The following is a 57311-nucleotide window of genomic DNA, read 5'->3' as shown; positions in this document are numbered from 1 at the left end:
CTCGGCCCATCCGGCCAGGTCGGAGCGTTTGACTGTCTCTCGGGAGCGTCCGCATTCCACCGGTGTGGAGTCGACGACCCACACGGTGTCGGTCCACAGCGAGGTGTCCGTCGCGAGCAGCCGGTTGACCTAGGCGATCAGGTCGGCGGCCTTGCGTAGCCGCCTGTTGTAGCCGGACTGGCCGGGCAGGTACGGGAACAGGTGCCGCAGGTGGGAGTCTGCATGGCGGATCCAGCGGCGCTCGGAGGTGAAGCCGAGCAGGGCCTGCATCACCGCGAGGGTGACCAGTTCGGCGTCGCTGAGCCGGGGTGCGATCCCGATCTCGGGGCGCCACGGCGCCAGGTGCGGCGATTCCTTCAACAGGTCGTCGGTCTTCACGTAGAGTGCGGTCGCGAGGGAGTCCAGGTCAGGCGTCACAACCGACCTTTGGACTCCCTCGCTTCATGTCATGCGCGCCAGCGAACCCTTCGCATCAGTCATCTAGGGGCTGTTGACCCACACCTCGATCGTGATCGCGATCAACGAGCCCCGGACGGGCACGCAGTGCTCGGCCCGGCCTGTGATGCGCTGGGGCGTCGACTACTGCCACTCGTGCCGCCCCGGGGCCCGATCACCCCGCCACCGTGCTGGCGATGCGACAGCACGGAGAGCTACTTCGCCGCAGGCCTGTGGGCGGCGGTTCGGCGGCGGTGATGCGCACGCCGGCGGGACCGATCGGAACCGGACACCCACGACTGACCGCGTCCGCCTGAGTTCTACAGGACTGTAGAGTCTGCGGGCCGGTCCGCCGCGCGGCCTGCCGACGAGGCAGCAGCGGTCGCGATCGAGGGGACGTCGTGGGCGGCGGTGCGAACGGACAGGTGCCAGGGACCCGTCCCTGGGGGTCGCAGCCGGCACCGCCCGCGGAGGAGGTCGTGCCGGCGTACCAGCCGGTGGAGTGCACCTCGATTCGGTGCTCCTCCCGGGGCCTCACCGCATCGTGTTCACCGCCGCCCGGTACTCTCACCCCGGCCCCACCCCGGGCACGTGATCAGGAAGGGAAGCCTTGGTGGGCGACGAGCAGGAGCAGAACCACACGCCGGTGAAGGTCGGGCTGGGCATGATCGCCCGCGAATGGGGGCGGATCGGCTGTATCGGCTTCGGCGGCCCGCCCACCCACATCGCCCTGTTGCGTCGGCTGTGTGTCGAGCGGCGCGGCTGGCTTGCCGCCGGCGAGTTCGAGGACGGCATCGCCGCGACCAACCTGCTGCCGGGGCCGGCCTCCACCCAGCTGGCGATCTTCACCGCGTGGCGGTTGCGTGGGCTGCCGGGCGCGCTGGTCGGCGGGTTGTGCTTCATCGCCCCCGGTCTGGTGCTCATCCTCGCCCTCGCGGCGCTGTTCCTCGCCGGCAACCCTCCGCTGTGGGTGCGCGGCGCCGCCGCCGGAGCCGGAGCTGCGGTCGCCGCGGTCGCTGCGCAGGCCGCCCTCGCGCTGATCCCGGCCAGCTGGCAGCGCGCCGGTGCAGTCCGCCCGGCCCGGGCCCGCTGGCTCGCCTACGCCCTCGCCGGGGGCGCGGCCGCCGCCCTGACGGGTCCGTTGCTGGTCCTGGTCCTCATCGCAGCCGGAACCGTTGAGAGCGCGATCCGTACCCGCCCGGTCACCGAGCCGGGCCGGGCCGGTGCCCGGAGCTGGCCGCTTCCGCTCGCCTTCGCGGCCCCAGCCGCCGCCGGTGGCCTGCTTGCGCTGGCCTGGGTCGCATTCAAGGTCGGTGCCCTCTCCTACGGCGGTGGATTCGTCATCATCCCGCTCATGCAGGCCGACGCCGTCGACCGCTACCACTGGATGACCGACGGCCAGTTCCTCAACGCCGTCGCCCTTGGCCAGATCACCCCCGGCCCGGTTGTCCAGACCGTTGCGGTCGTCGGCTATGCCGCCGCCGGAATTCCCGGCGGCCTGCTCGCCGCAGCGGCCGCGTTCGCCCCCTCGTTCCTGCTCGTGATCCTCGGCGGCCCCCGCTTCGAGGCGATCCGTACGAACACTCGCGTGCAGGGCTTTTTCTGCGGAGCGGGCCCGGCTGTGATCGGTGCGATCGCCGGCTCCGCGATCCCGCTGGCGCTCGCCCTCCAGCACGCCTGGCAGTACGCCGTCCTCATCGCGGCCGCCGTCTGGCTGCTGGCTGCCAAGCGGGGCGTCGTCAGCGCCCTGCTCGGTGCCGGCGCGCTCGGCGTCGTCGCGGCCCTGGTCGGCTGGGCCGTCTGAACAACCCCAGTGAGTCACTGCGGTTGCCCCTCGGGATCGGCGAAGAGATCTGTTCCTCGTCCGCCGACCAGGCATCCCGGCACGCCTCACAGGACTTTATCCGGCACATCACCCCGAGCGGCAGCACTGCCCTGCTCGCCCTCACCCAGGCCGCCCGGCAGACCGGCAGCGAGATCATTATCCGCCACGCCGCCCCACAGCCCCGCGCCGGTGCGCCTGCAGCGAGGTGACCAGCTCCGGCAGCGACGTGCCGAGGGCCACCAGTGTGAACCCGATGACCGCCTGCGACACCCCCAACTGGTCGGCGATCACCGTCGCGTTGCCGACCAGCAACTGCGCGCCGCCCAGCGTGCCCAGCAGACCAACGGCGGTCCGCAGGGACTCCCTCACCAGCGACACCTGTTCGATCGCCACGGGTGCCGCCATGACACTGAGCCCGCCGAGGCGGGCGGTTCGCAGCTGGGCCAGCAGCGCCAGGACCAGCAGCGTGGCCAGCACCGTGCCCTCGGAGCGGCCGAGCCCGCCGCCGACCAGAACCGCGAACAGACACACCGCGCCGACCGACAGCAGCCCGAGCATGCGCACCACCCGCGGCTCCGCGACCACGGGAGCGATGATCCCGACCAGGCCCAGCACCAGGGTGACGTTCAGGATGTTCGAGCCGACCAGGTTGCCGACCGCAAGCCCGGTCTCACCCCGACCGGCCGCGAGAGCGGAGACAGCGAGCTCGGGCAGGCTCGTGCCGATGCCGACGACCACCACCCCGACGAACGCCGGCGACAGACCCAGCCGCTCGGCTATCCGCGCCGCCCCCACCACCAGCTGGTCCGCACACCACGCCAGCACCACCAGCCCCGCCAGCACGAGCACCACCGCAACCGCCACAGCCGCCCCCCACGTCGCATCGGCCCCCTGCCGTGCGCGCAGGGCAGCGTACAGAGCGCACACGACGCGATCCAGGGCCGGATTCTTAACGACTCCTTGACGCGCTACTGCCGGGTTCTTGACGTACTGTTCTGGCCTGGTGTGCCGGGAAGTCTGGTCGGCGATGAAGTTCCGTCTCTTCCCGGAAAGGGTCCTGCCGTGACCTTCCCCAAGACCGCCGCACCCACCGCTGCGCCGCCGATCCCGGTCGCGCGTGGGCCGCGCCGCTCGGTGCTGTTCTTCGCCTTCGCGTTCGCCGTGATCGCCGACCCGGTGTCCTCCGTCGCGTACGCGATCGAGGCCGCGCTGCACGCCCTGCACGGCGACCTGGGACTCCTGCTGCCCACCATGGCGCTGGTGGTCGGCCTGGTCGTGGTCGTCACCGCCAACTACTGGCAGTTGGTCCGGCGCTTCCCCAAGGGCGGTGGCGCCGCCGCCGCGGCCGGTCGGGCCTTCGGCGCACGCTGGACGTTCCTGCCGATCGGCGCCCTCGTGGTCGACTTCGTGCTGACGATCGGCATCTCCATCGCCGCCGCCGCGAGCGCAATGATCGCCCTGTTCCCCGGCCTCGCGCCGGTCCGCATCCCCCTCGCCCTGGTGCTGCTGGCGATCGTGGCCGGGCTGACCTGGTTCGGCCACGGCGGCCGGCTGCTATTCGCCATGATGACCGTGGTCTTCGTCCTCGCCGCCGTCGCGGTTGTGGTCCTCGGCTTCGCCGCCCCGCACAGCATCGGCACCGCGCCTGCGCACACCGACCCGGGCAGCTCCGCCGTGTTCGCCGTCGTCCTCGCCTTCCCCGTCGCGATGGCGCTCGCCACCGGCATCGAGGCCCCCTCCACTGCCATCGCGCAGCTCGGCCAGCTCGACGACAGCCACCGCCGCCGCTTCGGCCGCGGCACCCTCGCCCTGCTGCTGGTCATCGTCGGCGGCCTCACCCTCGCCCTGACCGCCCTCGCCGTGAAGCTCCACATCGGCCTGCCCGGCGCCGACTCCACCCAGATCGCGGACATCGCCCACGCTGCCGCCGGACCCGGCTGGCTCTACGGTGCCTTCCAGCTCACCAGCTCCCTGTTGCTGCTCGCCGCCGCCAGCTCCTCCTTCCAGGCCGGCCCCGGACTGCTCAAAGCCCTCGCCGGCACCGACGAGCGCCCCGGCGTGCTGCCGCCGGTCCTCGGCCGCACCAACAAGCACCACACCCCGTACTGGTCCGTCGTGGTCTACCTGGCCGCCGCCGCGGTGATCATCGTCGCGGCCGCCGGCCAGGAGCAGGAACTCGTCCTCTTCTACGCGGTGTCGGTGTTCGTCAGCTTCCTGGTTGGCCTGCTCGCCATGACCCGCTTCGCCCGCACCGAACGCAAGCCGCTGCTCGCCGCCGTCAACGCCGCCGCGGCCGCAGCGGTCGCGTTCACGCTGCTGGTCAACCTGCTGCGCGGCTGGCCGATCCTCTCCCTCGTCGCCACCCTCCTCATCGGCGGCGGCCTGTTCGTCCGCTGGATACGCGCGGGCAGCCCCACCGGCATTGAGGACATCGAGACCCAGGCCGAAGCCGGCTGAACCCGGCCGTGCCGCGTGGCGGCTGCCCGCTCCTGCGAGCGGGCGAGACCACCCCGTGAAGGCTGTCAGAAGGCCGTCAAGGGAGCCGCCCGTCACCATGGGACGCGGCAGAGTCGGGCGCGACGGGTGACCGCGCTCACCGAAGCCGTAGGAGGTGATAGCCGTGATCATGTACTGGGCCAAGCCGGAGACGCGCAGGCTCTACCTGGCGCGGCCGCGCCTGACCGCCGCAGAAACAGGGGCGGCGGCGATGCTGGGTGCGGCGACCCTCCGCACAGTCCTGGCGATCTTCGGCGCCCTGGATGACTCATGGACCTCCGCCGGAGCCTTCGCCATCGTCGCCGCCGGCCCCGGAGCCTTCTCCTGACCCTTGACCGCCCCGCTCGTCGCCGCCGCCGTCTGGCCTGATCTTCAACGGGTTCGCCGCCCAGCACTACGGCGAGATCACCTGGACCGGCGCGAACACCGAGCTCGGCCGCCTCACGCTCTTCGCCGTGGCCGCGCTGGCCGCAGCGATCCCGACCGCACTGCCCCGAAGGCGGATCGCCCTCGGGCCAACACCTGTCCTGCGAAAGGAGCACCATGCCGGCCGGTCCGGTGCAGCGTCCCCCACCACGCCGCCAGTCCTTGCGGCGACGCGCCATCAGGTCCTCCGTCTGGACGCTGCTCCGCTCAGGGTTGGTCGTCAGCAGATTCTGGGGAGCTGCTCGCCGGCGAGCATGTCGACCACGCGGCGGGCACCGACCAGGGTGCGCATGGTGACCCGTCCGGCGGGCCAGTCGGCGACCCGGCCGATGCGGACTGCGCCCTCGCCGCCGGGGGCGGCGTGCATTGCGGAGAGGACAGCCTCGGCCTTGTCCGCGGCCACGATCGCCACCAGGCAGCCCTCGTTGGCGACGTGGAGGATGTCGAGGCCGAGCAGGTCGCAGGCGGCGGCGACCGCCTCGGGTACGGGGATGGCGGCCTCGTCGATCTCGACGGTCACGGCCGAGTCGCGGGCAATCTCGTTGAGCGTGGTGGCCAACCCGCCGCGGGTGGGGTCGCGCAGGACGTGGACGGCGCTGCTGCCGGCCTCGGCGATGGCGCGGACCAGGTGGTGCAGCGGTCGGGAGTCGGTGGCGATGTCGGACTCGAAGCCCAGGCCCTCGCGGGTGGACAGGACGGTCGTCCCGTGCAGGCCGATCGGACCGGAGAGCAGCACCACATCGCCGGGCGCGGCGTACGCGGCGGAGGTCCGGATCCCCGGCAGGCGGGTGCCGAGGCCTGTGGTGGTGATGAAGAGCTGGTCGGCGGCGCCCCGGTTGACGACCTTGGTGTCGCCGGTGACCACCGCCACCCCGGCCGCGCGCGCCGCCTCGCCGAGGGAGCGGGCGACGCGTTCGAGGGTGGCGAGCGGCAGGCCCTCCTCGATGATCAGGGAGACGGCCAGCGCGGTCGGCATCGCACCCATCATGGCGACGTCGTTGATGGTGCCGTGGACGGAGAGCGAGCCGATGTCCCCGCCCGGGAAGAAGAGCGGGCTGACCACGAAGGAGTCGGTGGAGACAACCAGTTCGGCGCTGCCGGTGGCAGGCAGGACGGCGGCGTCCTCCAGCGGGACCCGGCCGATCAGGCCGTGGCCGGATGAGCCGCTGATCGCGGGCAATAGGAGGTCGTCCAGCAGTTCGGCGGAGAGCCGCCCGCCGGCGCCGTGGCCGAGCAGGACCACTTCGCCCTCCTCGATGGGCAGCGGGCACTCGAGGGCGGTCATGCCTCGGCCCTCCTCGGTACGCGGCCGGCGGCGTAGAAGGCGGCGCAGGTGCCCTCGCCCGAGACCATCGGGGCGCCGAGCGGGTTCCGTGGGGTGCAGCGGGTGCCGTACGCGGTGCAGTCGGTGGGGAGCTTGGCACCGGTGAGGATCTCGCCCGCGATGCACTCGGGGTGTTCGGCGGTGGTGATGCCGCCGACCTCGAAGCGGGTGGCGGCGTCGAAGCGGGCGTAGTCGGGGGCGAGGACGAGGCCGCTGTCGGGGATCGGGCCGAGGCCGCGCCAGGGCCGGTCGGCGATCCGGAAGACGGTCTCGATGGCGTGCTGGGCGTCGGTGTTGCCGTCGCGGCGCACGGCGCGGACGTACTGGTTCTCCACCTCGGCCCGGCCGTCCTCCAGCTGGCGGACGGCCATCAGGATGCCCTCCAGCAGGTCGAGCGGTTCGAAGCCGGTGACCACGATGGGGACTTGGTACTTGGCGGCGATCGGTTCGTAGGCGCGCCATCCCATCACCGCGCAGACGTGTCCGGCGGCGAGGAAGGCCTGCACCTCGCAGTCCGGGTCCTCCAGCAGGGTGGTGAGCGCGGGCGGGACGAGGACGTGGCTGACGAGGACGGAGAAGTTGTCGAGGCCGAGCCGCGCGGCGTGCTGGACGGCGAGGGCGTTGGCGGGTGCGGTCGTCTCGAACCCTACGGCGAGGAAGACCACTTGCCGCTCCGGTTCCGCGACGGCGATCCGGACGGCGTCCATCGGCGAGTAGACCGGCCGTACGTCCGCTCCGCGCGCGCGGAGGGCGAGCAGGTCGGTGCGGGAGCCGGGGACGCGCAGCATGTCGCCGAAGCTGGTGAACACCACACCCGGCAGGCCCGCGATGGCGTGCGCCCGGTCGAGCACTTCGAGCGGGGTGACACAGACCGGACAGCCCGGGCCGTGGATCATGCGGATGCCGGCCGGCAGCAGGTCGTCGATGCCCTGCCGGACCAGAGTGTGGGTCTGGCCTCCGCAGACCTCCATGATCCGCCACGGCTCAGCGGCGGTGGCCGTCAGTTCGGCGAGGAGCTTGCGAGCCAGCGCCGGGTCGCGGTACTCGTCGAGGTACTTCACCGGGTGTCACCTCCGGGAGCAGCGGGCAGGGGTTCGCCGAGTTCGGTGGCGATCGCGTCGGGGATCGCGCGGAGCACGGCGAGGGTGCGCTGCGCCTCGGCTTCGTCGACGATCGAGATGGCAAAGCCGACGTGAACGATGACGTAGCTGCCGACTTCCGCCTCCGGCGTGCAGGCGAGGCAGACCTCGCGTCGGACGCCGCCGAAGTCGACGGTTCCCATCAGCAGTCCGGCACTCTCATGGGTCTCGATGATCCGGCCGGGGATGCCCAGGCACATTCAGGTCTCCTTCCGGGCGGACAGGCGGGCGGCGGCGACGGCGGCCTGGCCGTAGCTGATGCCGCCATCGTTGGCGGGTACGGCGGTGTTGGCGAGGACGCGCAGGCCCTGCCGGGTGAGGTGGTCGTGGACCTCGGTGAGCAGGCGGCGGTTCTGGAAGCAACCGCCGGAGAGGCAGACGATGTCCGTGCCGGTCTCCTGGACGGCCTCGGCGACCAGGGCGCCGGTGACCTCTGCGAGCGTGGTGTGGAAGGCGGCGGCGACCGGCCCGGCTGACTCACCTTCCGCGGTGCGTCGCAGCACTGCAGCGAGGGTCGGGGCGGGGTCGTACACCCAAAGCTTCTCGACACGGGTGAGCCTCCACGGCAGGGCCTCGGCGGCGAGCGATCCGGCGGCCTGTTCCAGGGCAACGGCGGCCTCGCCCTCGTAGGTTGCGTCGTCGCGCAGGCCGAGCAGGGCGGAGACTGCGTCGAAGAGCCGGCCGGCGCTGGAGGCGGTCGGGGAGTTGAAGCCCCGTTCGATCATTCGGGCGACGGTGCGGACCTCGCGCGGGTCGAGCCGTTGGCTGAAGGTGTCCTCGATCGGTTCGCCGAGGCGCTCCAGTCCGTACAGGTGGCCGAGCGCCATCCGGGCCGGGCGCCGTACGGCCGCCTCCCCGCCGGGCAGCGGGGCGCGGGCGAAACGGCCGAGGCGGCGGTAGCCGGTGAGGTCGGCGAGCAGGATCTCGCCGCCCCACAGCGTGCCGTCCCCGCCGAGGCCAAGCCCGTCGTAGGCGACACCGATGAACGGGCCGGTGACGCCGTGTTCGGCGGCGCAGGAGGCGACGTGGGCGTGGTGGTGCTGGACGGCAATGCGGCGGTTCCTCGGCCAACGGGCGGCGAAGGCGGTGGAGAGGTAGTCGGGGTGCAGGTCGTGGGCGACCCAGGCGGGCTCGACGGCCTGGAGGCGGGCCAGCCGCTCGAAGGATTCCTCGAAGGCGTCGAGGGTGGTGGCGTCCTGGAGGTCGCCCGTGTGCGGGCCGAGGACGGCGCGGTCCCCGATCGCGAGTGCGAAGGTGTGCTTGAGCTGGGCGCCGACGGCGACCACCGGTTCGGGCGTGGCCCGGGGCAGGCGGAGCGGCGCTGGGGCATATCCGCGGGCGCGGCGCAGCACGGCCGGTGTGCCGAGCGGGGCGTGGGTGACGGAGTCGTCGTAGCGGGCGCGGATCGGCCGGTTGTGGGTCAAGAAGCCGTCAGCGACGTCGCCGAGGGTACGCCGGGCCTCGGCGTCGTCGATGGCGATCGGTTCGTCGGAGCGGTTGCCGCTGGTCACCACGAGCGCCCGGTCGAGGTCTCGCATCAGCAGGTGGTGCAGCGGGGTGTAGGGCAGGAAGAGGCCGACGCGGTCGGTGCCGGGGTGGACGGCCGGGGCCAGCGCGCCGGCGCGGGTGGTGAGCAGCACGATCGGGCGGGCGGTGGAGGTGAGCAGTGCTGCCTCGGCCTGGTTCACGTCCGCGAGGCGGCGGGCGGCGGCGAGGTCGGGCACCATCACGGCGAACGGTTTGGCGGGCCGGTGCTTGCGCAGCCGGAGTCGTCGCACGGTCTGTTCGTCGGTGGCGTCGCAGACGAGTTGGTAGCCGCCGAGGCCCTTGACCGCGACGATCCGTCCGCCCCGCAGGGCCTCTTCGGCGGCGGCCAGCGCGCCCTCACCCGCCACATCGCCGTCGTCCCACTCCAGGTGCGGCCCGCAGACCGGGCAGGCCACGGGCTCGGCGTGGAAGCGGCGGTTGGCCGGGTCCTCGTACTCGCCGGCGCAGGCCGGGCAGAGCGGGAAGGCGCGCATCGCGGTCCGCCGCCGGTCGTACGGCAGCTCGTCGATGATGGTGGCGCGCGGACCGCAGGCGGTGCAGTTGAGGAACGGGTAGCGGTAGCGGCGGTCGTCGGGGTCGAAGAGTTCGCGCAGGCAGTCGGGGCAGGTGGCGGCGTCGGGCGGGATCTCGCGTGGCTGGCCGGTCGCGGCGACCGTACTGGCGAGGACCGCGAAGCCCGGCCCGGGGGCCTCGACGGGCGGCGCCGGGCGGCTGCGTACGGAGGTGACCACAGCGAGCGGCGGTGCGTCGGTGTCCAGGCGGGCGGTGTATTCGGCGAGCGCGGACGGCGTGCCGGCCACCAGGGAGACCACGTGGCCGTCCTCGTTGCGCACCCAGCCGGACAGGCCCAGCGAGGTGGCCAGCCGGTGGGCGAAGGGACGGAAGCCGACGCCCTGGACGGTGCCGTGGACCTCGACCAGGCGCAGTTCGGTGGTCATGAGCCGGTCTCCTTCGCCCGGTGGGCGTCCACCGTCCGGCGGACCTCCGCGGCAGCACGGGGCACCGCTTCGGAGACTGCCGGACTCAGCCCCTCGCCGATCGAGAAGTCCGTGCCCTCGACAGCGACGATCAGCAGCTCGCGGGGCAACCGGGCGAGTGCGGCGGCCAGCGCGACGGCGTGTCCGAGGCCCAGGCCGTGGGTACCCGCCGCGGCGCTGCTGTCAGCAAGGGGATCAGCCAGCAGATGGTCCGCGTCGACGGTGACCTGGTGGATGCGGCCCGGCTCGCCGGGGTGGCTGTGCACGGCGTCGACCACGATGGCGAGGTCGGCACCCTCCCACAGCTCCATCAGCCGGGTCGGTTCGCCGTCGCAGAGGGTGATGCGGTCGACCGGGAGGTCCTCGGCGGCGAGCTCGGCCAGCACGGCGACGGCGGCGCCGTCGTCGCGGCGGTACTCGTTGCCGACGCCGATGAGGACGATGCGATCGCTCATCGCCGCTCCACGGTGAGGTCGAGGAAGTGGGCGGCGCACGAGATGCAGGGGTCGTAGTTGCGGATCGCCTGCTCGCACTGGCGGGTCAGCTCCGCGTCGCCCAGGTGCAGCCGGTCCTGGACGAAAGCCCGGAGGTCCGCCTCAATGGCGGCCTGGTTCTGGGCGGTCGGCGGGATGATCGTGGCGGCCCGGATCGTGCCGTCGCCGTCGAGCTCGTAGCGGTGGTAGAGCAGTCCGCGCGGCGCCTCGGTCGCGCCGTGGCCGACGCCCGCCCGGGGCGGCACGGGGACAGCGGGGACCGGCGGGGGCTCGTACCGCTCGATGATGCGCTGGGCCTCGGTGACGGCCCACAGCACCTCGACCGCCCGGACGAGGATGCTGCGGAACGGGTTGTCACAGATCGGGCCGAGACCGGCCTCGGCTGCCAGGCCCCGGATATCCGGAGGGAGCACCGCGCTGTTGAGGGACCAGCGGGCGAGCGGCCCGGTGAGGTAGCGGCGGCCGTCGAGTTCGGCGTAGAGGGCGGTGGAGTGCGGTACTTGGCGCTCAAGGACGTGGCTTTCGAAGTCGGCCGCGGTGAAGGCACCGGTCCGGCTGCCGTACGGGACACCGGCGTCGATCGCGTAGCCGCCGCGTCCTTGCAGGGCGAGCAGCTCGTGACCGACCGCCAGCTCCGGGAAGTCGAAGCCGGCCACCCAGCCCAGGGTGTCCTCCGCGTCGGTCCGTGCCTGCCGCAGTACGGCGGTGAGACGGTCGAGTTCGGCTCGCTCGGGGAGGCGATGGAAGCCGCCGAGCCGGACGTTGATCGGGTGGATGGCTCGACCGCCCAGCAGTTCGACGATCTCGTTGCCGGCCTTCTTCAGCCGCAGGCCCCGCTGGAGCAGCTCGGGCCGGGTACGGGCGAGGGCGAGCGCGTCGGGCAGGCCCAGGAAGTCGGGTGCGTGGAGGAGGTAGACGTGCAGGGTGTGGCTCTCGATCCACTCCCCGCAGTACAGCAGCCGCCGCAGTTCGGCGAGCTGCCCCTCCACGGTGACGCCGCAGGCGTCCTCAACGGCCCGGCAGGCGCTCATCTGGTACGCGACGGGGCAGATTCCGCAGATCCGTGCGGTGATGTCGGGCGGTTCGGTGTAGGCGCGGCCGCGGAGCAACGCCTCGAAGTAGCGCGGCGGCTCGTAGATCTCCAGCCGGATGTCCTCCACCCGCGAGCCGCGTACGGAGATGTGCAGCGCACCCTCGCCCTCGACCCGCGCGAGCGAGCCGACGGTGAGCAGGCGGTGGCTGCGGTGGGTCATCCGTCCGCCTCCTTGGCGTCGCGGGCCGCCGCGGCGAAGGCGGGGGCCTCGGCGTTGAAGGTACGGTAGAGACGGGTGATGTTCGTGTCCGACATGCCGTCACGGCGCAGCAGCGGCAGCATCGCCCGCGTGTTGGGCGTCTCCATCGGACCGAAGCAGCCGTAGCAGCCGCGCCCGTACGCCGGGCAGAGCGCCCCGCAGCCGGCGTGGGTGACCGGGCCGAGGCACGGCGTGCCGTGGGCGACGGTGACGCAGGTGGTGCCCCGCAGCTTGCACTCGAAGCAGACGCTGTGGGCGGGAATGTCGGGCTTGCGGTCGGCCAGGTAGGCGGTGATCACCTCCAGCAGCTGGCGCTTGTCGATCGGGCAGCCGCGCAGTTCGAGGTCGACCGGCACATGGGCGGAGATCGGCGTGGAGTCGGCGAGACTGTCGATGTACTCGGGCCGTGCGTAGACGACGGCCTGGTACTCGGGCAGGCTCGCCAGGTTTCGCAGCGCCTGGACCCCGCCGGCGGTGGCGCACGCGCCGATGGTGACTAGGTACTTCGACTGCTCGCGCACCCGCCGTATGCGGTCCAGGTCGGCGCTGGTGGCGATGGAGCCCTCGACCAGCGAGAGGTCGTACGGCGGTGGCAGCTCACGCCGGGTGGCCTCCAGAAAGTAACCGATCTCGACCTGCCCGGCCAGCGCGATGAGCTCGTCCTCACAGTCGAGGAGGGTGAGCTGGCAGCCGTCACAGGAGGAGAACTTCCACACGGCCAGTCGCGGGACGGTCATGGCGCTCACCGCTCGGGGACGGCGAGATCGTCGGCGACCCGGTCCCAACCGAACACCGGACCATCGCGACACACCAGGGTCGGGCCGAGCTGGCAGTGACCGCACCAGCCGGTGGCGCACCGCATGTTGCGCTCCAGCGATACCCGGATTCGCTCCCCCGGCACGCCCCGGGCCAGTAGGGCGCGGGCTGTGGCGCGCATCATCGGCTCCGGTCCGCAGAGGTACGCGGCGCAGTGGTCGGGGCGGAATGAGGTGTCCTCCAGCAGCGTGGTCACCAGGCCGGTGCCGCCCTGCCAGCCAGGCTCCGGGTGATCCACGGTGAGCCGGGTGTCGGTCAGGGAGCGCCAGCGCGGGAGCTCGTCCAAGAAGAGCACCTCGCCTGGGTTGCGGAAGCCGGCCAAGACCGAGATCCGGCCGAACGCCTCGGCACAGTTGAGGAGTTGGTGGATCAGCGGGCGCAGCGGGGCGAGTCCGATGCCGCCGCTCACGATCACGACGTCGCTACCGGCCGGGGGTGTCTGCCAGATGGTGCCGTAGGGCCCCCGCACGCCGACCCAGCGCCCGGGTTCGGCCCGGCAGAGCGCCTCGCTGACCTTTCCGACGGCGCGCACGGTGTGCCCCAGCGCCCCGTCGGCTATGCGACTGACCGAGACCGGGATCTCCCCCGCCCCGAACGGATACAGCATCGCAAACTGGCCCGGGCGGAAAGGACGCAGCGGCTCGGCGGCCGGGACGAGGTCGAGAGTCACGGTGTCGGCGCTCTCGCGGCGGCGCGCCGCCACCCGGTACGGAATCGGGGTCATGGCGTGCATCAGGGTTCACCAGCTTCCTCGCGCAGGGCGGCGACCTCCTCGGTGAGGTCGATGCCGACCGGACACCAGGCGATGCACCGCCCGCATCCGACGCAGCCCGAGGAGCCGAACTGGTCGTGCCAGGTGCCGAGTTTGTGCGTGAGCCACTGGCGGTAGCGGCTTCGGGCGGAGGAACGCACCGGGCCGACCCCGTGCAGGTAGGAGAAGTCGAGGTCGAAGCAGGAGTCCCAGCGGCGCCAGCGTTCGGCGTGGTCACCTGTCAGGTCGGTGGTCTCCTCGGTGGTGGTGCAGAAGCAGGTCGGGCAGACCATGGTGCAGTTGCCGCAGGTCAGGCAGCGGTCGGCGACCTGGTCCCAGCGCTCGGCGGTCATCGTGCCGGCCATCAGCGTGCGCAGGTCGGTGGCGTCCATCGCCCGGCCCATCCGTCCGGCGGCCTCCCGGACGGCCGCTCGGGCCGTCTCGCCGTCCGTGGGACCGGTCGGCAGCTCGGCGAGCACCTCGTCACCGTCCGGGCTGCCGGAACGGATCAGGTAGTGGAGCCCGTCTTCGTCCACGGTCTCGGTCAACGCCAGGTCGTACACCGCGCCCCCGGGCAGGCCGGGACCGGTGCCCATGGAGGCGCAGAAGCAGACCCCGCCCGGCTCGGTGCACTCCACCACGACGAGGAACACCGCGGCCCGGCGCGGCGTGTACACCGGGTCCTCGTACCGGCCCCCCATGAGCACCCGGTCCTGGACGGCGATCGCACGCAGGTCGCAGGGCCGCACGCCGAGGAAGGCGTACCGGGGCGGCGGGGTGTCGTCCTCGCGCAAGGTGACGGCACCGTCCTCGGCGCGGTCAGCCTGCCAGAGCCGGGCGCGGGGCGGGTGCAGATAGGTCTTCCAGGACTGCGGCCCGGCCGAGTGCGCGAACGCAGCCCGGTCCTGGCGGCGGCGCAGCCGGTACGTGCCCGCTTCGGCCTCCACGCCCCAGCCGTACGGCAGTTCGTCGGCCGAGGACAGTTCGGCGAGCACGATCGCGTCGCCCCGGATGGTCGGCCCAACCACCGTCAGCCCACGGCGCTGCAGAGCCTCGAACAGCGCGCCGAGGCCTTGCTCGTCCAGCTCGCGGTCAGCGGCCGGCGCGGTAGACGTGGGGCTGTTCGAGGTGGACATCGGTGTCGTCCTCGGTGAAGTCGAGCGTCTGGTGCACGGCCACGACGCCGTCCACGGCGCGACACAGCTGCTCGGCGATCGGGATCATGCTGCGGCGCGGGAGGCGCCCGGTGAGGGTGACGACGCCGTCGCGGACGACGACCTGGACGTCTCCGGGGGCCAGCCAGAGGGTCTGGCCGAGCACGTCGTGGGTGATCTCCTCGCGGATCGCGGCGTCGTGCCGCAGGAAGACCTGGAGCAGGTCGCGGCGGCTGACGATGCCGACCAGGCGGCCGACCTCGTCCACCACGGGCAGCCGCTTGACCTTGTGCTTGTCCATCTGTCGCGCCGCCTCCGGGACGGACCACGTGGCGCGGGCGGTGACGGCCGGGCTGGTCATCAGGCCGCCCGCGGTCTCCGCCTCCGCTCGGGCCCGGTCCTTCGCGTCGAGCCACCGTCCCGGGGTGCGTCCCTCCGGGTCGGGCAGGACGGCCTCTTTGCGGATCAGGTCGGCCTCGGAGACCATCCCGATCGGGTGGCCCCGGTCGTCGGTGACCGGGATCGCGGTGATGTCGTTGCGGTGGAACAGCGCCGCGATCTCCTTGAACGGCGTGTCGGGCCGGGCGGTGACGACCTCCTGGGTCATCACGTCGTGGACACTCCGGTGCTGCATGGTCCTCACTCCTCCGCGAGCTGGTGCCGTACTCACACTCTCCGCCCACCCGCTCGGCCCGGACAGGGTCGTTCGGTCCCCCCTCCTGGGCCGCTCCGGCCCAGGACGACCCACCCGGTGCGGCGCGACCGGCTCCGGGACCGGTCCACCCGGCGGCTCAGCGGGTTCGGCTCCCGGCCGAACGCGGCGGGCATGACTCCGGAGGGCGGTCCAGGAGACCTTACGACCGTGCGGACCGGATACGGCGAACACGGCCCGCCTCCTCGGTCCCGCGTGGAGGACCGGCCCTTCCGGCCCCCAGTTGGTCAGTCCGGGAGGCGCACGGCCAGTGCGGGTCTGATCCGCGCGGCGTGGCGGGCGGGCCCGAGTGCGGCCAGCAGGGAGGCCGCGAAGGTGACGGCGGCGAGCAGTCCGATGGCGCCCCACTCGATCGGGAAGCCGCCGTTGAGGCCAGCGAAAGCGGAGCTCTTCTGGTACATCAGCCAGGTGGTGAGCACCCCGAGCAGGCTTCCGAGGAGCGTTCCCTCCAGTGCGACGAAGCCGCTCTCCCAGAGGAACGACCGCTCGACCGTTCGGGCCTGGCAGCCCAGCGCCCGCAGCACGCCGATGGTGCGCCGCCGTTCGCGGACGGCCCGGACCATCACCACCCCGAGGCCGGTGATGCCGATCAGCAGGCCGAGGGCCAGGAAGCCCTGCATCAGCCGGAAGAACGCGGTGTTGGCGGCGAACAGGCGGTGGACGTCGGTGGCGATCGGGGTGGCCACCAGGCTCGCGGAGAGGTGACTGCCCTGCAGCTGGGACGCCAAACCGTCCGGCGAGGTGCCGGGCACGGTGCGCACCAGAGCACTGGCCGTCTGTGCCTGGGGGCCGAACTGCGCGGCCGCGCTCCGCTCGCTCTCGATCAGCGGGTAGACGGTGGCGCTGGTGCCGTTGCCGGGGTAGAAGGCGAGGCCGCTGTTGAGGACGCCCGCGATGGTCTTCTGCTCGGCGCGTCCGGTGAGCGGGTCGGTGAGGGTGAGGGTGTCGCCGGGGGCGTAGAACTTGCCCGCGGGGCCACCGGTGGAGCCGAAGAAGCCGTCGAGTACGACGTAGTCGGGGTGGTCGGCGAGGGCGTCCCAGACCGCCTCGTCGTTCGCCAGCCCGGGGAGCCGGTCACGGAAGGCGATTCCGGTGGCGGCGCTGTCGGGGATGCCGACGACCGAGGTCTCGAGGGGCTGTGCGGTGCGACGGCCGGGGTCGGTGGACAGGCCACGCGCGTTGAGAAGCGGGGCGACGGCGGCGATCTGCCCGCTGTGGGACGGGCCGCGCAGATCGGCCAGTGGGTCCTGGCCAGCCTGCGGGTTGTAGTCCAGGCGCAGCGTGTACCCGGCGGTGGCGTCGGCGACGGACCGGTCGATTCCGGCGTTCATGGTCCCGCTGATCTGGGTGAGCAGGACCAGGACGAGGACGATCAGGGTGTACATCACCAGGGTCGAGCCGGTGCGGAACCGTTTGGCCAGTGGGTAGGCCGCGGCGAGGCGGGTGGCCAGGCCCTGCTGCGTGGGCCGGTTCATCAGCGGTCTCAGCGGGCGGAGCAACATCTGCTGGTTCTCGCTGACCAGGACGACGCCGGAGAACGCGGCGAGGGTGCCGATGAGGACGTAGACCGCCATCGACGGCGTGTCGAAGATCCGCGGGCGGATCACGCTCGCGGCCAGCGTCCAGGTCAGCACCAGTCCGGCCGCCAGGCTGGCGACCAGGCGCCGCGGCAGCACCCGCCGCGCAGCGGGGACGGCGAACGCGACGGCGAGGGCGGGCAGGAGGTAGGTCTGCTCGGCCTGGCTCCGGGCGACCGCCGGGATCGCCGCGAGAGCGCAGAGCACGCCGAGCGTGCTGGTGACGGCGACCAGCCGACGACGGGGCCTGCGCCCGGTGTCGGCGGGCAGGTCGCGGATCGCGGCGATCACATTGAAGCGGCTGATCCTGGTGCTGGTGGCGGCGATGGCGACGAGGGCGATCACCAGGCCGAGGGCGGCGCCGTTGAGCAGGCTGGTCGGCGTGACGGAGAAGACGATGTCCAGCCCGCTGCCGCCGGTCGACCAGCTGCGGAAGATCTGGGCGGCGACCAGGGCTACGGCCCAGCCGACGCCGATGCCGATCGCCACCCCGGGCAGGGCGGCGGCCATCGCGTACAGCGCGCCCTCCAGGGTGAAGGAGCCGATCAGGCGGGAGCGCTTGAGTCCGACCGCGCGCAGCATGCCCAGTTGCGGTTTCCGCTCCTCGCCGAGCATCACGAAGATGTTCACCAGCAGCAGTGCGCCGGCGATGATGCTGAAGCTGCCGATCATCAGGAACAGCGCGCCGAGCGTGTCACCGGTCTTCTTGGCCGCCTCGAGCACGGTGTGCTTGGGGGTGTCGACGGCCGCCCGGCTCGCGTCGGCGCCGAGCGCGGTCCGGAGGTCCGAGGTCACGGTGTCGGTGAGTTTCTCGCCCGACTCGACGCCGCCGCGGTTGGACACCAGGGTTACCGACTGCGGCTGCACGCCTGCGGCCCGCGCGGCGCTGTCCAGCGCACCGGGCGGCAGGAAGACGTTGCGGTTGACCCGCCCACCGAGGCCGGTACCCGCCAGGCCCTCCTGCGGGACGACCCGTGCCACGGTGTAGTCCGTCGGATGCCCGTAGAGGTAGACGGTGATCAGCTGGCCGCTGCCGACCCGCAGGGCGTGCGCGAGCGGTTCGTTCAGCACCACCTGCCCGGGCGGCGGGGTCGGTCCGCGCAGCCCGGAGTCACCGCCGGCCGTGCCGAAGCGGCCCGCCGCGCTCAGGTCCAACTGCCAGGCCAGCACCCGTGGTTCGGCCGCCTGCCGACCGTCGCCGGTACTCGTTGCCGCAGCCTGGGCAACCTCGCCGCTCAGCACGCCGTCCACCTTCGGATCGGAGGCGAGAGGCTGCAGCCGGGCGGCGACGGCCTGACCGGCGGAGACGTCGGTGCTGACGATTCGCTCGTCAACCGGTCCGAGGGTCCGGTAAGCCTCCTGGCGGATCGAGAAGTTGAGGGTGTCACCGACGACCAGGGCGCCGACGATGATCGCGGTGCCCAGCATGGAGCCCGTGATCACCAGAGCGGCCTCCGTACGACGCCGGGCGACCTGGCGCAGCGCCAGCCGGCGTACCACCGGCTGACGGACGGCGACCAGCAGCAGTGCCAGCAGGGCTACGGCCAGCAGACCGAGCAGCGGGAGGAGAAGGTTCGGGTACATGGCTCAGCCCACCGGGGCCGCCTGGAGGGTGTCGGCCACCAAGCGGCCGTCCCGCATCCGCACCAGCCGGGGCAGCCGTCGTCCGATCGCCGCGTCGTGCGTGACCAGGACGATGGTCTGGCCCTCGTCGCGGTTGAGCGTGTGGAGCAGTTCCATCACCTGGTCCGCCATGGCGCTGTCGAGGTTGCCGGTGGGCTCGTCGGCCCAGACCACGGCAGGCCGGGCGACCAGAGCGCGGGCGATGGTGACGCGCTGCTGCTCACCGCCGGACAGTTCGCTGGGCCGGTGGGCGACCCGATGGCCCAGGCCGACCCGCTCCAGCATCGCCTCGGCACGGGCGCGGGCCTCGCGGGGCGGTGTACCGGTGAGCAGCAGTGGCAGTTCGACGTTCTCCGCGGCCGAGAAGACGGGGATCAGGTTGAACGCCTGGAAGACGAAGCCCATGGCACGGGCCCGGTGCTCGGTCCGCTCGGCGTCCGACATGGCGAAGAGGTCGCGGCCGTCGACCTCGACCCGGCCGGCGTCGATGTCGTCCAAGCCGGAGAGGCAGTTGAGCAGGGTGGTCTTCCCCGAGCCGGAGGGGCCCATCACCCCGACGAGCTCGCCCCGCTCCACGGTCAGGTCGAGATCGCGCAGCGCCGTCACCTCGACCGACCCCGTGCGGTAGACCTTGCGTACCCCTGTGGCCGCCAGCAGCGGGCGCGGCCTGCTCTCGGTCTCGGTCTCGGTCACCGGGCTCACCTCCTCCACACCACTTCACCCTCCGTCGGGCGGTCCGGTCACCTGAAGGTCTGGACGGCCCCGACCGGAGGTCCGGTCGGCCCTGTCGTGCGCCCGCCTCGGGTGGTGCTCTGGTGGGTGAGGGCTGGCTCGCCCGCCCGGTTCGGGGGACACGGCACTGGAGGCGATCATGAAGGCGAGCATCGGAGACCGGCTCATCGTGGAGGGCACCCGCCCGGGCACACCCCGCAGGGACGGCCGCATCGTGGCCGTGCACCACGCGGACGGCAGCCCGCCGTACGACGTGCTCTGGTCCGACAACGGACGGATCTCGCTGTGCTTCCCCGGACCGGACGCCCATCTGCACCACTTCACCCACGCTGAACGCGAGGAGGCCCCGGCCGTGACCGGTTCGAACGCGCTCCACACCCTCCACACCTTCCCGGACTGAAGGCCGACCGTAGGACCCGGATCACCCGGATCACCCGGATCACCGATCACGCGGATCACCCACCGGTCCTGATCCGGTCCGTCACGGACACCACGCCGTCCACGGCTCGGCAGAGCCGGAGGACGATCGGCACCAGGTACGGCGGCTCGATCGTGCCGCTCAGCACGACCCGACCCCGCTCGACCTGCACTCCCACCGCCGCGGGACTGACTCCGGCCACCTGTCCGAGGACCTGTTCGACGATCTCGTGACGGATCACCTGATCATCCCGGAGGAACACCCGCAGCAGGTCGGCGCCGGAGGACGATGCCGACCAGCCGCCCCTCCTCGTCCACCACGGGCAGCCTCTTCACCCGGCGACGGCCCATCAGCCGGGCGGCGGCCACCACACTGGCATCCGCCGTGGTGCAGACAGCCGGAGTGCTCATCAGCTCTCTCGCCGTCGCCCGGTCACCGTCAGGCGAGGGCGGCTGGGCCAGCGCCTCGCCGGGGTCGTCCTGGGCGGCCTGGGTACGCAGTAGATCCGCCTCCGAGACGACCCCGACCGGCCGGTTCTCCTCATCCACCACCGGGACGGCGGTGATGTCGTACTCGGCCAGGAGGGCGACGATCTCACGGAACCCCGCGTCGGGCGCGACCCGGACGACCTCGCGGGTCATCACCTCGGCGACTGGCTGATGCCTCATCACACCTCTCCCGATATCCGCTGATATCCGCTCAGGTCGAGGATCTCCTCGACGGGCCGACGGGACGTCGGCGCCCCGGGCGGACCGTAGCCGAGCCGCATGACCAGCTGGACGTGGCCTGGCCCTCCCGCAGGATCGCGCAGCCGCCAGCGGGTGTCGGGCCATTCGACCGCCTGGTGCAGCACGTTGGCGCGGATCCCGCGCACGGTCGCGAGCAGCCAGGCCCGTTCCATCGCCTGGCCGGCCCGCAGCCAGTCGGCGGGCCGGTCGGCGTCCGTGCTGATGACGGCAACTTGGGGCAGGGCCTCGAACCGCTGCGCGGGCATGGCCGGCTGCGGGGGCCGGCCGGTGAAACTGCGCATCGGTACCCGGGCGTCGTGGTCCAGCGGGCCCAGCGCCGCCGCCGGGATGCCGTCGCTCGCCGGTGCCTCCAGTCTCAGCCAGCTGCGCGTCTCGGCCTGCCGTGCGACGTCCTCGGCGATCCGCTCCTCGGCTTCGGCGGTCAGCGCCAGGACCCGGCGCACTCCGGCCTCCTCCAGCACGGTCAGCACCACGCCCTCGGCGGCAGCCGCCTCGATCAGCTCCCCGGTCACCGCCTCCGGCACATCACGGTTGGTGAACGGCTGCCGGCTGGAGTGGCGGTGCGGGATCGCCGCATAGAGGTCCGGAAGGTCCGGGCCGTCGGCCGGACTCGGCGCGGACAGGTCGAGGGCCGCGCACAGCCTCGGCTCCGCCGGATCGGGGCGCAGCCGCACGGACACGTGCCGCCCGAGGTGCCGGGCCGCCGTCCGCAGGTTGAAGACGGCCGCTCCCACCGAGAGGTGGAGCGCCCGGCCGTCAGGATCCGAAACCGGTACGGCACGCCCGGGGTCCGAGTACACGAGCAGACCGCGCAGGTCCGGCGCGGGGCGGAATCGCCAGGGCTGGCTGTTGCACACGGAAGGCGCCGCGCCACCGGCGGTGGCGAGCAGCCGCAGGTCCGCGAGGGTCAGGATCGGGTCGGTCATCGTGATCACTCCTCGCACGGGATCGCCGCTCACCCGCGTCTGTTCGCGCGGTGGTGGGACAGTTCGACGTGGCCGTCGCGCAGCGACTGCCGGTGTCCGTCCGCGAACTCCAACCGCAGGCCGTTGTCCGCGCGGGCCTCCGGGACCAGCGCGTGCTGAATGACGTCGTACGCCGAGTCGTGGTGGATCCACACCCGGTCGCCAGGGTGGAACTCCGCGGTCTCCGACATGATCACCGCGCTCACCTCCGCTGTGCCCCACCAGCGTGCGCCGCGCGCCGCTGCTGCGCCGAGGGGCCCGGGGCCCCTGTTCGAGGACCCACGTGCCCTGCCGGGGCAGGGAACGCCCGGCCCTGGGCCCTGGGCCGCTCGGCCCTGTCCGCGCCCGGCCGGCGACCGTACGGTGCGAGTGAGGCGGGCGAAGGCATCCCGTCCCGACCGGTGGAGGAAGCCATGCCAGCAGAAGCCGGCGAGCGCCGCCCGATCGTGTTCGGCGTGGACGCGGCCCGTCCGGGCCCGATGGCGGCGGTCTGGGCCGCCGACGAGGCGGAGCGCCGGGGGCTGCCCCTGCGGCTGGTCCACGCGGTACCGGTGATGACCCGGGAGCTCCGGGCCTTCGAGGAGGCCCGGTACCGCAAGGCGCTGCGCGAGCTCGGCGATGAAGCGCTCGACAAGGCGTCCGCCGTGGTCCGGGAACGTCACCCGGACCTCGACGCGGTGACATCCGTCGTGGACGGAAATCCGGGTCAAGTCCTCTGCCGGGAGTCATCGCACGCCGAGCTGGTCGTCCTCGGCTCGCGCCGGATGGGGCGGCTGGAGGAGATCCTGAGTACCTACTCCGTGGCCGTCCCGGTGAGTGCGCAGGCCGCCTGTCCGGTGGTCGTGGTGCGCGATCCGGAGCACGTGACCCAGGATCCGCCGTACGTGGTCGTCGGCGTCGACGGCAGCCGGTCGTCCGCCGCAGCCGTGGACTTCGCCTTCGACTTCGCGAGCCGGCGCGGAGCGGCCCTGCGCGCGGTCTGGGTGTGGCAGTCCCAGCTGATCGCGAGCATCGACGAGCACACCGCCGTCCAGACCCTGCGGCGGCAACTGTCCGAGAGCACGGCCGGCCGAAGCGGCGCCCATCCCGACGTCGCCCTGACCCACGAGGTGATCCGCGGCCATCCGGTCGAGGAACTGGCGAAGGCAGCGGAACACGCGCTCGCGGTCGTGGTCGGCCGTCGGGGCCACGGCGGCTTCACCGGAATGCGGCTCGGCTCCGTCCCGCACGGGCTGCTGCACCGCGCCCACTGCCCGGTCGTCACGGTTCCGTGGCTCCCGTCCTGACCATGCCCACCGAAGCCGCCGACACACTCCGCCCGGCCCGGGAGGCCGGACAGACCGAAGGCCCGGACCCGCGCGAGCCGCTCGCCCTGCTCTTCCGCGATCTGCGGACCTCGCCGCAGGGGCTGACGGAGCGTGAGGCCGCTCGTCGCCTCACGGTCTACGGAGCCAATGCCCTGGTGCGGCGCGGCGGACGGCGCTGGCCCCGGGAGCTGGCACAGCAGTTCACCCACCCGCTCGCGCTGCTGCTGGCGTTCGCCGCGCTCCTCGCGGCCGTCAGCGGCGCTCCCGCGCTGGCGGTGGCGATCGTCGCGGTGATCCTGCTCAACGCGCTGCTCGCGTTCGCTCAGGAGCGGCAGGCCGAGCAGGCCGTGGAGGCGCTCGCCGACTTCCTGCCCGAGCAGGCGACCGTGGTGCGTGCCGGAGGACGTCGCCAGGTTCCCGCGGCCGCGCTGGTGCCCGGCGACGTCCTGGTGGTCGAGGAGGGCGACCGGGTCTCCGCCGACGCCCGCCTGCTGTCGGGCGGCGTGGAGGTCGACCTGTCCGCGCTGACCGGCGAGTCCGTCCCGGTGTTCCGTTCCGCCGAGTTCGGGGATGATTCGGGGCCCGTCCTGGCCGCGCGTGACCTGCTCTTCTCCGGCACCGCCTGCACAGGAGGACAGGCCCTCGCCGTGGTCACCGCCACCGGCATGCACACCGAGCTGGGACGGATCGCCGCCCTGAGCCAGCGCACCCACCGGGAGGAGAGCCCGCTCGAGCACCAGGTCAAGCGGGTCGCCCGGCTGATCGCCGTGATCGCCATCGCCGTGGGGGTGGCGTTCCTGCCGATGGGCCTCGCCGCCGGGCTGTCCCTCGCCGCCGCCTTGTCGTTCGCGATCGGCCTGCTGGTCGCCAACGTGCCCGAAGGGCTGCTGCCGACCATCACCCTTGCCCTCGCCTCCGGGGTACGCGATCTGGCGCGCCGCGGTGCCGTGGTCAAGCGGCTGTCCGCGGTGGAGACTCTGGGCTCGACCACGGTCATCTGTACCGACAAGACCGGGACGCTGACCGAGAACCGGATGCGCGTCACGGCGGTCTGGACCCCCGGCGGTGAACTCTCTGTCGGCGACTCTCGACAGGTGCCCGCCGAGCTGCTCCTGCTCGCGGATGCGGCCGCCGCCTGCACCACGGCCGACTTGGAGGCCGGCCACGGCGACCCGACCGAAATCGCCCTGCTGGACTTGGCAGCACGTGTGGGGACGCCCTGCCTGCCGGAGCGGCGCGATCGCGGGCGCCGGGCGCTGTTCCGCTTCGACCCGCACATCAAGCTCATGACCACGGCCGACACACGCGACGACAGGGTGGTCCTGCACAGCAAGGGCGCCCCGGAAGAGGTCCTCACCCACGCCGTCGCCGTGCTCGACCACGGCACCGAGCGCGTGCTCACCCCCGCGGACCGAACCGAGGTCGTGCACGCCGTCGGCCGGCTGGCCGCGCGTGGGCTGCGGGTCCTCGCCGTGGCGCGACGGCCGCTCGCTCCCGGGCAGCAGTCGCCCGCCCGCCGCGAGGAGGCCGAGCAGGGGCTGTGCCTGATCGGTCTGGTCGCCATGGCCGACCCGCCCCGGCCCGAGGTCGCCCGATCCATCGAACAGGCCCACCGTGCCGGGATCACCGTGCACGTGGTCACCGGTGACAACGGCCTCACGGCGGCCGCTGTCGCCGAGCAGGTCGGCATCGGCCACCGCGGCATGCGCATCGTCACCGGCACGGAACTGGACGCCATGGGCGACGACCGGCTGGACGCGCTGCTCGGCCGAGGCGAGGAGGTGATCTTCGCGCGTACGTCGCCGGAGGCCAAGCTCCGGATCGCCGACGCCCTGCGCGCCGAGGGCCACACCGTCGCGATGACCGGTGACGGCGTCAACGACGCCCCCGCGCTGCGGCGCGCCGACATCGGTGTGGCGATGGGCCGCTCCGGTACGGACGTCGCCCGCGAAGCCGCCACGATGGTGCTGACCGACGACAACTTCGCCACCATCGTGGCGGCGGTGGAGACGGGTCGGCGGACCTACGACGACATCCGCAAGTTCATCGTCTACATCTTCAGCCACGCGGTCCCCGAGGTCGTCCCGTTCCTGGTCTTCGCGCTCTCGGGCGGCACGGTTCCCCTGCCGCTGACGGTGATGCAGGTCCTCGCCATCGACCTCGGCACCGACACCCTGCCCGCGCTCGCCCTCGGTCGGGAGAAGGCCGAGCCCGGACTGATGGACCGTCCACCCCGCCCTCGTGACGAGCGGGTGATCCGAGGCGCCATGCTCGCCCGTTCCTGGGGGTTCCTCGGGCTGATCTCCGCCGCCCTCGTCATGGGCGGCTACTTCCTCACCCTCACCACGGGCGGCTGGCACCCCGGCGATCCGACCGGCACGGGCACCGCACTGCACCTGACGTACCAACAGGCCACCACCGTCGTCTGGCTCGGCATCGTCTTCTGCCAGATCGGCACCGCCTTCGCGGCCCGCACCGAGCACGCGTCACTGCGCACGATCGGGGCCTTCAGCAACCCGCACCTTCTGGGCGGCATCGCCTTCGCCCTGACATTCGCCGCCGCGATCGTCTACGTCCCCGCCCTGCACCGGGTGTTCGGCACCGCAGCGCTCAGCCCCGCGCAGCTCGCGATCGTCGTCCCCTTCCCGTTCGTGGTCTGGGGCGCGGACGAACTGCGGCGAGCCCTGGTGCGGCGCCGCACGAGAGGGGTCCCGGTGCCGCCTGCGCCCCCGCCGGCCCGGCCCGCCGCCGAGGAGCCCGCCCACCACCCGCTGACCGTCCTGCTCGCCCGCCACGGCTGGAGCGCCCACCGCCTCGTCCACGCACTGGGCGTCAGCGAGCACGCGGCGGCCGAGATCGTCGCCCACGCCCGCAGGATCGCTGCCGAGCACGGGCACCGGGCACCCTGATCTCGCTGCCCGGCTCACGGCACCACCCGGCTCCTCACCGCCCCCCAGCGCCGGGGCCGGCCAGGCCCTCCCGTTCCGGTCGGCCGGCCGCACGAGCGGCGCCGAAGGCGACCAGTGCGGCGGCCGTCACCACCCCGCCGTCCGCCCAGGACACCGGCTCGGTCTCCAACACGTCCTGGAGGAACGGCACGTAGAGCGCCGCGACACCGAGCCCTGCCGAGGCCAGGACAGCCAGCGGGAGGAACGGGTTCGCCCTCGTGAAGAGTCGCTCCCGCAGGCCGAGCACCACACCCAGCTGCGCCGCCAGCAGGGCGAGGAAGAGCACGCTCTGCCAGGCGTGTCCGGCCCAGTAGGCCCACCGGCCCGCCCCCAGCGCGACCAGTGTGACCACCGCTCCAAGGCCCAGGACACGCTGCCACACGCCGGCCCCCAACACGTGCTCGTTCGGCGGCCGTGGCGGACGCCGCATCGCCCGGCCGGAGACGGGCTCCGCGCCGACCGCGACCCCGGTCAGCCCGTGGGTGAGCAGGTTGATCCAGAGGATTTGGCCGGCTCGCAGGGGAAGTGCGAGGCCCATGAACGGGCCCAGCAGCATGACCAGGATCTCCGCCGCGCCGCCTGACAGCGCGTAGACCAGGAAGCGGCGGATGTTGTCGTAGACCCGGCGGCCCTCTTCCACCGCCGCCACCACGGTGGCGAGTTCGTCGTCCGCCAGGACCAGGTCGGCGGCCTGCCTGGCCACCTCGGTGCCGCGGCGGCCCATCGCCACCCCGATGTCCGCCCGCTGCAATGCCGGACCGTCGTTGACCCCGTCGCCGGTCATCGCGGTGACCGCTCCGCCCGCGCGCCAGGCTTCGACGAGGTCGAGCTTCTGCTGCGGATCGGTGCGTGCGAAGACCCGCACCCGCGACAGATCCGGCGCCGCCCCGGCAGCGAGCTCCCGGCCGGTGACCACCACGGCCGACCTCTCGCCGTCCTCCAGCAGGCCGATCCGGCCGGCGATCGCCCGGGCGGTGGCGGGGTGGTCCCCGGTGATCAGCACCGGGGTGATGCCGGCCCGGCGGCAGGCCGCGATGGTCGCGGCGGCCGCCGGCTTGGGCGGGTCGCTCAGCGCGGCCAGTCCGAGCAGGCGCAGCTTCGACTCCACCGGACCGCCGGCCCCGTCCCGCAGCCCGGACGCGACGGCCAGCACCCGGTAGCCGTCGGCGGCGAGCCGGGCGGCCGCCTGCCGGGCCTGCTCCAGCTCATCGGGACCGGCGTCGAGCACGGCCGGGTCGAGTACGGCTTCGGGAGCGCCCTTGAGACAGATCTCCCGCTGCCCGGAGGGGGTGCGGTGCACGGTGGCCATCCGCTTCCGGATGCTGTCGAAGGGCAGCTCGTCGACCCGGGGGTACTCCTCGGCGAGGCGCGCGACGTCGCATCCGGCCTTCACCGCGGCCACCAGCAGCGCCGCCTCGGTCGGGTCTCCGAGGGCGGTCCACTGACCGTCGTCCCCCTCGGGCGGCCGCAGCGCAGCGTCGTTGCACAGCGCGGTCACCCGCAGCAGGGTCCGCGCCGCGCGCAGCGCGGAAGTGCCCTCCGCCTGCACCTCCCCCACCGGCTGGTAACCCGAGCCGGTGATCGTCGCCTGCCATCCGGGTGCCCACAGCCGCTCGACCACCATCCGGCCTTCGGTGAGCGTGCCGGTCTTGTCGGTCGCGAGGACCGTGACCGAGCCCAGTGTCTCCACCGCCGGGAGTTTGCGGACGACGGCGTGCCGCAGAGCCATCCGGCGGGCGCCGAGCGCCAGCGCGAGCGTCACCACGGCGGGCAGCGACTCGGGGACGGCTGCGACGGCAAGGCTGATCGCGGTGACCGCCATCGCCTCGAGTGCCTGGCCGCGTACCAACCCCAGCGCGAACACCACCAGGCACAGGCCGACCGTGACGAGCGCCAGCACCCGGCCCAGCCCGGCCAGCCGGTGCTGCAGCGGCGTCGGCTGGGGCCGTGGGTGCAGCGAGGTCGCGATCCGGCCCAGCGCGCTGTCCGGGCCGGTGGCCGTGACGACGGCGACCGCCCTGCCGCGCAGCACGGTCGTCCCGGCGCTGAGGCCGGCTGCGCCGACCACGTCCTTCTCCACCGCAACCGACTCGCCCGTCAGCATCGACTCGTCCACCAGCAGCGCGGAGGCTTCCGCCAGTTCGGCGTCGGCCGGGACGATGGCCCCCTCGGCGAGGAGCAGGACGTCGCCGGGTACCACGGCTGCGGCCGCCACCTCCCGCTCCTCGCCGTCGCGCAGCACCCGCGCCGTGGGCGCGGACAGCGCGGACAGCGCGGCCACCGCATTGGCCGCCCGGATCTCCTGAGCCACCCCCACCGTGGTGTTGACCAGGATGACCAGCCCGATCACGATCGCGTCGGGATGGTCACCGGTCGCCACGGTGAGGACGACCGCGGCGAGCAGGACCAGGATCAGCGGGTCGCGCAGCTGGGCGGCGACGCGCGACCACAGCGGCGGGCTCGGCGGTGCGCCGACCTCGTTCGGCCCGTGGGCCGCGAGCAGCCGTTCCGCCTGCTCCTCGGTGAGCCCCGCACGACGGTCAGCGATCGGTGTCACCGCTCGGCCTGTCCCCCCGGAAGCGTGCCGCCGGCCGGATCGGAGCCGCCCTGGTCGAGCCGGAACGGCGGATAGTCGTCGGTCATCAGGGCCGCGTACGCGGCGACCCTGAACACCCACCGGTTCAGGCCGACCAGCAGATCGAAGATGCCCATGGGGTACCGCGTGGTGGCGGCCAGGGCGACGCCCGCGTACAACGCGAGCAGGCCGATGAGCCCGCCGCCCCACACCTCACGGAAGCCGCCCAGGAAGAACCCGACAACCAGGTAGTGCGGCAGCGCCAGCAGCCACCACTTCACCAACGCCAGGCCGCGCGAGAGTTCACCGGGGTAGGCGATGTCCAGCCGCGCCGGATAGTCGGGCTCCTCACCGAGGCTGAACGGCGGGTAGCGGTCGGTGCCGAGGCCTCCGTACGCGTAGTACGACACCCGCCAGGACCAGCGCAGCACGCCCACGTTGAAGTCGAAGACGCCGCGCGGGTACCGGCCGGTGAACAGGATCGCGAAGAACGCGACCACGGTCAGCAGGACGAAGGCCACCCACAGGATGCACAGGACGATCCAGTGCGGGATGACCAGGACCCACTTCACCAGCCAGAGCCAGCGCGAGAGCGGCAGATCCAGCCGGGCTTCCACTCGGACCGGCGACGGGGCGGGAGCAGCCATGGCGATCATCCTCCTGAGCACGCCAGCGAGGGGTGTGGCCGACCTTGGTCGTGCCGTGCGCGCACCCCGGGTGGGCGCGTTGTCGCACATCTCTCATGCTCGCCCCGGCACGTGACCTCCGCGAGGGCCGGAGCAGCCCCGAGGTCGGGCCGGGCGGCCCTTCGGGTTGCGGCACCCGGCCGTGCACGGTCGGATCAGGGGCGACCGCCTTCCTCCCGAACCGAGCGCGGGTACGAGACGGACACCGCGGTCCCTCACGAGCGACGGATCGTCGTCGGCGTCGACGGCTCATCCTCGTCCGAGCGCGCACTGCGATGGGCCCTCGGCAGTGATCTGCTGGCGCTTCCCGACGGGAACGCCTGTCCCGACGTCGAGCTCCTCGCCGACGGGGTACGGAACCACCTGCAAGAGTTCAAGCCCTCCAGGCCACACGCCGAGCCGGGTAACACCAGGGGTGCCGCGCTGCCTGGGTGATCGAGTCATCGGTCCGGCGGCACGTCCGACCGAGCGTCCCGGGCGTGCTCTTCGGCGGCCTCCCTGACCGCTCGGAGCGTCCCGCGCAGAACGACGCCGACGCCCGCGGAGACGAGTGTCCAGTAGTGGCCGAAGCGGGCGGTGGATTCGGGATCGGTGCAGGCGGTGCGCGCCTCGTAGGTGAGCAGGGACCGCCGGATGCCGTACGGATGGACCACGAAGGCGGCCGCCATCTTCGCCCAGCCGACCTCGTCGAACGACGCGAACTCCTCCGGTTCGACCCGCCGCCACTCGATCGAGGCCTGCCAGGGCTTGCCGACCGCCCCGAAGACGAGCTCACGCCCCGGACTCTCGCCCAGCGCCACCCACGGCTGGTCCTCCCACGCACCCCCGGGAGCGTCGAACAGGTCGGCCACGCGCATCGACGGCGGGGTCGGGATGGGCCGGCCGCGCAGTCGGTCCGGCAGTCCGCGCGCCCATATGGCCGCGTTGAGGAGCGGGGCGTCGAGGGTGAGCAGGTCCAGCTCGCGCGCCGCCTCGTACGCCACGGGAGGTGCCGCGGCGAGCGCCAGGCATTCGAGCCGGGAGAATCCGAACTCGGGCAGCGCACTGTCCAACAGCAGCGCGCCGCCGACGGGATCAAAGGTGGAGTCGGCGCTCATCACGGCCTCCCTGGGTTCCCGGTCACGGCCCGACAGAGCCGCGCGCGCAGGTTGTGGAACTGGCGGGTCTGCATCACGAAGTGAGCGGGTTCCCAGAACAGCAGGTCGATCGGCCCGGTGAGCACGCGCGGGCGGCTGCGGCCGTGCGTGCGGACGACCAGGCGGGTGTTCGGGTCGGCCGGTTCGAGGTGGAAGCCCCACACCGAGCTGACGAACGCCCCCGGCCCACGTCCGTCGGCCGGGTCGAACGGGCGACCCGACGGCACACTCGTATCGTCGCGAAGCACCAGGGTCCGTTCCGGCACGAGTACCGCGACGGTGAACCAGGCGAGACCACTGGGCACGGATGTGAGCCGTTGCCCCACCGCCAGGCTCTGCCACTCGGGGACGATGCGATCCGTGCTTGGCCGTCCGCCGTTGTCCAGCCGATCCCAGCTGTACCAGCCGCCACGGTCGCAGCCCATCTGCACCAGCCACGGCCACACCTTCGACGGCGGCGCGGGCAGGGTCGTCGCCATGGTCGAGCCGCTCTGGGCACCAGCGATGAGGTCATCCCCGGGATAGGGTCGCGCGACCTCCTCGCTCGTCGCACCCCAGGTCAGCATCCTCGGCCGCAGGACCAGGGCATGCACGAGCAAGACGACCGCGACGGAAGCGGCGGCGGCCGGTCCGACCACGGCTCGGTGTTCGCCCACACTTCGACAGTCACTCATCCGCCGCGATGGCGCCATCGGACCGCTGCGCCGCAGCCGAGGTGGCTCGAGGGCAGACATCACAAGATCGCCGCAACCGTAGGGCCCGCCAGCACCCAGCCTCGCCAGCCCGACCGCATCACCCTCTACCCGCCGAACATCTCCCAGACGCTCGGGCGCTCAAGGCGCAGATCCCCACGAGGATCGCGCTCCCCGCGAGCAGCAGCAGCAGCCCAGCAGCGCGGTCGTCGAACCGAGAAGGCAGCCGCCGCTGTCCCTGGCGCGCGTCTGAATCGATCTGGGGCGACATGGCTGCCTCCCGAGTCCGCCGCAGGCCTGAACCGGTTCTTAGGAGGCGGTCGGGCACACTGCTCCCCGTGTGCCCGCCTGCCGGCGGCCGCAGGTGCACGGAGTTCAGTGCGAAGGGCGGATGGGTGTCCGGAATCAGCAGGGACCAGAACGCAGGCGGCGTACCAGCGGTGGAGTCCGGCACCGAGGGGAACAGACGGTTGACCGCGCTGGCCGGCGCGGTCCTCCTGCTGCTGTTCGCCGCCCAGGGTGTGACCATCCTGTTCCTCGGCACCATGCTCACCTGGCACTTCGTCATCGGATTCGCCCTCATCGGGCCGGTCGTCCTCAAGCTGGCCGTCACCGGGTACCGCTTCGTGCGCTACTACGCGGGGTCGTCGGCCTACCGCCGCCAGGGACCGCCCGCGCCCCTGCTGCGGCTGCTCGCCCCACTGCTCGTCGCCCTCACCGTCGCGGTGCTGGCCACCGGCTGTGCGCTGGCGCTGGGCGGACGGGACGCCGGCGGACTCCCGATGCTGTTCCTGCACAAGGCGGGCTTCGTCTGCTGGGTGGCGGTGACGAGTGTGCATGTGCTGGCCCACGTCTGGCGGCTGCCCGGGCTGGTCGGCGCGGAGCTGGTGCGCCGCCGGCAGACCCGACACGCGGCAGGCGTGGTCCGAGGACGCGGGTGGCGCTGGTCGCTGCTGCTGCTCTCCCTGTCCGCCGGTGCGGTCCTGGCGCTCTCCGGACCGGCCCTGGCATCCCACTGGACCGGCGAGAGACCCCGAGAACACGCCATCACGACGCCAGAGGGGCACCACCGGGCGCTCGTGCCGGGCGTCACCGACACCCCCGAGCCGCGGCGCTGAACGCCCTCCGGCCGGGCCCCACTGCGGCGACCGCGGGGCTGTTCGGCCCAAGCGGCTCGGCCCCGCGCCGGGCACCATGGCGGTGAGCGCTGACCCGACTACGGCCCGACCCGGCCACGAACGAACGAGATGAGTGCGGTGGCGGAACCCGATTCCCTGAGAGTGCTCGTGGTGGAGGACGACCCGGTGATCGCGGACTCCCTGGTGAGGGGGCTGCGGCAGGCCGGATACCGTGCGGAAAGCGTCGGCACCGGCCGTGCCGCGCTGGCGGCGCCCGTGCCCGACGTCCTGCTGCTCGACCTCGGCCTGCCCGACCTGGACGGCGTCGAGGTGTGCCGGCGGATCCGGCAGCGCTCGGACGCCGCGATCATCGCGGTGACCGCGCGCGGCGAGGAGGCCGACCGGGTCCTGGCTCTGGACGAGGGCGCCGACGACTACCTGGTGAAGCCCTTCGGGCTGGCCGAACTGCTGGCCCGGCTGCGTGCGGTGCTGCGCCGTACGCGACCGTCCGAGCAGGAGCCAGTGCGGCACGGCCCGCTCACCATCGACCGCCGCACCCGCCGGGTGGCCGTGAGCGGCCGGGAGGTGTCCCTCACGCCGAAGGAGTTCGACATCCTGGCCTGCCTGGCGGCCGACCCCGGCCGGGTGGTCACCCGCCAGGAGATCCTGGAGAGCGCCTGGGACGCGCACTGGTACGGACCGACGAAGGTGGTGGACGTCCACGTCGCCGCGCTGCGCCGCAAGCTCGCCGTCCCCGGGCTGATCGAGACCGCCTACGGACGGGGCTTCCGGCTCGCCGAGCCCACGGGGACGCCGTGACCCGCCGGATCGTGCTGGCGCTGCTGGCGCTGACCATCGTGGTGGTCGCCGCGGCCGCCGTCCCGCTCGGCCTGTCCATCACCGAGCGTGAACACCTCGCGTTCCGCGACAAGACCCAGGCTGCCGCCCGGGTGATCGCCTCCTCCGCCGAGGAGTACCTGTCCGACCAGGACCCCGCGACCGCGATGAACGCCGACCTCGCCGAAGCCGCGAGGGCCGGGGACTGCGCGGCCGTCTTCGACGTGCACGGCCGGTTGGTGGCCGCCACACCCTGCCCGATCACCCGGTCCGGCGAGGCCGGCGACCTGGTCGACGAGACGCTGACGGGACGCGAACCGGAGCCGCCCGAGACCGAAGGACGGCTGCTGGCCGCAGAGCCCGTCGGCACGTTCCGCCAGCCGGCCGGCGCGGTCGTCCTGTCCCGGTCCACGGCTCCGCTGGACACCCGGATCACCGTCGCCTGGGCCTGGATCAGCCTGGTCGCCGCGGCCGGCGTCGCGGCCGCCGCCCTGGTGTCGGTCCGGATCGCACGCTGGGTCGGACGCCCACTGACCACCCTGGACACCGCCGCCCGAAACCTCGGCGAAGGCCGCCTGGGCGAACGCGCCACGGTGGCCGCCGCCCCGCCGGAGGTGCGCCGCCTCGCCGCCACGTTCAACACCATGGCAGCCCGCATGGAGGCGCTGATCCACGGCCACCAGGCCGTCGTCGCCGACGTCTCGCACCAACTGCGCACCCCGCTGGCGGCCCTACGGCTGCGGCTCGACCTGCTGGCCACCGCCACGCCGGAAGGCGCACCGGAGCTGCTGGCCTCGGCGCAGGAGGAGGTGGCCAGGCTCTCGCGCCTGGTGGACGGGCTGCTGGCGGTGGCACGGGCCGAGCAGGCCGTGCCGAAGCCTGTTCCGGTCCACGTGAACGAGGTCGCCGCCGACCGCGTGGCCGCCTGGGAGCCGATCGCGCAGGAACGCGGGATCCATCTCACCAGCCACTGCCAGGACGGCCCTCCGGTCGCGCTGGGGCCGGATCATCTGGAACAAGTCCTGGACAATCTGCTGGCCAACGCCCTGGACGCCGTCCCCGACGGCGGCACGGTCACTCTGGACACCACCCCGGGCCCGGACACCGTCCGGCTGAAGATCGTGGACGACGGTCCCGGCATGAGCCCCGACGCGCGCGAGCAGGCCTTCCGCCGCTTCGGCAACCCCCAGGCCCGAGGCAGCGGACTCGGCCTCGCGATCGTGCACCGGCTCATCACCGCCAACGGCGGCAGCATCGCTCTCGAAGACACGCCCGGCGGCGGCCTCACCGCCGTCCTCGACCTGCCGACGTGGCACGACCACCGAACGCCGTGATCTTTACCGGTTCCAGGCAGATCGTGAGCAGGTCCCACAGACGCCCGAGCGCATCGTGGTCAGTGCAAGCACCCGAGCCGGACCACGAGGAGCGCCCGCCATGGCCGACCTCCCCAACCCGCCCGAACCGGAAGGGCCAGCACGCCGCGAGCACGGAATACGACGGGTCTCCACCGCCACCCGCTGGACCGTCGCGGCCGCTGCCGCCGGGTCCGCCGCCCTCGGCCTCACCTACCCCAACCTCACGCCCGGCACCTCCGGCACTCCCGCACCGGCCCAGGGCACGCCACCCACTACTCTCACCTGTGCTCAGCAGCTCGCCCCGGCCGGCACGACCGCCACGCCATCGCGCGGTGGCCAGGAACAGGACGACGGCGGGGACGACGAGGAGCGCGCCCTCCCGGCGCCCGGAACAACCACGCCGCAAAACACGGTCACCTGCACGCCCCTCGTCTCTCCCGCGCAGGCCCCGGCCCCGACCCAGCAGGCGCCGCAGACCCGGACCGGTGCGTCATGAACCGCCACCACGTCCAGGGCGCGACCACCTCCTTCCCCGCCCTCGGCACCACCGCCACCCTGCTCACCACCGACCAGCTGGTACTGACCGAGGCCGAGCGCATCCTGATGGACGAGCTCACCGCCATCGACCACACCTGCAGCCGCTTCCGCCCCGACTCCGAACTCAGCCGCGTCAATGCCACCGCCGGCACTCCGACGAGCGTCAGCGAGCTGTTCGCGCAGGCGATCGAGGTCGCGCTGCGCGCCGCCGCACTGACCGGCGGAGCCGTCGACCCGACCGTGGGCCGGGCCGTGATCGCCCTCGGCTACGACCGCACCTTCACCGCCCTGCGGCCCCAGGACGCCACACCGCTGCCCACGGCCCGTCCCGCCACCGGCTGGCAGAACATCGACTGGCACCCGGACACCCGCCGGCTCCTGCTGCCGCCCGGCACCGCCCTGGACCTCGGCGCGACCGCCAAGGCGCTGGCCGCCGACCGCGCCGCCCAGCGCATCGCCGAGACCACCGGCAGCGGGGTCCTGGTCAACCTCGGCGGCGACCTCGCCACCGCCGGCCACGCCCCCGACGGCGGCTGGGCGGTCGGTGTCGCTGACGACAACGCCGCCACCGGTCCCGGCCCGGTCGTCACCGTGACCTCCGGCGCCCTGGCGACCTCCGGTACCAGCGTCCGCACCTGGCGCCGCGCCGGCCGACCGGTCCATCACATCGTCGACCCCACCACCGGCCGCTCCACCGAGCCGTACTGGCGCACCGCCACCGTCGCCGCCGACACCTGCGTGGACGCCAACACCGCCACCACCGCCACGATCGTACTCGGCGACGCCGCCACGGCCTGGCTTGAGCGGGCCGGGCTGCCCGCCCGCCTGGTCGGCCTCGACGGCACCGTCACCCGCCTCGGCGGCTGGCCCCACGACCAGGCAGCAGGTACGCGATGACCACCACGACCACCCTCGCCGCCAGCCCGCTCTGGTACGCCGGCCGCGCCGGCGGCACCACCGCACTGCTCCTGCTCACCGCGACCGTCGCCCTCGGCATCGCCGTCGGCGGCAAAGCCGTACCCCTCCGGGTCGGCCGGTTCGAGATCAACCTGCTCCACCGCAACCTCGCCGTCCTCAGCCTCGCCTTCCTCGCCCTCCACATCGCCACCGCCGTCATCGATCCCTACGCCCGCCTCACCTGGGCCGACGCCGTCCTGCCGTTCGGCGCCGCCTACCGGCCGCTCTGGCTCGGGCTGGGCAGCATCGGCTTCGACCTGCTGCTCGCCGTGGCCATCACCAGCGCCCTGCGCCTCCGCATCGGCCGAAGGCGGTGGAAGGCCGTGCACTGGCTGGCGTACGCGGCCTGGCCGATCGGCCTGCTCCACGCCATCGGCACCGGCACCGACACCCGCCTGCCGTTCCAGCTGTGGCTGTACGCCAGCTGCCTGGCGACGGTGGCCTCCGCCACCGGATGGCGGCTCTACCGGGCCGGCCCCGGCCACCTCGCGGCCCGTCTGGGCGCCGGTCTCCTCGTCGCGGCCCTACCCGTGCTGGTCACCGCGTTCCTGGCCGCCGGTCCCCTGCAGCCCGGCTGGTCCCAGCGCGCCGCCCTCCACACCCTGACCGCCCTGGAAGGTGCCCGGTGATTCCCGCGTCGCTTCGATCGCTCGACCAAGGGGACACCGTCCCGCGGCTGATGGACGCCCGGCACGCCATCGGTACGTCGCTGAGCCTGACCGAGCATCTTCGGCACCACGGGCCTGGTCCTCGGCCCGGGCCCAGGTTGATCGAGGCCGTCGGGGAAGCCGGGCTGACCGGCCGTGGCGGAGCCGGATTCCCTACAGCGCACAAGCTCCGTGCCGTAGCCGAAGGTGGCCGCCGGGCCGTGGTCGTCGCCAACGGCATGGAGAGCGAGCCGTTCAGCCGCAAGGACCAGACCCTTCTCGCCCTCGCTCCGCATCTCGTCCTGGACGGGGCGGTCCTCGCCGCCGAGGCCGTCGGCGCCGACCGCATCCACCTGTGCCTGCCCGCCACCCGCACCACCCAGCTGCACGCCCTTACCACCACGGTCGCCGAACGCCGCAGCGCACAGCTCGACTCCGTCCCGATCCTGGTGGAGGCGATGCCGCACGGCTACGTGACCAGCGAGTCCACCGCCCTGGTCCACTGGCTGAACGGCGGCCCCGCCCGCCCGACCAGCGCCCCGCCACGCACCCACGAGAGAGGCGTACACGGACGCCCGACCCTCGTGCAGAACGTCGAAACCCTCGCCCACCTCGCCCTGATCGCCCGCCACGGACCCCACTGGTTCCGCCAGGCCGGCACCGCCGCCTCCCCGGGCACGACGCTGATCACCGTCACCGGAGCCGTGCGCCACCCCGGCGTCCTCGAGACCGAACCCGGCACCCGGGTGAGCACGCTCCTCCAGCAAGCCGGCGGCACCGACCAACCGCTCCAGGCCGTCCTGCTCGGAGGCGTCGCCGGCACCTGGCTGCGCACCCCGTTCGCCCTCGACCTGCCCTTCAGTCGCGAGGGCCTCGCCCCACACGCCGCCCCCGGGGCTGGCATCATCGCCGCACTCCCGCACGACGCCTGCCCACTCGCAGAGACCGCCCGCATCCTCGCCTACCTCGCCGCCAACGGCGCCCAGCAGTGCGGCCCCTGCCGCTTCGGCCTGCCCGCCGTCGCCGACGACTTCTCCGCCCTCGCCGACGGCCACGCCACCCCCGAACAGCTCGACCGCCTGCACCGGCGGATCGGCCTCCTGCCCGGACGCGGAGCCTGTCGCCACCCCGACGGCGCCGCCCGCCTCGCCGCCAGCGCCCTCACGACCTTCGAAGCCGACGTCGACCACCACCTGACCCACGGCCCCTGCGGCCGGCCCACCAGCCTGCCCGTACCGGCCCCGACCCGAACGGAGCACTGGACGTGACCGGCACCGACTCGGTGGTCCTGAGTATCGACCGGATCGCGTGCACCGGTCACGGGCTGTGCGCCGAACTCCTCCCCGAACTCGTCAGCCTCGACGAATGGGGCTACCCCGTCCAGCACGCCGCGACCGTCCCGCCCGGCCTGCGGGGCCACGCCCGGCGCGCCGTCCGCGGCTGCCCGCGCCTCGCCCTACGCGCCGACTCGCAGTGACCGACCGCTCCGATCCCAAACGGCCACCCCGAAGCGACAGCCGACCGGCTCCCCACGAAACTGATCTTGAAGAGCGGACAGGAGCACCCGACCCGATGACCTTCTTCAACATGCTCAACCCTCACCAGGAAAGCCACACCGCCGGCCGTGCCGGGTGGCTGCGAGCCGCCGTCCTCGGCGCCAACGACGGCCTGGTCTCCATCGCCAGCCTGATGGTGGGCCTGGCCGCCAGCGGCGTGACCACCTCCACGGTCGTCACCGGCGGCCTGGCAGGCCTGTCCGCCGGTGCCATGTCGATGGCCGCGGGCGAGTACGTGTCCGTCAGCTCCCAGGTCGACGTCGAGACCGCCGACCGCGCCAAGGAGTCCCGCGAGCTCGCCGAAGCCCCCGAAGCCGAACTCGACGAACTCACCGGCATCTACGAGAGCCGCGGCGTACCGGCCGACCTCGCCCGACAGGTCGCCGAAGCCCTGCACGAGGCCGACCCGCTCCAGGCCCACCTGCGCGACGAACTCGGCCACAGTGAGCACACCGCGGCCAGACCGCTGCAGGCCGCGCTCGCCTCCGCCGGAAGCTTCCTGGTCGGCGGCCTGGTGCCCTTCCTCGGTCTGCTCGCCGGATCCTCCACCGCCCGCCTGTGGCTCATCGTCGCCGTTACCCTCTGCGGCCTCGCCCTGGCCGGAGTCCTCGCCGCCCGAGCTGCCGGCACCACCGTCCTTCGCCCGGCACTTCGCGTCGTCATCGGCGGTGGGCTCGCCATGGCCATCACCGCAGCCGTCGGCCAGCTCGCGCACGTCTCCGGACTATGAGCCGACCGACGCAGATCCCTCCGGACGGCCTCGCAAGCCACATACGGGCGGCGGTCGGATGAGCCATTTGCGCTTAACACCGACCAGCAGGGTGGTGGGCCTGAACATGGTATGGATGCCGCGCCAGATCAGCTTGTGGCCCCGGCTGGCCATTCGACGAGAGGTGGCCGCAAGGCGGCACGGCGGCTTGCGGGCAGTGGCGGCACCGACCTGCCCGGTGCAGAAAGCGATCTGCCTCAAGAGACAGCAGGCATCCGTACTCGTGCTTCGAGTTCGGCGGGTAGGTGCCAGCCTTCGATGGCGGGCGCCATGCAGAGGCGGGCTTTGAGGCCGATCAGCAGCTGGCGGCGGCGTTCCTGGTCGGCTTGGGTCCGGGCGTCGGCGAAAATCTGACCGGTTTCGACGTCGACCCAAGCGGCGGGTCGCTGAGGGAGGGCGGCAAGGCGTCGGCGTTCGTCGACGAGGACTTCGAGGGCTTCGGAGTCGGCCCAGGACCTACGGAGCGTCGCCCGACAGCTCAACCATCGACCCCGACTCGTCCTCGGAGACCAGACCCCCCGCCGAGGCCGTGAGAGACTGCCTGCAGCACCGTTGACCTGGTGATTCGCAACCATTGCTGGAAACCACCGAGTGTCACAGCGGCGAGGTATCCACTGCCGTCGAAGCCCCGGCCCAGGCCGACACGTCCAGGATGTGTACACCGCTCGCTGAGTCACGAGGCGCCGGCGCGCGGTGAATTCGGTGGGGAGGTGAGTGCGGGGGTGATCGGCCGGGGGCTTGTCGGTGGGACTCGCTAACGTTCGTCTCCTGATCATCAGTGCGAGGAGAGGGGCGGGGCTGTGCGGCGCTGGGAGTTCGTCGATGGCGGCTCGGACAAGTTCTGGGAGGCCGCGGTCGACGGTGTCGCGGTGACCGTGCGGTACGGGCGGTCCGGTACAGACGGGCGGGAGCAGGTCAAGGCGTTCCCGACCGTGGATGAGGCGCAGGCGCACTTCGCCAAGGCGGTCGCCGCGAAGGAGCGCAAGGGCTACCACGAGATCGGTTCGGGGGCGGGTACGGAACCGGGTGCAGCGGCGGATCCGGTGCCCGTGGCGCAGCCCGGCGTGTCCGCGCCCACGGCCGAGGCCGCCGGTCCGGAGGACGAGGACGTCTTCGTCATGCCGGACGCCTGGCGTCGGGCCCTGATCCCGCGGCGGGGCGGCATTCCCCGGAAGCCGTCCGCGCCGGGCAAGGAGCCGGTGACCTCGTACCGCGACGGGTTGCGGCAGCTGGGGGACTGGCTGGAGCAGACGCTCACCTCGGAGCGCAGTGACCCGGAGCTGGTCGCGGCTGCCCGCGCCCACCAGTCCGGCAGCCGGGACCCGCTCGGTGCGGCGGTGCTCGCCTCCGTGTACACGTACCCGGCCAAGAACAAGATCAGCCTGGCCGTGGATGCCTGGGCAGAGGAGTTCGGCCTGCCGTTCGCGGCCAGGGCCACCGTCGAGCTGTTCACGACGGCTGTCGAGACCGACTGGATCCACCAGAGGTCCGTCCACCCCCGCGTCCGGCGCGGGGCCAACCAGAGGCACGGCCAGTACCGTCCCGCCGCGGACCGGGTCCGGTCGCTGCTGGCGGACTGCGACGAGGAGACCCACCGCGCGGCGGTCGAGGCCCTGGCGGGCTGCCGGAACAACCTGACCCGCCTGGTGGTGGCGGCGTACCTGGTGCCGTCCGAGACCGCCTGGGTCGAGGAGTGCGTCGCGTCGGGCTCCCGTCTGGCCGCCGTCGAGTGGTCGATGCTGCTGTGCTCGCTCTCCTCGGCAGAACCGCTGGAGAAGCTCCCCCCGCTGCCGAGCCTGAGCCATAACGGTTGGTCCACCGAGATCATCGCGACCGTGGCGGAGGGCCTCGGCGGCGACGCAGCACCGGTGATGCTGCACGATCTGACCACCAGCTACCACCACAAGGACGGCAAGAAGCGGATCCTGGACGCGCTCGCCGAGCTCCCCTCCGACGAGGGCTTCCGGGGGCTGCTGGCCCAACAGGACGGCATCAAGTCCACCCGCGCCGCCCTCATGGCCGGTCTCCGCCGCTTCCCCCGGCGTGCCCTGCGCCTGCTCGCCGAGGCCGCGGCGGCCTCCACCGACCCGGCCACGCAGCAGCTCGCCCGGCAGCTCCTCACCGGCCACGTCGCCGTCCACCGCGCGACCGCGCTCGAACTGCTGCCGGAGCTGACGCCGGAGCAGGCAGCTCTGGTCGAGCCGCTCACCGACCTCGGCGAGCGGGTGCCGGAGGTCGGCCCCGACTCGCTGCCGGAGCTGTTCACCAGCCCGCCGTGGACGCGGCCGCGCTCCGCTGGCAAGCCCCGCGTGCTGACCGGGCTCAGCGCGCCTCGGGAACCGCAGATGCGGTGGCTGCCGGGTGAGCGCGAGGCGTGGGCGGCGACCTCCGAGTCCTGGTACACGAGCTGGTCGGACGACGACTGGCAGCGGGTCGCGGCCACGATCCGGGCCCGGATCGGGCAACCCGAGGACGCGCGGCTGCGCGGTGGACAGCACGCCGAGCTCGCGCTGTTCGCTTACGGCGACGAGGAGTTGGCCCGGCCCCTGCTCGCGCAGTGGCGCGCCGGTGAGCGTATCTGGCACTCCGGGGACTCCCTGCGCCGGGTCGCCGCCCGCTTCGGGACGGACGCCGTCGAACCGATCCGGGCGGCAGCGGCGGGGAACCCGGCCACGCACGCGCCCCTGCTGCTTCCGTACCTGGACGCCCGGGTGGCCGAGACCATGGTGGACTGGCTGGTGCGCCTCAAGTCGGCCGGGAGCACAGCGCGTTCCTGGTTCACCCGGCACGGCGTGGACGCGGCCCGGCTGCTGGTGCCCGCCGCGCTCGGGAAGGCCGGGCCGGCCCGGCACGGCGCCGAGCAGGCCCTGCGGGTGATCGCCGAGGCGCACGGCGCGGCGGCGGTGCGCGCGGTGGCCGGCGAGTACGGGCCGAAGGCGGAGGAGGCCGTGGGCGCCCTGCTGTCGGCCGACCCGCTGGTGACCGCGCTCCCGGCGAAGCTGCCCCCGCCCTGCGACTGGGCGGAGCCGGTGATGCTGCCGCAACTGCTGCTGCGCGGCGGCGAGGGCGCCCTGCCCGCCGAAGCGGTGCGGCACGTACTCACCATGCTCGCGCTGTCCGCGCCCGGGGCGTTCTACCCGGGCCTCGACGAGGTGGCCCTACTGTGCGAGCCGCGGTCGTTGACGGAGTTCTGCTGGGCGGTGTTCGAGCAGTGGCGGCTGGCCGGCATGCCCGCCCAGGACGGCTGGGCGCTGCACGTGCTCGGCCGGTTCGGTGACGACGATACGGTCCGCCGGCTGACGCCGGTGCTCCGCGCCTGGCCGGGCGAGGGGGCCCACCACCGTGCGGTGGACGGCCTGGAGGTGCTGGCCGCCATCGGCACCGACGTGGCCCTGCTGCACCTGCACGGCATCGCACAGCGGGTGAAGTTCAAGGCGCTCAAGACCCGGGCCCAGGAGAAGATCTCCGAGGTGGCAGCCGGTCTCGGCCTGACCGGGGAGCAGCTGTCCGACCGCCTGGTCCCGGACTTCGGGCTGGACGCCGACGGGACCACCGTCATCGACTACGGCACCCGGACGTTCACGGTCGGCTTCGACGAGCAGCTCAAGCCGTACGTGCTGGACGCGACCGGCGCCCGCCGCAAGGACCTGCCCGCCCCGGGGGCGCGGGACGACGCCGAGCTGGCGCCCGCCGAGCGCAAGCGCTTCGCCGCGCTGAAGAAGGACGTCCGCACGGTGGCGGGGGACCACATCCGCCGCCTGGAGGAGGCGATGATCACCCAACGCTCATGGACGGCGCAGGAGTTCGACCAGCTCTTCGTCGGGCATCCGCTGCTGTGGCACCTGGTGCGCCGCCTGGTGTGGCTGTCCGAGACGGACGGCACGGTGACGGCGTTCCGCGTCGCCGAGGACCGCACCCTGGCGGACGTCCGGGACGAGGCGTTCGCGCTGCCGGCCACGGCCTCCGTCCGGCTGGCGCACCCGCTCCTGCTCGGCGACGGCCTCGCCGACTGGTCGGAGCTGTTCGCCGACTACGAGATCCTGCAGCCGTTCCGCCAGCTCGGCCGCCCGGTGTACACGCTGACCGACGAGGAGCGGGCCGGCCACCGCCTCACCCGCTTCGAGAACGGTCCGGTGCTGCCCACCACCCGGCTGGTCGGAATGGAACGGCGCGGCTGGCGGCGCGGCGAGCCCCAGGACAACGGCGTCGAGCAGTGGCTCTCCCGCCGGGTCGGGCCCGACCTCTACGTGGTGATCGCCCCGGAGGACGGCATCGCCGTCGGCATGTTCGACTCCTACCCCGAGCAGCGAGTGGAAACGGTCTGGCTCGACAGACGCCCGGGCGACTACTGGACCCACAACCGCACCTTCCCGACCTTCGCCGAGCTCGACCCGGTGATCGCCTCCGAGGTGATCGCCGACCTCACCGAGCTGACCACGCTGTGACCCCTCGCGACCTCAGCGCCCCCCTGGGAAAGGCCGCGGCTCCCACGCCGAGCGGTGGTCCGACCACGCGCCCGTCACGGCGGTCTTCGACCACGACTCCTAGTGGCACCTGGGGCCTCCGAGCCCCAGGTGATGCGTCGTGACGGTCGTGTGCCGACCGCGCGTGCGTGAGCTCACGGAGAGCGGAGGGCCCGCTCTGCCGTGCCGGCGGCCTCGTGGGTTCCGTGAGGGGTCTTCTCCCAGGCGAAAGGGGCGACCGCCAGCTGGTGCACCGAGCGCCAGGCGGCGATGGACCAGAGCAGGGAGTACAGCGGCACGAACACGGCGTGCCAGGGGGACGCGAGTCGGGCACGTCTGGCGGCGGCGTAGGTGATGACGATCCACAGGGCGGCCGAACCGGCTTGCGCGGCGATCGCCGGAAGCACCAGGCCGGAACCGGTCGAGGACCAGCTCTGACCGAGCACGGCGATCAGGGTGAGGGCGGTGACGACGGGCTGGACAAGTGCGGTGACCGGGGCGGCGGCGACGACACCGAGCAGGGAGAGGAGTCCGGAGGCGTGGAACCGGCGAAGTGTGTGGCGGTGGTTGCGGGTGTGCACCGTCGTCGTCAGCACCGCTCACGGAGGTGTCGAGCCTGAGCGGGGCCTGGTTGGTCACCGCTCGCCCTCGCGCGGGGTGGTGTCCGTGGTGGGGGTGCGGCCGGTCGCCCGCAGGCGCAGGCCGCCGGGGATCAGGGTGGCGACCAGCTTGGGACGGACGCGTTCGGCGCCGGGGAGCGGCCGGAGCTGCCAACGGCCGGTGATGGTGGCAAGGGCGAGGGTGGCCTCGATGAGCCCGAACTGTTCACCAATGCACTTGCGCGCTCCGGTGCCGAACGGGACGAAGCCCTGGCGCGGCGGCTGCGGGGCCTCGGGCGCCCAGCGGTCGGGGCCGTAGCGCTTCCACGTGTGGAGTCGGCCGGAAGCGGCCCCGGCGGGGGTGGGCGGGGCAGGGGCCCGCGGCACCCCGGCGGCGCGCAGCACCGTGCTCATGAGCAGGCGCTTGCGGTCGGCGGTGTGATGGTCGAACCCGGCCAACAAGTCCCTCTGGTGACCGGGGATGCCGAGCAGGGTCCGGTCGACGGGGGTGAGGTCCTCGCGGCCGGCGGCAGCGCGAAGGTAGCAGCGCACACCGTCCAGCGCAGCCGGATACCCGCCGTCGCTCGTCAGCAGCCGGTACGCCAGGACGGATTCCAGGACCCGGCTCCCGCAGGCCGACCGGGCCCGCCCCGAGTGATCGAGCCGCGCGTACAGGTGGTCGCACAGACGCCGAAGCAACGTTTCGGCGACCACGGGAGCCTGATGGGTCGTCATGGCCGCGGCCGGTTCTGTCCGGCCGCAGCCGAGCAAGGCATTTCAGTCATCTCCGACTTCCGGGCTTTCGACAGGTGCAGGTCAAGCGTGATCGCGTGCAGTCTCTACCCCCGGCGGCTGAGCGGGAAACGAGAGCGGGAGGCCGCCCGCGGGCCGTCTGCGACGTGTGTTCCTCTCGCTGTGCTGTGGCCCTATCGTCGGGCGAACCTCGGCCCCGCAGCGCCGGGCGGAGATCATCGACGCGATCGAGGCCGCCGCCGCCAACCCCTGAGCATCTGCACGCGGGCCGGCCACTCGGGATCGGCACCCACGGCGAGATGCGAGCCAGGTCCGGCCGAGGGAGCCGTCGGGCCGTCAGGTCAGCAGTTCCGTGGCCGCGGTGAGGAGCAGGCCGTCGGCGGCCAGCCAGCGCCCGGCGAAGCCGCGGGGCAGCGGACCGGTGCCCGCGCCGGGCAGGCGCAGCCTCGCCCACCAGGTGCCGTCGGGGGAAAGGACGATGTCGGCGCCGTCGAAGTCCAGCTCGCGGCCGGTGAGCGGGTACCAGGCCTTGAACACCGCCTCCTTGGTGCTGAACAGGAGCCGGTCCCAGCACACCCCCGGGGAGGAGCGCCGCAGGCCGGCCTGGCGGGCGCGTTCCTGCGGGAGCGAGACGGCCGCCAGGACGCCGGGCGGGAGCGGCTGGTGGGGCTCGGCGTCGATGCCGATGACGGGCAGGACGGTCCGGCGGGCCACCGCGGCGGCCCGGTAGCCGGCGCAGTGCGTCATGCTGCCGACGATGCCGCGGGGCCAGCGCGGTTCGCCTCTCGGGCCGACCGGGATGGGGACGGGCGGGACGCCGAGCCGGCCGAGCGCCCGGCGGCCGCAGGCGCGGACGGCGGCGAACTCGGCCCGCCTTCCCGGCACCATGTCGGTGGTGAACGGCGCTTCCTGGGGCAGGACTTCGGCGTCGTCCCGGTCTCCGAACGACTCGGCCCAGGCGACCGCCCCGGGCAGGACGAGGTGGATCACGCCCGCCCCCGGGGGAGGATCCGCCGCGGCCCGACCGGCCCGCCGCGCGGGGCCCACTCGCGGGGGTGGCCGAGCGACACCTCCTCGAAGGGCACGCCGTCCGCGACGGTGCGGCGCGGGATGTGCAGGTGCCCGTGGACCACGGCGGCGGCCCGGTGGCGCAGGTGCCAGTCGGCGGTGCGTTCGGTGCCGCACCACAACGCGAACTCGGGGTGCCGCGGGACGTGGGTGGGGTCCCGGCGCAGCGGGAAGTGGTTGATCAGGACGGTCGGCAGCTTCGGGTCCCGCTCACCGAGGCGCCGTTCGCTCTCCTCGATGCGGGCCCGGCACCGGGTCTCCCGGTCGGGGTACGGGTCCGGGTGGAGCAGCATCTCGTCGGTGCACACCACGCCGGCGGCGTACGCGGCGGCCAGCGCCTCGGCCTTGGTGGCGGTGCCGCGCGGGCGGAAGGTGTCGTCGTAGAGGAGGAACAGCGGGGCGACGGTGACCGGTCCGCCGGGTCCGGTCCAGACGGCGTACGGGTCCTCGGGGGTGAGGACGCCGATGCTCCGGCGGAGTTCGACCGGGGTGCGGTAGCGTTCCTCGCCGCGCAGTCGGACCGGGTCGTCGGGCGGGGTCCACCGTTCGTGGTTGCCGGGTGCCCGGACCACCTTGGTGTACCTGGCGGCGAGCGGGCGCAGGGCCCAGGCGACGTCCTCGAAGCGTTCCGCGACGTCACCGGCGACCATCAGCCAGTCGGCGGCGGTGTCGGGCCGCAGGTCAGCCACGATCCGCCGGTTCTCGGGGTACCCGATGTGCGGGTCGCTGACGGCGAGCAGGCCGCCGGTCATCCGCCGACCCCCGGCCGGGCCGCCGCGGCGAGGAGTTCGCGGGTGTACCCGTCGCTCGGGTCGGCGAAGACCTCCTCGACGTCACCGGTCTCGACGAGCCGTCCGTCCCTCATCACGGCCACCCGGTCGGCGAGGTGCCGGACGACGCCCAGGTCGTGCGAGATGAACAGCATGGCGAGGCCCAGGTCCCGGCGCAGGTCGGCGAGCAGGTCGAGGATCTGCGCCTGGACGGAGACGTCGAGCGCGGAGACCGGCTCGTCGCAGACCAGCACCCGCGGGGCGGATGCCAGGGCCCGGGCGATGGCGACGCGCTGGCGCTGGCCGCCCGAGAGCTCGGCCGGACGGCGTTCCAGCAGGATCGCCGGGAGGCCGACCTGGTGGAGCAGGGCGGTGGTGCGGCGGCGCCGCTCACGGCCGTGCGGGACGCCGGTGCGGGCGAGCGCTTCGCCGATGATCCGTTCCACCGGGTACCGCGGGTCGAAGGAGGACAGCGGGTCCTGCTGGACGGCCTGGATGCGCAGCCGGTCGGCCCGTCGCCGTCGTTCGGGAAGGGCGCTCCACGGGCGGCCGTCGAGCAGGACGGTGCCGGTGTCGGGCTGTTCCAGGCCGAGCACGATCCGGGCGGCGGTGGTCTTCCCGGAGCCCGACTCGCCGACCAGGCCGAGGGTCTCGCCGGTGCCCACCCGGAAGGACACGTCGCGGACCACCGGCCGGCCGCCGTAGGACTTGCCGATCCCGTCGACCTCGATCAGCGCCGCGTTCGGGCGGCCGGACGGCACCGGCGCGGACGGCACCGGCGCGGAGGAGACCGCCGCGGAGGGCACCGGCGCGGAGGGGACCGGCGCGGAGGGCACCGGCGCGGAGGGGACCGGCGCGGAGGGGACCGAGCCGGACCGCGCGACGGCGTACGCGGCCGCCGCCCGGGGCGGCGTCTTCCCGCCGGGGTGCCAGCAGCGGGCGCCGTGCCCGTCGACCGGGGGCAGCGTCTCCCGGCAGATCGCGTCGGCGGCGGGGCAGCGGCTCGCGTACGGGCAGCCGTCCGGCCCGGGCGGGGGTCCGTCGAGGGCCGGGACGGACAGCCGGCGGCCCCGGGTGTGGTGGCCGGGGACGGCGGCGAGCAGCGCCCGGGTGTACGGGTGCCGGGGGTCGGCCAGGACCCGGTCGGTCGGACCGGTCTCGACGACGCGGCCGCCGAACATCACCGCCACCCGGTCGGCGAGCCGGGCGACGACGGACAGGTCGTGGCTGATCAGCAGCAGCGCGGTGCCGTCCCGCCGGAGCCGGTCGAGCAGGTCGAGCACCTGCGCCTGGACGGAGACGTCGAGCGCGGTGGTGGGTTCGTCGGCGATCAGCAGGTCGGGGCCGCCGGCCAGCGCGGAGGCGATCAGGGCGCGCTGGCGCAGTCCGCCGGAGAGCTGGTGCGGGTACTGGGCGGCGCGCTGCTCGGCGCCGGGGATGCCCGCGTCGGTGAGCAGCGAGCGGACCCGGCCCACCAGCTCGGCCCGCGCCGCGAGCCGGTGGACCTTCAGCGGTTCGGCGACCTCGGCGCCGACGGTGCGCAGGGGGTCGAGCGAGCTCAGGGCGTCCTGGAGGACCAGTCCGATCCGGCGGCCGCGGAGGGTGCGCCACTCGGCCTCGCCGAGGGCGGTGAGGTCCCGGCCGTCGAAGGTGAGCCCGCGTGCGGTGACGGTCGACCCGGGGCCGGTGAGTCCGACCAGGGTGCGGGCGGTGACGCTCTTGCCCGAGCCGGACTCGCCGACCACGGCGAGGCATTCGCCCCGGTCGAGGGTGAGGGAGACGTCGCGGACGGCGTGTACGCCCCCGAAGCGGACGTTCAGGTCCTCGGCGGTGAGCAGGGTCATCCGGCGGCCCTCCGGGTGAAGCGGCGCTGCGCGCGGCGGCCGACGGCGTTGACGGCGAGGGCGGTGAGGGTGATGGCGGCACCGGGGAAGACTCCGGTCCACCACGCGGTCTGCAGGAAGCTGCGGCCCTGGGAGAGCATCGCGCCCCATTCGGGGGACGGCGGCTGCGGGCCGAGGCCGAGGAAGCTGAGCCCGGAGGCGGCGATCAGCGAGGCGCCGAAGCCGACGGTGGCGAGGACCAGCATCGGGTCGACGGCGTTCGGCAGGACGTGCCGCAGGATCAGCAGCGGCCGCGGCAGGCCGAGGACGGTGGCGGCCTCGACGTAGCCGGAGCGGCGCACCACGAGTGTCTCGGCGCGGACGATCCGGGCGTAGCCGGGGACGAAGGCGATCGCGATGGCGATCATCACGTTGACCGAGCCGGTGCCGAGCACGGTGACGGCGAGCAGCGCGAGCAGGATCGGGGGCAGCGCCAGCAGGACGTCCGCGGCCCGCATCAGCACCTGGTCGGCGACCCGTCCGCCGAGTGCGGCGGCCAGGCCGAGGGCGGCCCCGCCGGCGACGGCGAGGACGGTGGCGCCGAGGCCCAGCAGCACCGACGGCCGGGTGCCGTACAGCACGCGGGCGTACAGGTCGCGGCCCAGCTGGTCGGTGCCGAACCAGTGCTCGGCGCCGGGGGCGGTCAGGGCGTGGACCGGGTCGGTGTCGACCGGTGAGGTGCGGGTGAGCAGGCCGGGTGCGAGGGCGGCCAGCACGATCAGGGCGAGGAGGGTGTACGCGAGCACCTGGGTGGTGCGTCCGGCGGCGGGGCGAGCCATGGGTCACCTGCTCCTGAGGCGTGGGTCGATGGCGAGGTACAGCAGGTCGACGAAGGTGTTGATCACCACGAACACCAGCGCCGAGAGCAGGACCAGTCCGATCACCAGGGGCATGTCCTTGTTGGTGGTGGACTGCAGGCTCAGCGCGCCGATGCCGGGGCGGCCGAACACCGTCTCCACCAGCACGGCGCCGCCGAGCAGCGAACCGGTGAGCCAGCCGGTGAGGGTGACCACCGACGCCGCCGCGTGCCGTACGGCGTGGCGCAGCAGGACGGCGGCGCTGCCGAGCCCGCGGGAGCGCGCGGTGAGGGTGAACGGCCGCCCGAGCGCGGCCTCCAGGCCCTCCCGCAGCACCTGGGCGAGGACCCCGGCGAGCGGCAGGGCCAGGGTGACCGCGGGCAGCACCAGGGCGGGCAGGCCCTGGTCCCCGGCGACCGGGAAGACCCGCAGCTGGAAGGAGAACACGGTCAGCAGCAGGATGCCGGTCCAGTAGGAGGGACTGGAGACGGCGAGCAGTTCGGCGAGCGAGCTGGCGGCGCGCAGGGCCGGCCGGCGACCGGCCGTCGTCAGGGCCGCGACCAGGGCCAGGACGACGGCCAGCGCCAGTGCGGCGAGGGCGAGTCGGACGGTCGGGCCGAGCTGGTCGCCGATCAGGTCGGCGACCGGCTGCTGGAGCTGGTACGACTCCCCGAGGTCGCCGGTCAGCAGCCGGCCCAGGTAGTGCAGGTACTGGAGGGCGATCGGCTCGTCCAGGCCGTACTGGGCCCGGATCTGCGCCTTGACCTCGGGGGTCGCGGCGGTGCCCGGGCCCAGCATCACGGTGACCGGGTCACCGGGGATGGATTGGAGCGCGGCGAACGCGACCGTGGCGGCCCCGAGCAGCACCGCGAGGGCGCCGAGCAGCCGTCGTACCGCCCCGCGCAGCAGCCGGGGGACCGTCAGGCCGGTTTCACTCATGTCACTTGCCGATCCAGGCGTCGTGGAAGTTCAGCCAGGTGTTGGGGTCGGCGGTGAGGCCGTGGACCTGGGTGGAGTAGCCGACCTCGGCGGTGCGGACGTACACCGGGACGATCAGGCCGAGCTCGATGGCCCGCTGCTGGGTCCTGGCGTACACGTCCTGGCGGACGGTCCGGTCGAAGGTGCCCTTTCCGGTGTTGGTCCACTCGTCGAGCTGGGCGTCCTGGTAGAAGGTGGCGTTCTGGCCGCCCTTGGCGGGCTGGCTGGCGCTGTTGAAGTACAGCCGCAGCACGTCGGGGTCGAAGCGGGCCCAGCTGTAGTCGGCGATGTGCTCCTTGCCGCCGTACACGTTGGAGATGTAGGTGCCGATGTCCAGGCGGGGGCGGGTGACCTCGACGCCGATCTTCTTCAGGTCGGCCTGGATGGCCTGGCCGAGGGTCTCGCGCTGCTCGCGGACGAACTCGGCGGGCGGCAGGGGCCATTCGAGGGTGAGCCGCCGGCCGTCCTTGGTGCGGTACCCGTCCGCGTCGCGGGTGGTCCAGCCGGCGTCGTCGAGTGCCTTGTTGGCGACCGACTGGTCGTAGGGCCAGCTGTTCTCCAGGGACTTGTCGTAGGAGGGGGTGGTCGGGGAGACCGGACTCCAGGCGCGCTTGTAGGCGCCGAAGTAGACGCTCTTGACGTCGGTGTCGAGGTCGATGCCGCGCTGGACGGCCTTGCGGACCTGCGGGTCGTCCAACGGCGCCTTGCTCGTGTTGAGCACCAGCGCGTAGTTGGCGCCGGGCGCGTCGGTGGCGAGCACCTTCAGCCGGCTGTCGCCCCGCACCGTCTTGACGCCGGACGGCGGGATCGGGTCCGCCACCTGGACCTGCCCGCTGTTGAGGGCGCCGAGGCGCACCGAGTCCTCGGTCAGGAAGCGGACGGTCAGCTTGTCGAGGTGGGCCGGGCCCTGGTGGCCGGCGCCGGTCGGTGCCCAGTTGTAGTCGGGGTTGCGGGTGAACACGGCGCTCTGGCCCTTGGTGTAGCCGGCGAAGACGAACGGCCCGGTGCCGACGTCGGCGGGGCCGCCCGCGCCGAGCTTGGCGCCGTTCTCCTTGATCGTCTTCGGCGAGTAGAAGCCCAGGTAGGGGGTGCTGGCCGCCTGCAGGAAGGGGGCGAAGGGCTCGGCGAAGTCCACCTTGACGGTGTGCGCGTCGACCACCTCGGTGCCGGTGTAGGGGCCGAGCAGGCTGGCCGCGTACTGCGACTTGGTCTCCTTCGCCACGATCCGGTCGAAGTTCACCTTCACGGCCTCGGCGTCGAACGGGGTGCCGTCGGTGAACTTCACTCCGTCGCGCAGGTGGAAGGTGTAGCTCTTCAGGTCGGCGGTGTTCTCCCAGGAGGTGGCCAGCCACGGCTGGAAGTCGCCCTTGGCGTCCTGGTGGACCAGCGAGTCGAAGACGTTGCGCTGGATGGCGCCGGTGATGTCCTGCTGGCTGACGTGGATGTCGAAGGAGATCGGCTCGACGTCGGTGGCGTAGGTCAGCGACCCGCCCTGGACGGGCTTGGCCGCGGCGGCGTCCTGCGCCGGCCCCGCCCCGCCGGAGCCGCAGCCGGTCACGAGCAGGGCCGCTGCGGTGAGGGGGGCGAGCAGTGGGACGGGACGGGGACCGGTTCTGGCCATGCTGGTGACTCCGTTGCGAGAGTGAGGGGTTGAGCTGGGTGAATGCCCGAAAGCTAGCCGCCGCGCCGGAGCCGCGGACCCCTAGCCAACCCCTAGCCCACCCCTGAGGGGCCCCTTCGCCGGCCGGGCCAGCGGGTAGCGCGGCACCGAGCGGCGGTGGGCGATCCGCCAGCCGTCCGGGGTGCGGGTGTACGTGTCGAAGTAGTCGCCGTTGTGCACGCTGCCGTCGGCGAGGACCGCCAGGTACCGGCTGCGCCCGCGCACCGTGCCGTCGGGGTCGACGGTGAACACGCTGTCCACGGTCTGGTGGTCGGGCGACTCGTCACCGAGGTCGCGGCTGAACGCCCGGATCTCCTCGAGTCCCTTGAACCGCGCTCCGGTCCGGGCGAGTTCGATGCTGCCGTCGACGGCGAACACCTCGCCCAGCGCCTCGGCGTCGGCGTTGTCGAAGGCGTGCGAGAAGCGGGCGAGCAGCTGCCGCAGCTGCTCGGCGTCGGCCGGGTTCGGTCCGGTGGTCAAGGGGTTCTCCTTCGGGGAGCGGACGGGGGGCCCGGCCGGTGGACGCCACCTGCCGGGCCCCGCGGGGTACGGGGGTGCGATCAGACGGCGGCGGGGGTCAGCTGCCGGATGATGCCGAGGCGGTCCGGCAGCACGTTGTAGCGGACCACCTTGCCGTCGCGTATGGTCAGCCGGCTGATGCTGTGCCCGGTGAAGCTGCGGCCGGTGCCGGGAACGCCGAACACCGGGCCGACGTGGACGCCCTCGATCCGCCAGTAGGCGATCACCAGGTCGCCCTCGGCGACCAGGTCCTCGACGGTGGCCTTGACGTCCTTCACGGTGGACCACAGCACCCGCAGGTGCTCGCGGAAGTCCTCGCGGGTGCCGGTGCCCCCCGGCCCGACCGCGGTCTCGTCGGCCGCGTCCTCGGCGACCAGCTCCTCCAGCAGGTCGATCCGCTGCTCACTGACCAGCTCGTGGTAGTAGCGCTCCACCAGTGCCTTGTTCGCCTCGATGCTCATCTTCACTCTCCTCAATGAGTTGAACGGGTGATCGGTGCGTCAGCGGGCGGGCGGCGGCAGCAGGATGCCGCCGTTCGCGCTCAGCCCGCCGTCCACCGGGACGGTGACCCCGGTGACGTAGGAGGCCGCCGGCGAGGCCAGGAACCAGACCACCTCGGCCTGTTCGCGCGCGTCGGCCCAGCGCTGGGCCGGGATCCGGCGGGTGATGAAGGCGGAGAACTCGGGGTCGGCGACCTGCCCGGCGGTCAGGGCGGTGACGGTCCCGCCGGGGGCGATCGCGTTCACCCGGATGCCCTCCGCCGCGTAGTCGATCGCCGCGCCCCGCACCAGGTTGATCACAGCCGCCTTGGTGGCGTTGTAGGCCCAGGTGCCGGGGTCGCCGCGCAGCCCGGAGACCGAGGAGGTGGCGACGATCGCCCCTCCCCCGGCCGCGCGCACCGCGGGGACGGCGGCACGGATGCCGAGCGCGACCCCGCGCACGTTCACCGCGAACAGCCGGTCGAAGCGCTCGATCGAGCCGGCCGACTCCAGCGGCCCGGCACCGGCGATGCCCGCGTTCAGCACCGCCGCGTCCAGCCGTCCGAAGCGTTCCTCGGCGAGCGCGACCGCGCGGAGGTTGGTGGCCTCCTCGGCGACGTCGCCGGCCAGCGTGGCCACGCCGTCGAGCCCGGCCAGCACGTCCAGGCCCGCCTTGTCGACGTCCACCGCGACCACGCGGTGCCCGCGTTCCGCGAACAGCCGCACCACCGCCTCACCGATGCCCGATGCCGCGCCGGTGACCAGCACTACCGGGTCGACCATGTCTCCTGCTCCTTCGTCTCGATCCACTGCCGGACGGCGTCCGCCGTCGTCGGGGTGTGCTGCTCCAGCACGGTGAAGTGGTCGCCGGGGACGTCCCGCACCTCGTGCGGCACCGGCCAGTGGGCGCGCCAGTCCTGACGACCGGTCGGGTCGACGACCGTGCCGCGCAACGGGGTGTCGGCGCGCAGTGCCAGGATCGGCGCGGCGACCGGGCCGGGCCGCCAGCCGTCGAAGACGGTGTTGTAGCCGCCCATCGAGGTGAGGCTGGCGTCGCTCCAGACCATGTCGTACTGCTGGATCCGGTCGAGCATGCCGGTGAGCATCGCGGTGAGCCACCAGTCGCCCATGCCCTCGCGCACCGCGCTGTCGATCGGGTACGCGTCCACCAGGGCGAGCCCGGCGACCCGTCGGCCCGCCGCCTCCAGCCGCTCGGTGACGGCGTGCGCGACGCAGCCGCCCATGGAGCGGCCGATCACCACGAACGGCCGGTCGGGGCCGACCAGTTCGATCACCTTCTCGGTGTGCAGGGTGAGGAAGGTGTCGAGGCTGTCCGGCAACCACTCCTCCGGGTCCCAGCCGGGCGAGGGCAGCACGAACACGTCGCGCTCGCCCTGGAACGCGTGCCCGAGCCGGGCGTACTCGTGCGGGCCGGAGATCGCGCTGAGCGCCGGGAAGGCGACCACGGCCAGCGGACGGTCGCCCGAGGCCAGCCGGATCGGCTCCAGGGCGTGCGCGGCCCGCTCCCCCAGGGTGAACCGCGAGCGCAGGTGGGAGGCGACACCGATCAGCGCGGACGCCTCGGCGAAGCTGCCCTGCGCGGCCAGCCTGCGGTACAGCGTGGACAGCGGGTGCCGCGGGTCGTCGCCGGATGCCGCGACCGGCTCGGCCGCCGCGACTCCACCGAGCAACTCGCCCAGGTGTCCGGCCAGTCGGACCGGATCCGGCCGGTCGAAGGTGACCGTCGGGGCCAGTCGCAGGCCCGTTGCCGCGGTGAGCCGGTTGCGCAGTTCGACGGCGGCCAGCGAGTCCAGCCCGAGGTCGTTGAACGGCCTGCCGGGGAGGACCGCGGCCGGCTCGGTGCCGAGCACGGCCGCCACCTCGGTACGGACCAGCTCCAGCAGCGCCGCACCGCGCTCCTCACCGCTCAGCGCGGCCAGCCGCGACGCCAGGGCCGGACCGCCCGTCCCCGCTGCCCGGGCGGTCCCCCGGCGCGGGGCCGGGACCAGCGCGCGCAGCAGAGCGGGCAGCGCCGGCTGGGTGCGCAGAGCCGGCAGGTCGAGGGGCGCGACCACCAGGTGGGCGCCGCCCACCCGGGCCGCCGTCTCGAACAGCCGGGCGCCGCGATCCGCCTCGATGACCCGCAGACCGGCCCGGGCCGCCCGGCGGTGGTCGGCCTCCGTCAGGTGCGCGGTGATGCCGCTGGCTTCGGCCCACTGGCCCCAGGCCAGCGACTGCGCGGGCAGACCGATCGCCCGGCGGTGCGCGGCCAGCGCGTCCAGGTACGTGTTCGCAGCGGCGTAGCTCGCCTGCCCCGGCCCGCCGAGCACGGCGGCGACCGAGGAGTAGAGGACGAACGCCGCCAGGTCGTGGCCCCGGGTCAGCTCGTGCAGATGACGCGCCCCGTCCGCCTTCGGACCCCACACCGCCGCCAGCCGCTTGGCGGTCAGCGCCGAGAACACCCCGTCGTCCACCACACCCGCCGTGTGCACCACCGCGGTCAGCGGACGGTCCACCGGGATCCCGGCCAGCACGGCCGCCAGCGCCTCCCGGTCACCCACGTCCGCCGCCGCGATCGTCACCTGCGCACCGAGCGCCTCCAGCTCGGCCCGAAGCCCCGCGGCGCCCGGCGCGTCCGCACCACCGCGCGAGACCAGCAGCAGGTGACGCACCGACCGCTCGGCCACCAGGTGCCGCGCCAGCAGACCGCCCAGCACGCCCGTGCCACCGGTCACCAGCACCGTCCCGGACGGATCCCACGCCCGCTCGCCGGACGCCTCCGGCGCCACCCGCACCAGCCGCGGCACGTGCACCCGGCCCGCGCGCAGCGCCAGCTGCGGCTCCCCAGCGGCAACCGCCGCCGCCAACCGCCGTTCCGAGGCGCTCGCACCGTCGGTGTCCACCAGCACGATGCGCCCCGGGTGCTCCGACTGCGCCGACCGCAGCAGACCCCACACCGGCGCTGCCGCCAGGTCCGGCGCCTCGTCCGCGGTGACGGCCACCGCACCACTGGTCACCACCACCAGCCGCCGGTCGTCGTCGGGCGCGGCGGCCAGCCAGTCCTGCACCCGCTCCAGAACCTCCACCACCACCCCCTCCTCCCCCGGTACCCGGAGCTCGTGCCAGTCCGCGTCCGCGTCCGCGTCCGACGCGGGCACCGTGGTCTGCGGCCAGTCCAGCCGGAAGAGCGCGTCGCGGTCCTCGCCGCCGGCCGGGGCCAGCTGCTCGGCGGAGACCAGCCGGGCCCGCAGGGCCGCGACCGAGGCGACCGGCTCGCCGGTCTCGTCGGCGACGTCCACCGAGATCGCCTCCGGCTCGGTGTAGCGCAGCCGGACGCGCAGCGAGCTCGGCCCGGAGGCGTGCAGCCGCACGCCGGTGTACGCGAACGGCAGCCGGCTCACCCCGGTCGGGGTGTCGCTCAGGCCGTGGTGGGCCGTGATGTGGACGGCAGCGTCCAGCAGGGCGGGGTGGATGCCGAAGCGGTCGGCCTCCTCCCGCCGGTCCGCCGGGAGCGCGACCTCGGCGTAGAACGTGTCGCCGTCGCGCCAGGCCGCCCGCAGGCCCCGGAACGCGGGCCCGTAGGCGAGTCCGGCCGCCGCGAGGTCCTCGTACACGTCGTCGACCGCGAGCGGTGCGGCGCCCGCCGGCGGCCACTCCCGCAGGGTCGCTCCCGGGGCCGGTGGAGTGCTCAGCAGCGTGCCGGAGGCGTGGCGGGTCCACTCGCCGTCCGTACCGGCCGGCCGGGAGTGGACGGTGACCGCCCGGGCTCCGCTGCCGTCCGGCTCCTGGACGGCGACCTGGAGGTGAACCGCGCCGCGTTCGGGGAGCAGCAGCGGCGCCTCGACCACGAGCTCGTCCAGCGTGGTGGCGCCGACCTCGTCGCCGGCCCGGATCGCGAGTTCGATGAGAGCGGTGCCGGGGACGATCACGGTCCCCTGGACCGCGTGGTCGGCGAGCCACGGATGGGTGGCCAGTGACAGGCTGCCGGTGAGCAGCGCACCCCCGCCCTCGGGGAGCCGTACCGCGGCGGCGAGCAGGGGATGCCCGGCGTCGGCCTGTCCCAGGCCGCCGGCGTCTGCGATCCGGGCGGCGGGCTCGAGCCAGTAGCGGCGGCGCTGGAACGGATACGTCGGCAGGACGAGCCCGGACGGGCGGTCACCGCCGAGCAGCGCGGTCCAGTCGACCGCGTGGCCCTGGACGTGGACCCGGGCCAGCGCCGCCACCGCCGTACCGGCCTCCGCACGGTCACGGCGCAAGGCGGTCGCGGTGACCGGGGCGTCCAGGATGCCGTCGACCAGGCCGGTCAGCGTCCCGTCCGGGCCCAGCTCGACGTACGTCGTCACGCCCTCCGCGTCCAACGCCGCCACCACATCGGCGAACCGGACCGCTTCGCGGACCTGACGCACCCAGTACGCCGGATCGGTGATCTCCTCCACCGACGCCACCCGCCCGGTCACGTTCGACACCACCGGGACGGCCGGAGCGCGGAACTCCAACTCCCGCGCCACCGCCTCGAAGTCGGCGAGCATCCCGTCCAGGTGCGCCGAGTGGAACGCGTGACTCACCCGCAGCCGCCGCGTCCGCCGCCCCTCGAAACGCCCGGCGACCTCCTCCACGGCCTTATCGTCGCCGGAAATCACCACCGACCGGGGCCCGTTGACCGCCGCCACGTCCACGCCGGCGACGAGTGCCGCCCGTACCTCCTCCTCCGTCGCCTCCAACGCCACCATCGCCCCACCACCCGGCAACGCCTGCATCAACCGCGCCCG

General features: G+C 73.4%; 47 protein-coding genes and 2 pseudogenes (1 of these 49 running past the window's edge). 16 read left to right on the top strand and 33 right to left on the bottom strand.

All coding sequences use genetic code 11. The annotated features are described in order from the left end of the window. Positions 1 to 417, bottom strand: a pseudogene (locus ACFVHB_RS12070) (IS982 family transposase) (it extends 498 nt beyond the left edge of the window). A gap of 631 nt (positions 418 to 1048) precedes the next feature. Here ACFVHB_RS12070 and chrA point away from each other — a divergent pair. After that, positions 1049 to 2239: a chromate efflux transporter gene (gene chrA / locus ACFVHB_RS12065; RefSeq protein ID WP_380319140.1), complete on the top strand. Its 1191-nt coding sequence runs from the start codon at positions 1049 to 1051 to the stop codon at positions 2237 to 2239. 177 nt (positions 2240 to 2416) lie between these two features. Here chrA and ACFVHB_RS12060 read toward each other — a convergent pair whose 3' ends face one another. Continuing rightward, positions 2417 to 3112, bottom strand: coding sequence for a sodium:calcium antiporter (locus tag ACFVHB_RS12060; protein WP_380319137.1), 696 nt, complete (start codon positions 3110 to 3112; stop codon positions 2417 to 2419). Between the two features lie 210 nt (positions 3113 to 3322). On the opposite strand from ACFVHB_RS12060, the gene ACFVHB_RS12055 reads away from it, so the two are divergent. Continuing rightward, on the top strand, positions 3323 to 4717 hold the full coding sequence (locus ACFVHB_RS12055; protein ID WP_380319134.1) for an amino acid permease: 1395 nt from the start codon (positions 3323 to 3325) through the stop codon (positions 4715 to 4717). Between the two features lie 163 nt (positions 4718 to 4880). Next, positions 4881 to 5084: a hypothetical protein gene (locus ACFVHB_RS12050; protein ID WP_380319131.1), complete on the top strand. Its 204-nt coding sequence runs from the start codon at positions 4881 to 4883 to the stop codon at positions 5082 to 5084. 318 nt (positions 5085 to 5402) lie between these two features. On the opposite strand, the gene hypE is transcribed toward ACFVHB_RS12050, so the two are convergent. The 12 genes from hypE to ACFVHB_RS11990 all read right to left on the bottom strand — a co-directional run bounded on the left by hypE (position 5403) and on the right by ACFVHB_RS11990 (position 19282). Then, a complete protein-coding gene (gene hypE, locus ACFVHB_RS12045) occupies positions 5403 to 6467 on the bottom strand; it encodes a hydrogenase expression/formation protein HypE (RefSeq protein WP_380319128.1) in 1065 nt (354 codons plus the stop codon). Then, complete coding sequence (hypD, locus tag ACFVHB_RS12040) at positions 6464 to 7567, bottom strand: hydrogenase formation protein HypD (RefSeq protein ID WP_380319125.1); 1104 nt, start codon at positions 7565 to 7567, stop codon at positions 6464 to 6466. Before hypD ends, hypE begins: the two co-directional genes overlap by 4 nt. Beyond that, the gene (locus tag ACFVHB_RS12035; protein ID WP_350577814.1) at positions 7564 to 7845 is read right to left on the bottom strand and encodes a HypC/HybG/HupF family hydrogenase formation chaperone; all 282 of its coding nucleotides are present in this window, start codon (positions 7843 to 7845) and stop codon (positions 7564 to 7566) included. Before ACFVHB_RS12035 ends, hypD begins: the two co-directional genes overlap by 4 nt. Continuing rightward, positions 7846 to 10131 carry a carbamoyltransferase HypF gene (gene hypF / locus ACFVHB_RS12030; protein ID WP_380319122.1) on the bottom strand — a complete coding sequence of 762 codons (2286 nt, stop codon included), beginning with the start codon at positions 10129 to 10131 and terminating at the stop codon, positions 7846 to 7848. Next, entirely contained in the window at positions 10128 to 10625 is a 498-nt protein-coding gene (locus ACFVHB_RS12025) for a hydrogenase maturation protease (protein ID WP_380319119.1), read from the bottom strand. The genes hypF and ACFVHB_RS12025 overlap by 4 nt, the downstream gene beginning before the upstream one ends. Continuing rightward, positions 10622 to 11917 (bottom strand): Ni/Fe hydrogenase subunit alpha, encoded by a 1296-nt coding sequence (locus ACFVHB_RS12020; protein WP_380319116.1) that lies wholly within the window; start codon positions 11915 to 11917, stop codon positions 10622 to 10624. The genes ACFVHB_RS12025 and ACFVHB_RS12020 overlap by 4 nt, the downstream gene beginning before the upstream one ends. Continuing rightward, the gene (locus ACFVHB_RS12015; RefSeq protein ID WP_380319115.1) at positions 11914 to 12693 is read right to left on the bottom strand and encodes an oxidoreductase; all 780 of its coding nucleotides are present in this window, start codon (positions 12691 to 12693) and stop codon (positions 11914 to 11916) included. Before ACFVHB_RS12015 ends, ACFVHB_RS12020 begins: the two co-directional genes overlap by 4 nt. Positions 12694 to 12698: 5 nt before the next feature. Beyond that, positions 12699 to 13496 carry an FAD/NAD(P)-binding protein gene (locus ACFVHB_RS12010; protein ID WP_380319113.1) on the bottom strand — a complete coding sequence of 266 codons (798 nt, stop codon included), beginning with the start codon at positions 13494 to 13496 and terminating at the stop codon, positions 12699 to 12701. Between the two features lie 8 nt (positions 13497 to 13504). Further along, a complete protein-coding gene (locus ACFVHB_RS12005; protein ID WP_380319110.1) occupies positions 13505 to 14659 on the bottom strand; it encodes a 4Fe-4S dicluster domain-containing protein in 1155 nt (384 codons plus the stop codon). Further along, positions 14616 to 15311, bottom strand: coding sequence for a CBS domain-containing protein (locus ACFVHB_RS12000; RefSeq protein ID WP_380319107.1), 696 nt, complete (start codon positions 15309 to 15311; stop codon positions 14616 to 14618). The genes ACFVHB_RS12005 and ACFVHB_RS12000 overlap by 44 nt, the downstream gene beginning before the upstream one ends. Positions 15312 to 15616: 305 nt before the next feature. Further along, positions 15617 to 18550, bottom strand: a complete 2934-nt coding sequence (locus ACFVHB_RS11995) for an ABC transporter permease (RefSeq protein ID WP_380319104.1) — start codon at positions 18548 to 18550, stop codon at positions 15617 to 15619. A 3-nt stretch (positions 18551 to 18553) separates the two neighbouring features. Continuing rightward, a complete protein-coding gene (locus tag ACFVHB_RS11990) occupies positions 18554 to 19282 on the bottom strand; it encodes an ABC transporter ATP-binding protein (protein ID WP_380319101.1) in 729 nt (242 codons plus the stop codon). A 178-nt stretch (positions 19283 to 19460) separates the two neighbouring features. On the opposite strand from ACFVHB_RS11990, the gene ACFVHB_RS11985 reads away from it, so the two are divergent. Further along, entirely contained in the window at positions 19461 to 19721 is a 261-nt protein-coding gene (locus ACFVHB_RS11985; protein WP_380319098.1) for a DUF1918 domain-containing protein, read from the top strand. Between the two features lie 55 nt (positions 19722 to 19776). Here the strand turns inward: ACFVHB_RS11985 and ACFVHB_RS11980 are convergent. The 3 genes and pseudogenes from ACFVHB_RS11980 to ACFVHB_RS11970 form a co-directional block, all read right to left on the bottom strand. Further along, positions 19777 to 20407, bottom strand: a pseudogene (locus ACFVHB_RS11980) (CBS domain-containing protein). Beyond that, positions 20407 to 21414 (bottom strand): Acg family FMN-binding oxidoreductase, encoded by a 1008-nt coding sequence (locus tag ACFVHB_RS11975; RefSeq protein WP_380319095.1) that lies wholly within the window; start codon positions 21412 to 21414, stop codon positions 20407 to 20409. Before ACFVHB_RS11975 ends, ACFVHB_RS11980 begins: the two are co-directional and overlap by 1 nt. 29 nt (positions 21415 to 21443) lie before the next feature. Beyond that, a complete protein-coding gene (locus ACFVHB_RS11970) occupies positions 21444 to 21644 on the bottom strand; it encodes a hypothetical protein (protein ID WP_380319092.1) in 201 nt (66 codons plus the stop codon). Between the two features lie 222 nt (positions 21645 to 21866). Between ACFVHB_RS11970 and ACFVHB_RS11965 the strand changes: the two genes are divergently transcribed. Then, positions 21867 to 22739, top strand: coding sequence for a universal stress protein (locus ACFVHB_RS11965; protein WP_380319089.1), 873 nt, complete (start codon positions 21867 to 21869; stop codon positions 22737 to 22739). A gap of 2 nt (positions 22740 to 22741) precedes the next feature. Further along, a complete protein-coding gene (locus ACFVHB_RS11960) occupies positions 22742 to 25669 on the top strand; it encodes a cation-translocating P-type ATPase (RefSeq protein WP_380319086.1) in 2928 nt (975 codons plus the stop codon). Between the two features lie 34 nt (positions 25670 to 25703). Here the strand turns inward: ACFVHB_RS11960 and ACFVHB_RS11955 are convergent, their stop codons facing one another. From ACFVHB_RS11955 to ACFVHB_RS11940, 4 genes are all read right to left on the bottom strand, one after another. After that, a complete protein-coding gene (locus ACFVHB_RS11955; protein ID WP_380319083.1) occupies positions 25704 to 28265 on the bottom strand; it encodes a cation-translocating P-type ATPase in 2562 nt (853 codons plus the stop codon). After that, positions 28262 to 28939, bottom strand: a complete 678-nt coding sequence (locus tag ACFVHB_RS11950; protein ID WP_380319080.1) for a DUF4389 domain-containing protein — start codon at positions 28937 to 28939, stop codon at positions 28262 to 28264. The genes ACFVHB_RS11955 and ACFVHB_RS11950 overlap by 4 nt, the downstream gene beginning before the upstream one ends. 470 nt (positions 28940 to 29409) lie before the next feature. After that, positions 29410 to 30066, bottom strand: a complete 657-nt coding sequence (locus ACFVHB_RS11945; RefSeq protein ID WP_380319077.1) for a hypothetical protein — start codon at positions 30064 to 30066, stop codon at positions 29410 to 29412. After that, positions 30066 to 30761: a hypothetical protein gene (locus ACFVHB_RS11940; protein ID WP_380319074.1), complete on the bottom strand. Its 696-nt coding sequence runs from the start codon at positions 30759 to 30761 to the stop codon at positions 30066 to 30068. The genes ACFVHB_RS11945 and ACFVHB_RS11940 overlap by 1 nt, the downstream gene beginning before the upstream one ends. 506 nt (positions 30762 to 31267) lie before the next feature. Between ACFVHB_RS11940 and ACFVHB_RS11935 the strand changes: the two genes are divergently transcribed. The 10 genes from ACFVHB_RS11935 (at position 31268) to ACFVHB_RS11890 (ending at position 43018) form a co-directional block, all read left to right on the top strand. Further along, positions 31268 to 31915: a hypothetical protein gene (locus tag ACFVHB_RS11935; protein ID WP_380319071.1), complete on the top strand. Its 648-nt coding sequence runs from the start codon at positions 31268 to 31270 to the stop codon at positions 31913 to 31915. Positions 31916 to 32077: 162 nt separating this feature from the next. Continuing rightward, positions 32078 to 32734 (top strand): response regulator transcription factor, encoded by a 657-nt coding sequence (locus ACFVHB_RS11930; protein ID WP_380319345.1) that lies wholly within the window; start codon positions 32078 to 32080, stop codon positions 32732 to 32734. Next, positions 32731 to 34086, top strand: coding sequence for a sensor histidine kinase (locus tag ACFVHB_RS11925; RefSeq protein ID WP_380319068.1), 1356 nt, complete (start codon positions 32731 to 32733; stop codon positions 34084 to 34086). Before ACFVHB_RS11930 ends, ACFVHB_RS11925 begins: the two co-directional genes overlap by 4 nt. Before the next feature lie 100 nt (positions 34087 to 34186). Beyond that, positions 34187 to 34603 carry a hypothetical protein gene (locus tag ACFVHB_RS11920; protein WP_380319065.1) on the top strand — a complete coding sequence of 139 codons (417 nt, stop codon included), beginning with the start codon at positions 34187 to 34189 and terminating at the stop codon, positions 34601 to 34603. Continuing rightward, positions 34600 to 35541 (top strand): FAD:protein FMN transferase, encoded by a 942-nt coding sequence (locus ACFVHB_RS11915; protein ID WP_380319062.1) that lies wholly within the window; start codon positions 34600 to 34602, stop codon positions 35539 to 35541. The genes ACFVHB_RS11920 and ACFVHB_RS11915 overlap by 4 nt, the downstream gene beginning before the upstream one ends. Further along, the gene (locus ACFVHB_RS11910) at positions 35538 to 36230 is read left to right on the top strand and encodes a ferric reductase-like transmembrane domain-containing protein (protein ID WP_380319059.1); all 693 of its coding nucleotides are present in this window, start codon (positions 35538 to 35540) and stop codon (positions 36228 to 36230) included. The genes ACFVHB_RS11915 and ACFVHB_RS11910 overlap by 4 nt, the downstream gene beginning before the upstream one ends. 50 nt (positions 36231 to 36280) lie before the next feature. Further along, positions 36281 to 37516: an NADH-ubiquinone oxidoreductase-F iron-sulfur binding region domain-containing protein gene (locus tag ACFVHB_RS11905; RefSeq protein ID WP_380319056.1), complete on the top strand. Its 1236-nt coding sequence runs from the start codon at positions 36281 to 36283 to the stop codon at positions 37514 to 37516. Further along, positions 37513 to 37725, top strand: a complete 213-nt coding sequence (locus ACFVHB_RS11900; protein ID WP_380317876.1) for a ferredoxin — start codon at positions 37513 to 37515, stop codon at positions 37723 to 37725. The genes ACFVHB_RS11905 and ACFVHB_RS11900 overlap by 4 nt, the downstream gene beginning before the upstream one ends. Positions 37726 to 37820: 95 nt before the next feature. Beyond that, the gene (locus tag ACFVHB_RS11895) at positions 37821 to 38534 is read left to right on the top strand and encodes a VIT1/CCC1 transporter family protein (RefSeq protein WP_380319053.1); all 714 of its coding nucleotides are present in this window, start codon (positions 37821 to 37823) and stop codon (positions 38532 to 38534) included. An 839-nt stretch (positions 38535 to 39373) separates the two neighbouring features. Further along, entirely contained in the window at positions 39374 to 43018 is a 3645-nt protein-coding gene (locus ACFVHB_RS11890; RefSeq protein WP_380319050.1) for a DUF4132 domain-containing protein, read from the top strand. A gap of 173 nt (positions 43019 to 43191) precedes the next feature. Here ACFVHB_RS11890 and ACFVHB_RS11885 read toward each other — a convergent pair whose 3' ends face one another. The 12 genes from ACFVHB_RS11885 to ACFVHB_RS11830 form a co-directional block, all read right to left on the bottom strand. Continuing rightward, positions 43192 to 43632 (bottom strand): hypothetical protein, encoded by a 441-nt coding sequence (locus tag ACFVHB_RS11885; protein WP_380319047.1) that lies wholly within the window; start codon positions 43630 to 43632, stop codon positions 43192 to 43194. Between the two features lie 39 nt (positions 43633 to 43671). Then, positions 43672 to 44370 (bottom strand): cytochrome P450, encoded by a 699-nt coding sequence (locus tag ACFVHB_RS11880; protein ID WP_380319044.1) that lies wholly within the window; start codon positions 44368 to 44370, stop codon positions 43672 to 43674. A 354-nt stretch (positions 44371 to 44724) separates the two neighbouring features. Then, on the bottom strand, positions 44725 to 45378 hold the full coding sequence (locus ACFVHB_RS11875; protein ID WP_380319041.1) for a 4'-phosphopantetheinyl transferase: 654 nt from the start codon (positions 45376 to 45378) through the stop codon (positions 44725 to 44727). Beyond that, positions 45375 to 46208, bottom strand: coding sequence for a metallophosphoesterase family protein (locus tag ACFVHB_RS11870; RefSeq protein ID WP_380319038.1), 834 nt, complete (start codon positions 46206 to 46208; stop codon positions 45375 to 45377). The genes ACFVHB_RS11875 and ACFVHB_RS11870 overlap by 4 nt, the downstream gene beginning before the upstream one ends. Continuing rightward, positions 46205 to 48070 (bottom strand): dipeptide ABC transporter ATP-binding protein, encoded by a 1866-nt coding sequence (locus ACFVHB_RS11865; RefSeq protein WP_380319035.1) that lies wholly within the window; start codon positions 48068 to 48070, stop codon positions 46205 to 46207. Before ACFVHB_RS11865 ends, ACFVHB_RS11870 begins: the two co-directional genes overlap by 4 nt. Further along, a complete protein-coding gene (locus ACFVHB_RS11860; protein ID WP_380319032.1) occupies positions 48067 to 48888 on the bottom strand; it encodes an ABC transporter permease in 822 nt (273 codons plus the stop codon). The genes ACFVHB_RS11865 and ACFVHB_RS11860 overlap by 4 nt, the downstream gene beginning before the upstream one ends. A gap of 3 nt (positions 48889 to 48891) precedes the next feature. Then, positions 48892 to 49845 (bottom strand): ABC transporter permease, encoded by a 954-nt coding sequence (locus ACFVHB_RS11855; protein WP_380319029.1) that lies wholly within the window; start codon positions 49843 to 49845, stop codon positions 48892 to 48894. 1 nt (position 49846) lies between these two features. After that, positions 49847 to 51505, bottom strand: a complete 1659-nt coding sequence (locus ACFVHB_RS11850) for an ABC transporter substrate-binding protein (protein ID WP_380319026.1) — start codon at positions 51503 to 51505, stop codon at positions 49847 to 49849. Positions 51506 to 51586: 81 nt separating this feature from the next. Further along, on the bottom strand, positions 51587 to 52024 hold the full coding sequence (locus ACFVHB_RS11845) for a nuclear transport factor 2 family protein (RefSeq protein ID WP_380319024.1): 438 nt from the start codon (positions 52022 to 52024) through the stop codon (positions 51587 to 51589). Between the two features lie 80 nt (positions 52025 to 52104). Further along, positions 52105 to 52524 carry an ester cyclase gene (locus ACFVHB_RS11840; RefSeq protein WP_380319021.1) on the bottom strand — a complete coding sequence of 140 codons (420 nt, stop codon included), beginning with the start codon at positions 52522 to 52524 and terminating at the stop codon, positions 52105 to 52107. 39 nt (positions 52525 to 52563) lie between these two features. Next, positions 52564 to 53325 carry an SDR family NAD(P)-dependent oxidoreductase gene (locus ACFVHB_RS11835; protein ID WP_380319018.1) on the bottom strand — a complete coding sequence of 254 codons (762 nt, stop codon included), beginning with the start codon at positions 53323 to 53325 and terminating at the stop codon, positions 52564 to 52566. Continuing rightward, positions 53310 to 57299 carry an SDR family NAD(P)-dependent oxidoreductase gene (locus ACFVHB_RS11830; RefSeq protein WP_380319015.1) on the bottom strand — a complete coding sequence of 1330 codons (3990 nt, stop codon included), beginning with the start codon at positions 57297 to 57299 and terminating at the stop codon, positions 53310 to 53312. The genes ACFVHB_RS11835 and ACFVHB_RS11830 overlap by 16 nt, the downstream gene beginning before the upstream one ends. Positions 57300 to 57311: the final 12 nt, after the last annotated feature.

The organism is Kitasatospora sp. NPDC127111, assembly GCF_042677465.1.
GTDB lineage: Bacteria > Actinomycetota > Actinomycetes > Streptomycetales > Streptomycetaceae > Kitasatospora.
The sequence above is the reverse complement of the archived record's forward strand: the minus strand, read 5'-3'. Positions and strand labels throughout refer to the sequence as shown.

Excerpts from the sequence above, each read along its gene's own strand:
- hypE (WP_380319128.1), bottom strand. The coding sequence starts at position 6,467 with ATGACCGCCCTCGAGTGCCCGCTGCCCATCGAGGAGGGCGAAGTGGTC.
- ACFVHB_RS12035 (WP_350577814.1), bottom strand. The coding sequence starts at position 7,845 with ATGTGCCTGGGCATCCCCGGCCGGATCATCGAGACCCATGAGAGTGCC.
- hypF (WP_380319122.1), bottom strand. The coding sequence starts at position 10,131 with ATGACCACCGAACTGCGCCTGGTCGAGGTCCACGGCACCGTCCAGGGC.
- ACFVHB_RS12025 (WP_380319119.1), bottom strand. The coding sequence starts at position 10,625 with ATGAGCGATCGCATCGTCCTCATCGGCGTCGGCAACGAGTACCGCCGC.
- ACFVHB_RS12020 (WP_380319116.1), bottom strand. The coding sequence starts at position 11,917 with ATGACCCACCGCAGCCACCGCCTGCTCACCGTCGGCTCGCTCGCGCGG.
- ACFVHB_RS12015 (WP_380319115.1), bottom strand. The coding sequence starts at position 12,693 with ATGACCGTCCCGCGACTGGCCGTGTGGAAGTTCTCCTCCTGTGACGGC.
- ACFVHB_RS12010 (WP_380319113.1), bottom strand. The coding sequence starts at position 13,496 with ATGACCCCGATTCCGTACCGGGTGGCGGCGCGCCGCCGCGAGAGCGCC.
- ACFVHB_RS12005 (WP_380319110.1), bottom strand. The coding sequence starts at position 14,659 with ATGTCCACCTCGAACAGCCCCACGTCTACCGCGCCGGCCGCTGACCGC.
- ACFVHB_RS12000 (WP_380319107.1), bottom strand. The coding sequence starts at position 15,311 with ATGCAGCACCGGAGTGTCCACGACGTGATGACCCAGGAGGTCGTCACC.
- ACFVHB_RS11995 (WP_380319104.1), bottom strand. The coding sequence starts at position 18,550 with ATGTACCCGAACCTTCTCCTCCCGCTGCTCGGTCTGCTGGCCGTAGCC.
- ACFVHB_RS11985 (WP_380319098.1), top strand. The coding sequence starts at position 19,461 with ATGAAGGCGAGCATCGGAGACCGGCTCATCGTGGAGGGCACCCGCCCG.
- ACFVHB_RS11975 (WP_380319095.1), bottom strand. The coding sequence starts at position 21,414 with ATGACCGACCCGATCCTGACCCTCGCGGACCTGCGGCTGCTCGCCACC.
- ACFVHB_RS11970 (WP_380319092.1), bottom strand. The coding sequence starts at position 21,644 with ATGTCGGAGACCGCGGAGTTCCACCCTGGCGACCGGGTGTGGATCCAC.
- ACFVHB_RS11965 (WP_380319089.1), top strand. The coding sequence starts at position 21,867 with ATGCCAGCAGAAGCCGGCGAGCGCCGCCCGATCGTGTTCGGCGTGGAC.
- ACFVHB_RS11960 (WP_380319086.1), top strand. The coding sequence starts at position 22,742 with ATGCCCACCGAAGCCGCCGACACACTCCGCCCGGCCCGGGAGGCCGGA.
- ACFVHB_RS11950 (WP_380319080.1), bottom strand. The coding sequence starts at position 28,939 with ATGATCGCCATGGCTGCTCCCGCCCCGTCGCCGGTCCGAGTGGAAGCC.
- ACFVHB_RS11945 (WP_380319077.1), bottom strand. The coding sequence starts at position 30,066 with ATGAGCGCCGACTCCACCTTTGATCCCGTCGGCGGCGCGCTGCTGTTG.
- ACFVHB_RS11920 (WP_380319065.1), top strand. The coding sequence starts at position 34,187 with ATGGCCGACCTCCCCAACCCGCCCGAACCGGAAGGGCCAGCACGCCGC.
- ACFVHB_RS11915 (WP_380319062.1), top strand. The coding sequence starts at position 34,600 with ATGAACCGCCACCACGTCCAGGGCGCGACCACCTCCTTCCCCGCCCTC.
- ACFVHB_RS11910 (WP_380319059.1), top strand. The coding sequence starts at position 35,538 with ATGACCACCACGACCACCCTCGCCGCCAGCCCGCTCTGGTACGCCGGC.
- ACFVHB_RS11905 (WP_380319056.1), top strand. The coding sequence starts at position 36,281 with ATGGACGCCCGGCACGCCATCGGTACGTCGCTGAGCCTGACCGAGCAT.
- ACFVHB_RS11895 (WP_380319053.1), top strand. The coding sequence starts at position 37,821 with ATGACCTTCTTCAACATGCTCAACCCTCACCAGGAAAGCCACACCGCC.
- ACFVHB_RS11880 (WP_380319044.1), bottom strand. The coding sequence starts at position 44,370 with ATGACGACCCATCAGGCTCCCGTGGTCGCCGAAACGTTGCTTCGGCGT.
- ACFVHB_RS11870 (WP_380319038.1), bottom strand. The coding sequence starts at position 46,208 with ATGACCGGCGGCCTGCTCGCCGTCAGCGACCCGCACATCGGGTACCCC.
- ACFVHB_RS11865 (WP_380319035.1), bottom strand. The coding sequence starts at position 48,070 with ATGACCCTGCTCACCGCCGAGGACCTGAACGTCCGCTTCGGGGGCGTA.
- ACFVHB_RS11860 (WP_380319032.1), bottom strand. The coding sequence starts at position 48,888 with ATGGCTCGCCCCGCCGCCGGACGCACCACCCAGGTGCTCGCGTACACC.
- ACFVHB_RS11855 (WP_380319029.1), bottom strand. The coding sequence starts at position 49,845 with ATGAGTGAAACCGGCCTGACGGTCCCCCGGCTGCTGCGCGGGGCGGTA.
- ACFVHB_RS11850 (WP_380319026.1), bottom strand. The coding sequence starts at position 51,505 with ATGGCCAGAACCGGTCCCCGTCCCGTCCCACTGCTCGCCCCCCTCACC.
- ACFVHB_RS11840 (WP_380319021.1), bottom strand. The coding sequence starts at position 52,524 with ATGAGCATCGAGGCGAACAAGGCACTGGTGGAGCGCTACTACCACGAG.
- ACFVHB_RS11835 (WP_380319018.1), bottom strand. The coding sequence starts at position 53,325 with ATGGTCGACCCGGTAGTGCTGGTCACCGGCGCGGCATCGGGCATCGGT.
- ACFVHB_RS11830 (WP_380319015.1), bottom strand. The coding sequence starts at position 57,299 with ATGCAGGCGTTGCCGGGTGGTGGGGCGATGGTGGCGTTGGAGGCGACG.